General features: G+C 60.8%; 43 protein-coding genes and 1 pseudogene (1 of these 44 running past the window's edge). 23 read left to right on the top strand and 21 right to left on the bottom strand.

The genetic code is table 11. From position 1 onward, the window contains the following. From secA to JQN68_RS08900, 4 genes are all read right to left on the bottom strand, one after another. Nucleotides 1-2,015, bottom strand: partial view of a preprotein translocase subunit SecA gene (gene secA / locus JQN68_RS08915; RefSeq protein WP_225072064.1) — the 5' portion only. 673 nt of this gene lie to the left of the window's left edge; only the first 2,015 of its 2,688 coding nucleotides appear in the window; the start codon lies at nucleotides 2,013-2,015; the stop codon falls past the left edge of the window. 295 nt (nucleotides 2,016-2,310) lie between these two features. After that, the gene (locus JQN68_RS08910) at nucleotides 2,311-2,760 is read right to left on the bottom strand and encodes an N-acetyltransferase (RefSeq protein ID WP_225072063.1); all 450 of its coding nucleotides are present in this window, start codon (nucleotides 2,758-2,760) and stop codon (nucleotides 2,311-2,313) included. A gap of 128 nt (nucleotides 2,761-2,888) precedes the next feature. Beyond that, complete coding sequence (gene recN / locus JQN68_RS08905; RefSeq protein ID WP_225072062.1) at nucleotides 2,889-4,562, bottom strand: DNA repair protein RecN; 1,674 nt, start codon at nucleotides 4,560-4,562, stop codon at nucleotides 2,889-2,891. Nucleotides 4,563-4,634: 72 nt separating this feature from the next. Then, a complete protein-coding gene (locus JQN68_RS08900) occupies nucleotides 4,635-5,492 on the bottom strand; it encodes an NAD(+)/NADH kinase (RefSeq protein ID WP_225072061.1) in 858 nt (285 codons plus the stop codon). A gap of 162 nt (nucleotides 5,493-5,654) precedes the next feature. Between JQN68_RS08900 and JQN68_RS08895 the strand changes: the two genes are divergently transcribed. The 4 genes from JQN68_RS08895 (at nucleotide 5,655) to JQN68_RS08880 (ending at nucleotide 14,206) form a co-directional block, all read left to right on the top strand. Further along, the gene (locus JQN68_RS08895; protein ID WP_225072060.1) at nucleotides 5,655-7,001 is read left to right on the top strand and encodes a replication-associated recombination protein A; all 1,347 of its coding nucleotides are present in this window, start codon (nucleotides 5,655-5,657) and stop codon (nucleotides 6,999-7,001) included. Between the two features lie 298 nt (nucleotides 7,002-7,299). After that, nucleotides 7,300-9,582: an HD domain-containing phosphohydrolase gene (locus JQN68_RS08890; protein WP_225072059.1), complete on the top strand. Its 2,283-nt coding sequence runs from the start codon at nucleotides 7,300-7,302 to the stop codon at nucleotides 9,580-9,582. Between the two features lie 190 nt (nucleotides 9,583-9,772). Continuing rightward, entirely contained in the window at nucleotides 9,773-11,815 is a 2,043-nt protein-coding gene (locus tag JQN68_RS08885) for a hypothetical protein (protein ID WP_225072058.1), read from the top strand. A 36-nt stretch (nucleotides 11,816-11,851) separates the two neighbouring features. Next, nucleotides 11,852-14,206: an HD domain-containing phosphohydrolase gene (locus JQN68_RS08880; RefSeq protein WP_225072057.1), complete on the top strand. Its 2,355-nt coding sequence runs from the start codon at nucleotides 11,852-11,854 to the stop codon at nucleotides 14,204-14,206. A gap of 24 nt (nucleotides 14,207-14,230) precedes the next feature. Here the strand turns inward: JQN68_RS08880 and JQN68_RS08875 are convergent, their stop codons facing one another. After that, the gene (locus JQN68_RS08875) at nucleotides 14,231-15,037 is read right to left on the bottom strand and encodes a class I SAM-dependent methyltransferase (RefSeq protein WP_225072056.1); all 807 of its coding nucleotides are present in this window, start codon (nucleotides 15,035-15,037) and stop codon (nucleotides 14,231-14,233) included. A gap of 130 nt (nucleotides 15,038-15,167) precedes the next feature. Between JQN68_RS08875 and JQN68_RS08870 the strand changes: the two genes are divergently transcribed. Next, the gene (locus JQN68_RS08870) at nucleotides 15,168-16,394 is read left to right on the top strand and encodes an OmpP1/FadL family transporter (RefSeq protein WP_225072055.1); all 1,227 of its coding nucleotides are present in this window, start codon (nucleotides 15,168-15,170) and stop codon (nucleotides 16,392-16,394) included. Between the two features lie 36 nt (nucleotides 16,395-16,430). Here the strand turns inward: JQN68_RS08870 and JQN68_RS08865 are convergent, their stop codons facing one another. The 3 genes from JQN68_RS08865 to JQN68_RS08855 form a co-directional block, all read right to left on the bottom strand. After that, nucleotides 16,431-16,898 carry a peroxiredoxin gene (locus JQN68_RS08865; RefSeq protein ID WP_225072054.1) on the bottom strand — a complete coding sequence of 156 codons (468 nt, stop codon included), beginning with the start codon at nucleotides 16,896-16,898 and terminating at the stop codon, nucleotides 16,431-16,433. 99 nt (nucleotides 16,899-16,997) lie between these two features. Then, nucleotides 16,998-17,222: a NifU family protein gene (locus tag JQN68_RS08860; protein ID WP_225072053.1), complete on the bottom strand. Its 225-nt coding sequence runs from the start codon at nucleotides 17,220-17,222 to the stop codon at nucleotides 16,998-17,000. Nucleotides 17,223-17,423: 201 nt separating this feature from the next. Further along, nucleotides 17,424-18,146 carry a glycerophosphodiester phosphodiesterase gene (locus JQN68_RS08855; protein ID WP_225072052.1) on the bottom strand — a complete coding sequence of 241 codons (723 nt, stop codon included), beginning with the start codon at nucleotides 18,144-18,146 and terminating at the stop codon, nucleotides 17,424-17,426. A gap of 204 nt (nucleotides 18,147-18,350) precedes the next feature. Between JQN68_RS08855 and glpX the strand changes: the two genes are divergently transcribed. From glpX to JQN68_RS08800, 11 genes are all read left to right on the top strand, one after another. After that, entirely contained in the window at nucleotides 18,351-19,310 is a 960-nt protein-coding gene (glpX, locus tag JQN68_RS08850) for a class II fructose-bisphosphatase (protein WP_225072051.1), read from the top strand. A 137-nt stretch (nucleotides 19,311-19,447) separates the two neighbouring features. Next, on the top strand, nucleotides 19,448-20,194 hold the full coding sequence (locus JQN68_RS08845) for a YebC/PmpR family DNA-binding transcriptional regulator (RefSeq protein ID WP_225072050.1): 747 nt from the start codon (nucleotides 19,448-19,450) through the stop codon (nucleotides 20,192-20,194). Nucleotides 20,195-20,266: 72 nt separating this feature from the next. Next, nucleotides 20,267-20,770, top strand: a complete 504-nt coding sequence (gene ruvC, locus JQN68_RS08840; protein ID WP_225072049.1) for a crossover junction endodeoxyribonuclease RuvC — start codon at nucleotides 20,267-20,269, stop codon at nucleotides 20,768-20,770. A 21-nt stretch (nucleotides 20,771-20,791) separates the two neighbouring features. Further along, nucleotides 20,792-21,391 carry a Holliday junction branch migration protein RuvA gene (gene ruvA, locus JQN68_RS08835; protein WP_225072048.1) on the top strand — a complete coding sequence of 200 codons (600 nt, stop codon included), beginning with the start codon at nucleotides 20,792-20,794 and terminating at the stop codon, nucleotides 21,389-21,391. A gap of 106 nt (nucleotides 21,392-21,497) precedes the next feature. Next, nucleotides 21,498-22,526, top strand: coding sequence for a Holliday junction branch migration DNA helicase RuvB (ruvB, locus tag JQN68_RS08830; protein ID WP_225072047.1), 1,029 nt, complete (start codon nucleotides 21,498-21,500; stop codon nucleotides 22,524-22,526). A 4-nt stretch (nucleotides 22,527-22,530) separates the two neighbouring features. Further along, nucleotides 22,531-24,897 (top strand): hypothetical protein, encoded by a 2,367-nt coding sequence (locus JQN68_RS08825; protein WP_249621124.1) that lies wholly within the window; start codon nucleotides 22,531-22,533, stop codon nucleotides 24,895-24,897. Nucleotides 24,898-25,010: 113 nt separating this feature from the next. Then, entirely contained in the window at nucleotides 25,011-25,316 is a 306-nt protein-coding gene (locus tag JQN68_RS08820; RefSeq protein ID WP_225072045.1) for a phasin family protein, read from the top strand. Between the two features lie 2 nt (nucleotides 25,317-25,318). Further along, nucleotides 25,319-27,010, top strand: coding sequence for an ABC1 kinase family protein (locus JQN68_RS08815; protein ID WP_225072044.1), 1,692 nt, complete (start codon nucleotides 25,319-25,321; stop codon nucleotides 27,008-27,010). 268 nt (nucleotides 27,011-27,278) lie between these two features. After that, the gene (lpxC, locus tag JQN68_RS08810; RefSeq protein WP_225072043.1) at nucleotides 27,279-28,208 is read left to right on the top strand and encodes a UDP-3-O-acyl-N-acetylglucosamine deacetylase; all 930 of its coding nucleotides are present in this window, start codon (nucleotides 27,279-27,281) and stop codon (nucleotides 28,206-28,208) included. Nucleotides 28,209-28,358: 150 nt separating this feature from the next. Next, nucleotides 28,359-30,605, top strand: coding sequence for an ATP-binding protein (locus JQN68_RS08805; protein ID WP_225072042.1), 2,247 nt, complete (start codon nucleotides 28,359-28,361; stop codon nucleotides 30,603-30,605). 41 nt (nucleotides 30,606-30,646) lie between these two features. After that, a complete protein-coding gene (locus JQN68_RS08800; RefSeq protein WP_225072041.1) occupies nucleotides 30,647-32,014 on the top strand; it encodes a sigma-54-dependent transcriptional regulator in 1,368 nt (455 codons plus the stop codon). 57 nt (nucleotides 32,015-32,071) lie between these two features. Here JQN68_RS08800 and bamJ read toward each other — a convergent pair whose 3' ends face one another. The 3 genes from bamJ to hemG all read right to left on the bottom strand — a co-directional run bounded on the left by bamJ (nucleotide 32,072) and on the right by hemG (nucleotide 35,270). Then, nucleotides 32,072-32,773 (bottom strand): BamJ family beta-barrel-assembly machinery protein, encoded by a 702-nt coding sequence (gene bamJ, locus JQN68_RS08795; protein ID WP_225072040.1) that lies wholly within the window; start codon nucleotides 32,771-32,773, stop codon nucleotides 32,072-32,074. 159 nt (nucleotides 32,774-32,932) lie between these two features. Continuing rightward, a complete protein-coding gene (ylqF, locus tag JQN68_RS08790; protein WP_225072039.1) occupies nucleotides 32,933-33,814 on the bottom strand; it encodes a ribosome biogenesis GTPase YlqF in 882 nt (293 codons plus the stop codon). A gap of 49 nt (nucleotides 33,815-33,863) precedes the next feature. Further along, nucleotides 33,864-35,270, bottom strand: coding sequence for a protoporphyrinogen oxidase (hemG, locus tag JQN68_RS08785; RefSeq protein WP_283775471.1), 1,407 nt, complete (start codon nucleotides 35,268-35,270; stop codon nucleotides 33,864-33,866). A gap of 104 nt (nucleotides 35,271-35,374) precedes the next feature. On the opposite strand from hemG, the gene JQN68_RS08780 reads away from it, so the two are divergent. Further along, on the top strand, nucleotides 35,375-36,268 hold the full coding sequence (locus JQN68_RS08780) for a DnaJ C-terminal domain-containing protein (protein WP_225072038.1): 894 nt from the start codon (nucleotides 35,375-35,377) through the stop codon (nucleotides 36,266-36,268). A 23-nt stretch (nucleotides 36,269-36,291) separates the two neighbouring features. On the opposite strand, the gene hemH is transcribed toward JQN68_RS08780, so the two are convergent. The 4 genes from hemH to JQN68_RS08760 all read right to left on the bottom strand — a co-directional run bounded on the left by hemH (nucleotide 36,292) and on the right by JQN68_RS08760 (nucleotide 40,807). Beyond that, nucleotides 36,292-37,341 (bottom strand): ferrochelatase, encoded by a 1,050-nt coding sequence (hemH, locus tag JQN68_RS08775; protein WP_225072037.1) that lies wholly within the window; start codon nucleotides 37,339-37,341, stop codon nucleotides 36,292-36,294. A gap of 10 nt (nucleotides 37,342-37,351) precedes the next feature. Beyond that, the gene (gene hemE, locus JQN68_RS08770) at nucleotides 37,352-38,389 is read right to left on the bottom strand and encodes a uroporphyrinogen decarboxylase (RefSeq protein WP_225072036.1); all 1,038 of its coding nucleotides are present in this window, start codon (nucleotides 38,387-38,389) and stop codon (nucleotides 37,352-37,354) included. Continuing rightward, the gene (locus JQN68_RS08765; RefSeq protein WP_225072035.1) at nucleotides 38,386-39,495 is read right to left on the bottom strand and encodes a radical SAM/SPASM domain-containing protein; all 1,110 of its coding nucleotides are present in this window, start codon (nucleotides 39,493-39,495) and stop codon (nucleotides 38,386-38,388) included. Before JQN68_RS08765 ends, hemE begins: the two co-directional genes overlap by 4 nt. Before the next feature lie 196 nt (nucleotides 39,496-39,691). Next, the gene (locus JQN68_RS08760; protein WP_225072034.1) at nucleotides 39,692-40,807 is read right to left on the bottom strand and encodes an NAD(P)H-dependent flavin oxidoreductase; all 1,116 of its coding nucleotides are present in this window, start codon (nucleotides 40,805-40,807) and stop codon (nucleotides 39,692-39,694) included. Between the two features lie 149 nt (nucleotides 40,808-40,956). Here JQN68_RS08760 and JQN68_RS08755 point away from each other — a divergent pair, with 149 nt between their 5' ends. The 3 genes from JQN68_RS08755 (at nucleotide 40,957) to JQN68_RS08745 (ending at nucleotide 44,127) form a co-directional block, all read left to right on the top strand. Further along, nucleotides 40,957-41,919: a sensor histidine kinase gene (locus JQN68_RS08755; RefSeq protein WP_225072033.1), complete on the top strand. Its 963-nt coding sequence runs from the start codon at nucleotides 40,957-40,959 to the stop codon at nucleotides 41,917-41,919. Then, on the top strand, nucleotides 41,916-42,626 hold the full coding sequence (locus JQN68_RS08750) for a response regulator (RefSeq protein WP_283775470.1): 711 nt from the start codon (nucleotides 41,916-41,918) through the stop codon (nucleotides 42,624-42,626). The genes JQN68_RS08755 and JQN68_RS08750 overlap by 4 nt, the downstream gene beginning before the upstream one ends. Before the next feature lie 109 nt (nucleotides 42,627-42,735). Next, nucleotides 42,736-44,127: a penicillin-binding transpeptidase domain-containing protein gene (locus tag JQN68_RS08745; RefSeq protein ID WP_225072032.1), complete on the top strand. Its 1,392-nt coding sequence runs from the start codon at nucleotides 42,736-42,738 to the stop codon at nucleotides 44,125-44,127. A gap of 41 nt (nucleotides 44,128-44,168) precedes the next feature. On the opposite strand, the gene JQN68_RS08740 is transcribed toward JQN68_RS08745, so the two are convergent. Further along, nucleotides 44,169-44,555 (bottom strand): response regulator, encoded by a 387-nt coding sequence (locus JQN68_RS08740; RefSeq protein ID WP_225072031.1) that lies wholly within the window; start codon nucleotides 44,553-44,555, stop codon nucleotides 44,169-44,171. Nucleotides 44,556-44,675: 120 nt separating this feature from the next. After that, a complete protein-coding gene (locus JQN68_RS08735) occupies nucleotides 44,676-46,202 on the bottom strand; it encodes a sensor histidine kinase (RefSeq protein ID WP_225072030.1) in 1,527 nt (508 codons plus the stop codon). A 311-nt stretch (nucleotides 46,203-46,513) separates the two neighbouring features. Here JQN68_RS08735 and JQN68_RS08730 point away from each other — a divergent pair, with 311 nt between their 5' ends. Continuing rightward, complete coding sequence (locus JQN68_RS08730; RefSeq protein WP_225072028.1) at nucleotides 46,514-49,093, top strand: PEP/pyruvate-binding domain-containing protein; 2,580 nt, start codon at nucleotides 46,514-46,516, stop codon at nucleotides 49,091-49,093. A gap of 93 nt (nucleotides 49,094-49,186) precedes the next feature. Here the strand turns inward: JQN68_RS08730 and gdhA are convergent, their stop codons facing one another. Together gdhA and priA are read right to left on the bottom strand one after the other, a co-directional pair. Then, nucleotides 49,187-50,536, bottom strand: a complete 1,350-nt coding sequence (gdhA, locus tag JQN68_RS08725; RefSeq protein WP_225072027.1) for an NADP-specific glutamate dehydrogenase — start codon at nucleotides 50,534-50,536, stop codon at nucleotides 49,187-49,189. A gap of 270 nt (nucleotides 50,537-50,806) precedes the next feature. Beyond that, complete coding sequence (gene priA, locus JQN68_RS08720) at nucleotides 50,807-53,005, bottom strand: replication restart helicase PriA (protein WP_225072026.1); 2,199 nt, start codon at nucleotides 53,003-53,005, stop codon at nucleotides 50,807-50,809. Between the two features lie 179 nt (nucleotides 53,006-53,184). Between priA and JQN68_RS08715 the strand changes: the two genes are divergently transcribed. Then, nucleotides 53,185-54,009: a metallophosphoesterase gene (locus JQN68_RS08715; RefSeq protein WP_249621123.1), complete on the top strand. Its 825-nt coding sequence runs from the start codon at nucleotides 53,185-53,187 to the stop codon at nucleotides 54,007-54,009. 13 nt (nucleotides 54,010-54,022) lie between these two features. On the opposite strand, the gene aroF is transcribed toward JQN68_RS08715, so the two are convergent. Beyond that, nucleotides 54,023-55,036, bottom strand: coding sequence for a 3-deoxy-7-phosphoheptulonate synthase (aroF, locus tag JQN68_RS08710; protein WP_225072024.1), 1,014 nt, complete (start codon nucleotides 55,034-55,036; stop codon nucleotides 54,023-54,025). A gap of 381 nt (nucleotides 55,037-55,417) precedes the next feature. Between aroF and JQN68_RS08705 the strand changes: the two genes are divergently transcribed. Then, nucleotides 55,418-57,274 carry a M48 family metallopeptidase gene (locus JQN68_RS08705; protein WP_225072023.1) on the top strand — a complete coding sequence of 619 codons (1,857 nt, stop codon included), beginning with the start codon at nucleotides 55,418-55,420 and terminating at the stop codon, nucleotides 57,272-57,274. A 170-nt stretch (nucleotides 57,275-57,444) separates the two neighbouring features. Here JQN68_RS08705 and JQN68_RS14875 read toward each other — a convergent pair. Beyond that, nucleotides 57,445-57,671 (bottom strand): annotated as a pseudogene (locus JQN68_RS14875) (RHS repeat-associated core domain-containing protein); the annotation flags it as partial.

Here is a 57,671-nt window from a genome sequence, read left to right as displayed (position 1 = left end):
TCGCGCCGCTGGCGGTAGATGACATTGCGCTGGGTGTTCATGACATCATCGTATTCGATGAGATGCTTGCGGATATCGAAGTTGTGCCCTTCCACCTTTTTCTGGGCATTTTCAATGGCTCGGGAAATGAGGCCGTGCTCGATGGGTTCGCCTTCCGGAATCTTCAGGCGATCCATGACATAGGCGACCCGCTGGGAACCGAAAATGCGCAGCAGATCATCCTCCAGACTGAGGTAGAAATGGCTTTCGCCGGGGTCACCCTGGCGACCGGCGCGCCCGCGTAGCTGGTTGTCGATGCGACGCGATTCATGTCGTTCGGTGCCGAGAATATAGAGACCGCCGGAGGTTTTGACGGCTTCCTTCTCCCGGGCGCACAATTCCTGAAAACGGTCCAAGGCCGGCCCATGGACGGCATCGAAATCCTCGGCCCCGGCCGCTTCGCGCCGAGCCAGCATTTCCGGATTGCCGCCGAGAATAATGTCGGTGCCGCGCCCCGCCATGTTGGTGGCGATGGTCACCGCCCCCTGGCGCCCGGCCTGGGCGACGATCTCCGCCTCCCGCTCGTGGTGCTTGGCATTCAGCACATTGTGGGGTACCCCCCGCTTGCGCAGCATGTCCGACAACAGCTCGGAATTTTCAATGGAAATGGTTCCGACCAGCACCGGCTGCCCATGGCGGTGACGGTCGATGATATCCTCGATGACCGCCTTGAACTTCTCATTCTGGGTCTTGTAGATGACATCCGACTGATCATTGCGAATCATGGGCCGGTTGGTGGGGATCACCATCACGTCGAGCTTGTAAATCTCGGCAAATTCGGCGGCTTCCGTGTCGGCGGTGCCGGTCATTCCGGAAAGTTTGTCGTACATGCGGAAATAGTTCTGAAAGGTGACGGTGGCCAGGGTCTGGTTTTCGCTTTCGATGCGCACTCCCTCCTTGGCTTCCACCGCCTGGTGCAGACCGTCGCTCCAGCGCCGACCGGGCATGAGCCGGCCGGTGAATTCGTCGACAATCATGACCTCGCCTTCCTTGACCACGTAATCGACGTCGCGTTTGAACAGGGCGTGGGCCTTGAGCGCCTGGTTGACATGGTGGAGGATTTCGATATTGCCCGGCTCGTACAGGTTTTCCACGTTCAACAACCGCTCGACCTTGGCCACACCCTCTTCCGTCAGGGTGGCGGAACGCGCTTTTTCATCGACGGTAAAATCTCCGGTATAGGTGCGCTGCGTCTGGCCGAGACGACCGTCGCGATTTTCGATGATTTCCCCTTTCTGCAGCAGGGGAATGATGCGGTTGACCGTATAGTACAACTCGCTGGAGGCCTCGCTGGGGCCGGAGATGATGAGCGGCGTACGGGCTTCGTCGATGAGTATGGAGTCGACCTCGTCAACGATGGCGTAATGGAGATCGCGCTGGACGTAATCGTCCAGGGAAAACTTCATGTTGTCCCGCAGATAGTCGAAACCGAATTCGTTGTTGGTGCCGTAGGTGATATCGCAACCGTAGGCCTCCTTGCGCTGACGATCGGTCAGGCCGTGCACGATGCAGCCGACGGAAAGGCCGAGGAAACGGTGAATCTGCCCCATCCATTCGGCATCGCGACGCGCCAGATAATCGTTGACGGTCACCACGTGGACCCCTTTGCCGGGCAGGGCATTGAGGTACGAAGCCAGGGTGGCGACCAGGGTTTTACCTTCGCCGGTTTTCATTTCGGCGATCTTGCCCTGGTGCAACACCATGCCGCCGATCAACTGCACATCGAAATGGCGCATGCCGAGCACCCTGCGGCCCGCCTCGCGGACCACGGCAAAGGCCTCGGGCAACAGGTCGTCGAGACCGGCGCCGGCCGCCAGGCGCTGGCGGAATTCGCCGGTTTTGGCCGCCAGTTCCTGGTCGGATAGCCCTGCCATTTCAGGTTCAAGCCGGTTGATCTGTTCGACCAGGGGCTGCAGGCGTTTAAGCTCTCGTTCATTTTTGCTGCCGAAAATCTTTGTCAACAAAGGGCCAACCATTTAATACTCCTGTCCATCATCCATCAACAGGGACGATGCGAATGAAAAGTTCGTTTTCAGGCAAAACTGCAACCTTGACCGAGCCGACGAATCTGCATTGCAGGCGCAGCGCCGCACGCATTCCGGTTGAAAAAAACACGGAAGTTTAGCATGAAATCCGGGCATTCAGCAAGAAAGATGCCGCACGGGGAACCGCCGGCGAAACGGCAGGGACCTGAAGAGAAGGGCAACGGGAAAAAGACGGGAGTGTTGGACCTGACGGCGGCGCCATCCATGGTCGGAGGGCGCCGTGCTTTCACAACTCCAGGCTCATGGCAGTCTCATCGCAATCCGGGAATTTCGGACACTTGATGCAATCACCCCAGATTTTTTGGGGCAGTTCCGACTTTTCGATGAGATGGAAGCCCATTTTGCTGAAAAACCCGGGCTGATAGGTCAGAGCAAACAGCTTTTTGAGACCCAACTGGCGTGCTTCGTCGATACAGGACTGCACCAGCAGACGGCCGACTCCCCGTCGCATGTAATCCGGCGACACCGCCAGGGAGCGCACCTCCGCCAGATCCTCCCAGCAGATATGCAGGGAAACCGTCCCAATCACCCGCCCCTCCTCCTCGATGACATAGAAATCGCGCAGGGCCTCATAAATATCCGAGAGGGATCGGGACAGCATCAGCCCCTGCTGGGCATAGATGAGCAGCAGCTTGTGGATAACCTTGACGTCCGGAATGCGCGCTTTACGTATCATGCATTTCTCTCCAGCGGAAAAATCTGAATGCGGTCCTGGCCCTGGCGGACCCCTTGAAGGTTCATCTGCGGCATGGAGGTCGCAACGGGTTCAGCAACCTGCGGAGCCTCCAAACGGCTCCCCGGCCCTCATGACTGGTGGCCGCCGGACTGGACGATGATCTCCCGAGCGTGCTCCAGGGTACGGTCGGTAATCTGAGCCCCGCCGAGCATCCGGGCCATTTCGGCAACCCGTGCTTCACCGTCCAGATCGATGACCTCCGCCACTGTTCGGCCGGCAACCTCCTCCTTGACCACCCGGTAATGATAATCGGCAAAACCGGCCACCTGGGGCAGATGGGTGATGCAGAGCACCTGCAACTCGCGGGAGATCTCCTTGAGTTTGCCGGCCACGGCGCTGGCGGCAACGCCACCGATGCCCGCATCGATTTCGTCAAAAATCAGGGTCCGGACCTCGTCGCCGGCCGGCGCGGCACAGCGCAAAGCCAGCATGATACGCGACAGTTCGCCGCCGGAAGCGATCCAGGCCAGGGGTTTCGGTTCTTCGCCGGGGTTGGGCGCGAGGTAGAACTCCCCCCGCTCCAAACCGTTGGAGCCCGGTTCGTCAAGGGCAAAAAACTGCATCTCGAAGCGGGCCTTTTCCATGACCAGATCCTTCAGTTCGCCCTCGATGGCCTCCTTCAGGCGGACGGCCGCCTCCCGGCGGACGGCGGAAATTTTCTGGCCCTGCTCCAACAACTGCTGACGCAGGTCTTCCAGGCGGCTGGTCAAATCGGAGCGGAGGCCTTCGCTGGTTTCCAATTCTTCCATGTTCTTGGCCGCCTCGGCCTGAAATTCGAGCACCGCCTGGATGGAGCCGCCGAACTTGCGTTTCAGCCCGGCCAGCACATCCAGACGTTTTTCCAGTTCCTGTTGGCGATCCGGGTCAAACGCCACGCGCCCGGCGTATTCCCGCAGCTTGAAAGCCACATCTTCAACAGTATACAGGGCACCGCGAACCTCTTCAGCCAACTGTCCCAGCATCGGATCGATGTTTTGCAGTTTTTCCAGTTCGGCCGCGACGGCATCCAGGCGTTCGCTGACCGCCCCCGCGCCACCATAGAAGGCTTCATAGCCGTTATTGGCCGCCCGGGTCAAGCGTTCGCCATTCTGCAGCAGCAGGCGCTCACCCGCCAATTCTTCATCCTCGCCAATTTTGGGCGCCGCCGCCGTGATTTCGCGCAATTGATGGGTAAGCAGATCCAGTTTTTGCCGGCGCTCGACTTCGGAGACCGCCAACCGTTCCAACTCCAGCCGCAGCGCGCGCACCTCGTCAAACAACCGGCGATAATTCGTCAGGTCCGATTCCAGGCCGGCGAAACGATCCAGTAACGCCAGATGGGTTTCGGTGCGCTGCAGGCTCTGATGCTCATGCTGCCCGTAGATGTTCATCAAGCGGGTGGTGAGAGGCTGCAACTGGGAGAGCTTGGCCAAGGATCCGTTGACGAAGATCCGGTTACGTCCGGCCGCATTGACCACGCGTTTGATGAGCAGTTCCGGCTCGTCTCCGAAGCCGGCCTCCGCCACGCTATGGCGCAGATCTTCATGGGCCGCCAGATCGAAAACCGCCTCCACCACCGCCTCGTCCTCGCCGGTTCGGACCAATTCCGGTTTGGCCCGGCCGCCGAGTACCAGGGCCACGGCATCGATGATGATCGACTTGCCGGCGCCGGTCTCTCCGGTCAGAACGTTGAAACCGGGCCGGAAAGCAATGTGCAGGCGGTCGATGATGGCCAGATTGCGAATGTGAAGGTCGGTCAGCATGGCTTTCTCCCCGTCGTGAAACGAAGCGGGTCTGGATCAGAGCCGTTGCGTGCGACTCGCGCAGCGGCCCCGTTAGCGCTCGCCCCAGCCCAGCTTGGTACGCAATACCTCGAAATAATCCTTGGAGGGACTCTTGATCAACTGGGTATTGCGGCGTGACTTGCGTATCTCCACAACATCGCCGGCTTGCAGTTCCATTCCCACTTGGCCGTCGGCGGTCAACACCACATCCTGGTCGCGAAATTTGACCTCGATACGAATGCTCACCGTGTCGGCCACAATCAACGGCCGATTGGCCAGCATGTGCGGACAGATGGGCGAAATCACGAAACAGTGCAGTCCGGGCGAAATAATCGGACCGCCGGCGGACAGATTGTAGGCTGTCGAGCCCGTTGGTGTTGCAATTATCAAGCCGTCGGCTTTGAAGGTGGTCAGGTAGGCATCGTCGACCCAGACTTCCATATCGATGATGCGGGCGATGGCACCCTTGTTGATCACCACATCGTTGAGCACGCAGAAACGGCCGGCCTCGTCGCCGTTGCGACGCACGACCGCTTCGAGCATCATGCGTTCGGTAACCTGATAGTCCCCCGCCAGGACCTTTTCCAAGGACAGAAAAAGTTCGCCGCGAGTGATTTCCGTAAGGAAACCGAGACTGCCCAGATTGACCCCCAGGATGGGAATTCGGGGATCGCAAACCTCCCGCGCCACGGAAATCAGGGTACCGTCGCCGCCCAGCACGACAATCAAATCGACCAGGGCCGGAATCGCCGACCGTTCGCAACCCGCATCCTCGTCGCCCAAGTTGCGGGCCAGATTTTTTTCCAGGAAAACCTCAATGCCCCGGCCCAACAGCCAAAGCTTCAGTTCCCGGGCCACCTTGACCGCATCCGGGTGGTTGCACTTTGCATAGATTCCGATGCGTTTCATGACATTCTCTCCGAAAAGCCGCTTCAATCTGGCGAAAACCTATCACACCGAACCGGCAAAGTCCATCACTTTCAAGAACTTAGCGGGATAAACAGTTGAGTGCACGGGGCACCTGTGCTACATTCGGAGCAGCGGATTTCGGTGTCTACAACGGGGAGCGACGTGGATCTTTTCGATGCAGCAACAAAGGGATCAGGCCATGCCCCCTTGGCGGAGCGGTTGCGGCCACGCACCCTCGAAGAGATGGTTGGCCAGCAGCACCTGCTGGGGCCGGGGAAAATTCTGCGCACCCTGATCGAAGCCGATCAGGTCGCCTCGGTGATCTTCTGGGGCCCCCCGGGAACCGGCAAAACCACCCTGGGCCAGGTCATCGCCGGCTCCACCAACAGCCGCTTCGTGTTCTTTTCCGCCGTGCTGCAAGGCATCAAGGAAATCCGGGACATCGTCCGCCAGGCCCGCGAAGAGCGGGCCTATCACAATCGCAAGACCCTGCTGTTCGTCGATGAAATCCACCGCTTCAACAAGGCCCAGCAGGATGCCTTTCTCCCCTATGTGGAACGGGGCGATATCATTCTCATCGGGGCAACGACCGAAAACCCGTCCTTCGAAGTCAACGCGGCCCTGCTGTCCCGCTCCCGGGTTTTCGTGTTGCAGCCTCTGGCTGCGGAAGACATCAAGTTGCTGCTGCAGAGAGCCCTGGCGGACCCCCGCGGGCTTGCCGGACGCTTCCCTGCCACGGAGGACGACGCCTTGGAGTTCCTGGCCGGCCAGGCCCATGGAGATGCCCGGGTGGCCCTCAACACCCTGGAAATCGCCGCCACCCTCAGCACCGGCCAGGATGCCATCCGCATCGGGGCGGTCCGGGAAGCCCTGCAAAAACGCGGGCTGCTCTACGACAAAGGCGCCGAGGAGCATTACAACGTCATCTCGGCCTTCATCAAAAGCCTGCGCGGATCCGATCCGGATGCGGCCATCTATTGGCTGGCACGCATGATCGAAGCCGGCGAGGATCCCCTGTTCATCATCCGCAGGATGATCATCTTTGCCGCCGAAGATGTCGGGAACGCCGATCCACGCGGCCTGCAACTGGCCGTCGCCACCCAACAGGCGCTGCACTTCATCGGCATGCCGGAGGGCCGCATCCCCCTTGCCCAGGCTGCCGTCTATCTGGCCTGCGCTCCCAAAAGCAACGCTGCCTACCTGGCCATCGACCGTGCTTTGGCCGAAGTTCGTCGCAGCGGCGCCCTGCCCGTGCCGCTGCACCTGCGCAATGCGCCCACCGGGCTGATGAAAGAACTGGGATACGGCGACGGCTACCAATATCCCCACGACCATCCGGACGCCCTGGTCGCCCAGCACTATCTGCCCGATGCTCTGCGGGGCCGCCGCTTCGTGGCCCTCAACCAGCGAGGCTACGAACAACGCATGGGCGAATTCCTGAATCGGCAGCAGGCTTCCTCCCGCCCTGCCACCTCTGCCCAAGGGGACGATTCGGAAACCGGCAAATAAACCCGGCTATTGGCAGCCACCCAGGTTCACGGCTTTGTGACCTGGACGGCCCCCTGCACTAGCCGGGCCCGACGGCTATGGCCACCTGAAATCCCACCCTTTTACGATCATCTGATCGGTATTCTAATTTTTGTTCTTGACCAACAGGCTGGAAATTGTCACAATTTCGACGTCAAGCTTGATTAGCATCCACTCCGTCCCGACGTCGGACATTGAAAAAACGACAAAACATGCCGGTGCAGGGCAGTAAAGGTCGACGGCAGAGCTTTGCCATCCAATCTTCCGGAAGCGAACCGCGATGAGCCATGAGAAGCTCTACAACAGTCGTATCGTTGCCCACTACATTCGCTTCTTCCAGCACAAATTTCCCGCCATAAATCTTCAAGACCTGCTCGACGTAGCGGGGATCAGCGCGACTCAGGTCGCGGATCGCCGTCACTGGTTCACTCGCTGCCAATTCGAAGTATTCTACCAGGCCCTGCAACACGCCAGCGGCCTGGCGCAATTGGCCAAAGAGGCTGGAAGTTTCGCCGCTTCCGAAGAAGTGTTTCGGGTCTCCCACCACCTCATCGACAGCAGCACTTCTCCGCTGAGCGCCCTTAAAGCCCTCCCCAGAATTGCCGCCGGCCTGACCCGCGGGGTGCGGCTCAAGGCCCGGCAACTGGCTCCGAATCTGGTTGAAATTACCACGGTGCACGAAGCCCATGCGGCGGAAGCACCCTACGACTGTCAGTTTCGGCTCGGCCTGCTGGAGGCGCTGACCTTCCTTTTCAACCTGGATCTGGCCCAGGTCGAGCATCCGGACTGCCTCCACCATGGGCGACAGCAATGCCGCTATCTGGTTCGCTGGCAGCCCTCCCTGGCAGAAAAGCTCCAGAAACTAAAAGCCCGGGTGGTGCCCCTGGCAGTGCTGCTGCCGGGAGCCGCAGCCACCATGGACCCGCAATGGGCTCTGTTTCATGTCCTCCCCCTTACCGTCGGAAGCACCCTGCTCCTGGATCTCGTAGCCTCCCATCTCAACAAAAAACGCCTGGTTCGCAGTATCGACCACCTGCGTTCCACCAGCGAAGCCTTGGTCGAGCAGATCAATCATAACTACAACAATGCCCTGCTCCTCAATGAAATCGCCGAAACGACCAGCAACAAAACCTGCCTTGAAGACCTGCTCGACAGTGTTGCCCAAACCCTGAACAAACGCCTGGCTTTTGACCGCGGCATGATTCTGCTGGTCGATCCGGCACGCAGGATATTGCTTTTTCGGGCCGGATTCGGATACGACCCGACCATCAAGGCCCTGCTGCAGGGCACCACGGTATTGCTGGATGAACAACCGGAACCAGACCTTCTGCGGCAGACCTTCACTTCCCGGCGGGGCATTCTGGTGGCGGACGTCGACAACCCGCCGCCGGGCCTGCCTCCCGCCAGTTTGCAATTCTTTGTTCGCACCGGCAGCCAATCCCTGCTCTGCTGCCCCATAACCTGCGATGGCCGGGCCAACGGCCTGCTCGTCGTGGACAGCCTGCGTTCCGGTCGCCGCCTGACCCAGGGCGATCTGCGCCTGACGGAGGGACTGGCCAATGTCATCGGCGCCAGCCTCAACAATGCCCAGCTATTGACCTCATGCAGTCGGCAATTCGATTCCATGCTGCAGGTCCTGGCAGCCACCATCGATGCCCGCGATCCCATGACCAGCGGCCACTCCACCCGGGTCACGGCCTACTCCCAAGGCATCTGCCGGGAATTGGGTCTTTCCACCGAATACACGGAAATGGTGCGGGTCGCGGCCCTGTTGCACGACTATGGCAAGATTGCGGTGCCCGACGCCATTCTCAAAAAAGCCGGAACCCTGACCCCGGAAGAACGGGAGATTGTCCGGACTCATGCCCTGCACAGCGAGCAGATTCTGCAAGAAATCGGTTTTGACGGCATCTATCGCGGCGTACCGGCGCTGGCCGGAGCCCACCATGAGAAAATGGACGGCAGCGGCTACCCGCGGGGTCTGCATCACGGCGACATTCCCATCGGCGCAAAAATCATCGCCGTAGCGGATTTTTTTGAAGCCGTCACCGCCCAGCGTCATTACCGGGGGCCCATGCCGCCGGCCATTGCTTATAAGGCTCTGCAGGAGGAAAGTCTCTGCCGCCTCGATCCGCGTGTCGTCGAAGCCTTCCTGGATTATTACCAAAAGGCCTTTCCCGACCAGTTTCGTGCCATGACCTTGGGCGACGCCCAACCCGAGCGTGCAAGTATCCGGATCCCCTGCCGCACCCCGGTAGTCTGTGAAATCAACGGCAACACCCTCATCGGAACCAGTTCCGATGTCAGCCTGCGAGGCATCTTCGTGGCCAGTCAAGCTCAGGTCCGACAGGGACTGGAACTCAAACTGGCCTTTTTTCTTCCCGACAAACCAACCCATATTCTCGAAACCGGCGGGCGAGTGGTCTGGCTGAATCAGGGCCGGACGCCCCGCAAAATTTCCTTTCCGGTCGGATTTGGCGTGGAGTTCACCAACCTGCCGCGACGGGTCCTGCAGCATCTCGCCCAATTCACCCAAAGCTGCGCCCCATTGACCCACCACTGACCGGGTGGAAGGCTCTGGTTTTTCAACAACCCGTCAAAAGGCCTTGACAGATCCGGGTTGATGGTCGACTATTTTTGCGGCATGCTCCCTTGAAACGAACCCTGCCGAAGACCGGAACCAGACCGGCAACGGGAGCAGCGCCCCTCCCATTGACGTGAACTGTTTTTGCGGTTGTTTTGATGGAGAAGCAATGGAGCACCCTCAGGCTGCCGATCAACGCGTTGCCAGCACCGAAGATCCTACGGATAGGCATCGGCCCGCCATGGTTTTCGACAAGAAATTTTTTATCAACAAGATTAACTATCTGAACTTTCAGGATCGAACTGCTATTGCCTGTTTCGAGCACCTTCGCTATCCCAAGGAAATATTCTTTTCACTGCGCCCACAACCCTGCACTGACAACTCCCTGACCTGTCACTGGCAAGGCATCGAGAATATCCTGGAAAAAATTCGATCCTACCGATTCAAGGAAATAATCATTCCGGACGGGACCAATACCTATTACGCCACACCGGATATTTTAGATCTGAATAATGAATTTGTTCGTTTTGCCGTGCCGGCCCACTGCTTTCAGCATAGTTCAAGAAAGTTTCAGCGACATAAAAGCAATTTGATTAACGTCAAATTGATTCAGAATGGAGTCATTTTTCATGGTGATCTGATGGATTTCTCCTCCATCGCCTTGCACATAATGATTGATAAATCAGGCAACGAACCGCTTCACTGGATCAATGCGCAATGCCCTGTAACCATTGTGTTAAAAAAGGGCTGTGAAATCATATTTTCAGGGGATTGCCAAATTGTTAAACATTCCCAGGACCTGAATGAACGCAGTTTTATTCTGGCACCGGTCCGAAATAACATTCAACGCTACAAGCCAAAGACGTTCCGCAGCAAAAGGCAGCACCTATCGCCGTCACCCACGTTTTCCTTCACCCATCCGTTGACGAATGAAGCGATCTTTTTACAAGTTCAGGATATTTCGGGTTCCGGATTCTCCGTCCACGAAGAAATGGCCAATGCCTGCCTGTTGCCTGGCATGATCATTCCGTTGGCGGAAATCAGTTTCGTCACCAACGTGGTCCTGAAGTGCAAGGCACAGGTCATCTACCTGGACAGTCACACCAGCAACGACCATCTGTTGGCGCGATCGGGCCTGGCAATCCTGGACATGAGCATGGACGATCAAATTTCCCTGCTTTCCATGCTCCAGCAAGCCAACGACAACAACTCTTTTGTCTGCAATCGGGTCAACCTCGACAAATTATGGCTGTTCTTCTTCGAGACCGGATTCGTCTACCCGCAGAAATACCATTTCATCCAGGAAAACAAGGACACTCTGAAGGAAACCTATCGCAAGATCTACAACAGCACGCCGAGCATTTCCCGACACTTCATTTACCAGAAGAACGGCAACATCCTGGCCCACATGGCCATGATTCGGTTTTACAAGAATTCATGGATGATCCATCATCATGCTTCCCAAAAACGCGCAGCAAAAAAGGGCGGCATAATCGTTCTTCAACAAATCAGTCGCTATGTGAATGAAGTACACCACCTTTTTTCGGCGCACCTCAATTTTGTTTTTTGCTATTTTCGTCCTGAAAACAGGTTTCCCAACAAGGTCTTTGGCGGAGTTTGCAATTTTATCAATGACAATAATGGCTGCTCCATCGATAAATTTGCCTATTTTCACTTTAAAAACGATTATATTAACCAAATACCCAACACAGAAAACTTGGAGTTTTCCCGTGCAAGCAATTACGATCTGGAAGAACTGAAACTCTTTATCGGACATTACTCAAAAGGCCTTATCGTCCACGCTCTCGATCTCGAAATAAATAATAATGGTGATATTGAATTATCCGAAGAATACCAAAAAATCGGCCTGAAACGAGAACGCCATATTTTTTCTTTAAGAAAGAATGGTCGGGTCATCTGTGTTATTGTGGTTACCGTGGCCGATTTTGGCCTGAATATGTCCGACTTAACCAACTGCTTTAAAGTATTTGTGCTCGAGGCGGACCATCTGTCTCCTGCAATCCTGAAATTTACGTTATCCACTCTCTGCATAAAGTATGGTCGCGGCGAAATGCCTGTTCTTCTCTACCCTTCCCACATTGCACAGCAGTTGGATATTGACATTGAAAAATTTTATAATTTATGGATTTTAAATTTACAGTATCTTGATAAATATTTCGAGTTCTGTAATATGTTGATAGGTGAGATGTAAAATGTCCTTTTCTTTTTGCAACCGTTAATGGCGGCTATGGCGACGAATTCTTTGGGGAAAAGCCAACTCTACAACAGTCGCCTGATAGACGTATATCTTAAGCTGCTCAAAAAAAAATATCCCCAGATTAACGCCAACGACATATTAAGCTACGCCAACATCAAGCCCTATGAAGTTGCCGATCAGGGGCATTGGCTGACGCAGGATCAGGTGGACCGGTTTTATGAAAAACTGGTCCAGGCCACAGGCAATCCGCACATCGCCAGGGAGGCCGGGCGGTATGCGGCCTCGCCGGATGCCTTGGGCATCATGCGCCAATATGCCCTCGGTCTGATGGGTCCGGCCAATGCCTTCAAACTGATCCGCCAGGCGACCTCCAACCTGGTCAAATCCGCCATCTACGAATCGGAGGCCATCGGCCCCAACGAAGTCCAACTGACCGTGACACCACGGGACGGGGTGGAGGAAAAGCCCTTTCAGTGCGAAAACCGCATGGGCTTTTTTGAAGCCATCGTCATGATGTTCAACAAGATGCCGCCGACCATCACGCACACAGAATGCGTGTTCAAAGGCGGCAATTCCTGTGTCTACCGCATCAGTTGGGCCAAATCACGGGCCCAGCAATTGAGGAACCTGCGAAAATTGTTCCTGCTGTTCCTGGGTCCGTCGGCCGCCATACTCTGGTTCACGGGCCGGGGAAACCTTCTGACGCCCGCCATCCCCTTGGTGGCGCTACTTTTTCTATTCCTGTCCCTGTTGATTGAGCGACATGAAAAAAGGGATGTTTTCAACAGCTTGAAAAACATCCACGATTCTTCGGACCAGACCATCAACCAGATCAAGACCAGCTACAACAACGCCCTGCTGGCCAATGAAATCGGCCGGGCCATCAGCCGGCACACGGATCTGAGCAAAATCAAGCCGCCCGATCAAAACAACAACGAGGTGGATCTGCTTCTGAATCGGGTCGTGGCCACCCTGCAGAACCGGCTGGATTTCGATCGGGGGCTGATTCTCCTGGCCTCCGACGACCGCTCTCGGCTGACCTACAAAGCCGGATATGGGTATTCCACGGAACTGCGCCAGAAACTGCAGCGCACGGCCTTTCATCTGGACAAGCCCAACTCTCGTGGTATTTTTGTCATCTCCTTCAAACTGCAGAAGCCGTTTTTGATCAATGATATCGACGACATCCAGGAAGATTTGTCCCTGCGCAGCTTTCGGTTCGCCAGGGAACTGGGAGTCAAATCGTTCATCTGCTGCCCGATCATCTATGATGGCGAGTCCATCGGCCTGCTGGCCGTCGACAATATCCATACCAAGCGGCCCCTGATTCAGAGCGACATGTCGCTTTTGATGGGCATCGCGCCGGTCATCGGGGTCAGCATTCGCAACACACAACTGCTAAAAGCCCAGAAACGACAGTTCGACTCCATCCTGCATGTATTGGCTGCCACCATCGATGCCCGGGACCCCCTGACCGCCGGCCACTCCGAAAAGGTCACCGAATATTCCCTGGGTATCTGCCGGGAGTTGGGCATGGACGCCGGCTTCACGGAAATGGTCCGGGTTGCGGCCCTGCTGCACGATTACGGCAAAATCGCGGTACCCGACAGCGTCTTGAAAAAACCCGGCAGGCTGACGGATTACGAATACGAATTGGTCAAAACCCATGCGGCGAAAAGCCGGGAGATTCTGGAGCAGATCAATTTCGAAGGCATCTACCGGGATGTTCCGAGGATCGCCGGCGCCCACCACGAAAAGATGGACGGCAGCGGTTATCCGGAAGGAATGACGGGGGAGGAAATACCTCTGGGCGCCCGCATCATCGCAGTGGCCGACTTTTTTGAAGCCATTACCTCACAGCGCCACTACCGCGATCCCATGCCCTTGGACATCGCCTGTCACCAACTGCTGCAACACCAGGATCAGAGTTTCGATGGCCGCGTCATTGAAGCATTTTTTGCTTATATGAAGCAGCAATACGGCATTCAGCCGGACAACCTGCCGGCCCGCTCGGTGACCCTGGAACGCGATGCGGCCCGGGTGCCTTACCACACGGAAGTCATTCTTCTGCAGGAAGGACGAAAGACAACGGCGACCAGCGCCAACATCAGCAAGGGCGGCATCTATATCGCCACCGAAAACGAATTTCCCGAGGGATCCGCGGTTCAGATCGCCTTCGTGTCACCGGCCCAACCCCATCAGACCGTGAGCCTCAAAGGGCGGGTGGCCTGGACCAACCGGCCCACCTTGCGGCGCAAGGCCGCGCTGCCCATCGGCTTCGGCGTCGAATTCCTCGATCCGCCCCACATTTTTACTGAGGCGGTGTTCAACTTTGTCAAAAATTGCCTGGAAGATCCCCAATATCAGCAAAGCGTCGCTTTTTGATGGCCACGGGGAGTACGGTCCGCGCTAACCGGGCTTGACACCGCGACAGGCAATCAACGGGGTATAGACAAACCGCCTCGGATCCTGAAAGTAGCTCTGAAATTCTTCAAAAAATTCCGCATACCCCCCTTCATAGCCGGCGAAGTCGAAGCCGGAATGGCGCACCGCAACCTCCACTTTTTTGCGCCAGTTGAAGCCGTCAACCTGGTTCAGCTGACCAAAGATGAGGTGGTGGGCCGCCATGCATACATCGATGGACTGGTAGCCTTGATCGAACAGGTAGGAATACAACTTGCGACCGGCAAAGGGATCGAAGTCGGCCGTCTCTTCCAGTATCTGCATGATGCGGCAGATGGCGTCGGTCAGTCTGGGCGGCGCGCCGAAATGGTTCAGGCAGTTATGATCCAGATCGATGAGGCACAGGATGCCACCCGGTGCCAGGATCCGGGTCAGGCGCTCGACGATTTCCCGGGCATGGGTTCGATGATATTCAAGCACGAAACGCACCCAGATGAAATCAAAAGGCCCCAAATCATCCAGAGGCTGATAAAAATCCCGACAACAGAAGCACAGGCCGCTGCCGGAGTAGGTGCGCCGGGCATGTTCTATGCGCTCCGCCGACCCATCCAGTCCCAATGCCATGCCGCCGCCGGGGGCCACCAGTTCCTGGAGAAACGCAGTGGTCTTGCCGCTGCCGCAACCGATGTCCGCCACTCGGAAACCGGGCTTGATTCCCGCCCACAGGGCCTGTTTGTGAACCGAGGCCCGATCCGTTTTCAGGTCCAGCCGAACCGCCTCTTCTTCGCTTTCCATCAGGTACTCGTTGTGCATCCCCGTCTCCAATAAGTTATCGTTGACATGTCCCGCCGGCCATGTTTAATTAAAATCAAAATTTCAGGGACCAGAAACAGTGGCTGCCGCCAGGACGCTGTTCCGATTCGATGAACTCAAGGTGATCATTATGAACGTAACTCTGCACCGGCTTTCCGCCGGCATCCTGCTCATCGGCACGCTTCTTTTTGGTTGGACCGCCGCCGTGCTGGCTTCCGGATTCGGCATCTTCACCCAGGGAGCTTCGGCCACCGCCCGGGCCAATGCGGTGGTTGCCAGTCTTGACGGCCCTGCAGCGGTGTATTTCAATCCCGCCCTGCTCAACGATCTACCGGGCACCCAGGTCGAACTGGGCACGACGGTCATCGTTTCCCAACGTAAATTCAAAAGCAGCCAGACCGGCGGCACCGCGCATAACGAGGATCCGCCCTATTTCCCCAGCTCTTTCTACCTGACCCATACCTTCAGCGAACAGTTCAGTGCCGGCTTGGGCGTTTTCAACCCCTTCGGCCTCGGCACCATCTGGGACGGCGATTGGGAGGGCCGCTACCTGGCCACCAAGTCGCGCATCACCACCTTCAACATCAATCCGGCGCTTTCCTGGCGGGTCACGCCGCGTCTTTCCCTGGCGGCCGGCCTGGACATCCTGCTGCTGGATGCCAAGCTGCAACAGCGACGCCCCTTCCTCCCGGATCTGCCGGATATCAAACAACAGTTCACCGGCGATGGCGAGGGCGTCGGCTTCAACACCGGCCTGTTGCTAAAGATAACCGATCGTCTGTCCCTCGGCGCGACCTACCGCAGCGAAATCAAGGTCGATGTCGACGGCCAGGCCAAACTCGATTTGCCTCTCGGCCTTCCTCCATTGCGTGTCAACGGCCAGACCTCCCTGACCCTGCCGCAGCAGGTCACCGCCGGTCTCGCCTACCGTTTCAATGAACGCTGGACGGCGGAGGCCGGCCTGCGCTGGGAGGGCTGGTCTTCCTTTAAACAGCTGAAAATCGATCTTGACGACAACAGCCAACTCATCGCACCGCGACAATGGCGCGACACCCTGGCCTTCAATGTCGGCGCCCGCTACCAGTGGAGCGACCGCCTGGCCCTGATGGGCGGATATCTCTACGGTGAGAATCCGGTGCCTGACCGCACCTTCGAGCCGGCGGTGCCGGACTCGGACACCCATCTGTTCTGCCTCGGCGCCGAATGGCGCACCGGAGCCACCAAGGTGGCTCTCGCCTATGGCTTTCAGTACCAGGAAGACCGCAGAAAAACCACCAACCTGTATGGCGATATCGCCAACGGCCGCTATGAAAACCAGTTGCATCTGGTCGGACTGAGCGCCAGCTATCAATTCTAAGGCGCCGCCCGCCCAGCCGCGGGCACCTTCGCGGCGTTACAGCGAACGCAGATAAGCGACCACTTCCGCCGGGTGCTCTTCGGCCTTGCGCACCTGCGGCCAGTGTTTGAGCACGCTGCCGTCCGGTCCGATGACGACCGTCGATCGGAGGGTACCCATGGTTTTCTTGCCGTACATGACCTTCTCCCCGTAAGCACCGTAGGCGGTCTGCACGACGCAATCCGGATCCGACAGCAGCACGAAGGGCAAACCGAACTTCTCGATGAAGCGATCATGGGAAGCCAGGCTGTCCTTGCTGACTCCGAGCAGAGTCACGCCCCGCTGCTGCAATTCGGCAAACAGTTCCCGGAAGGAGCAGGCTTCCTTGCTGCACCCGGGGGTATTGTCCTTGGGATAGAAATACAGCACCAGCACCCGTCCGGCATAATCAGCCAGGCGATGGCGTTGTCCATCGCTGCCTTCCAGATCAAAGTCCGGCGCCTTGCCGCCTTCCTGCAATGCCATACCTTCCTCCTTGTTGATCCGTTTGATTCGAGGCGCGCAACCGACGCCTGCTGTACGGTTGCGCGCCTGGACACGGTTCCATTAGCAAAGCGGGTGAAGCTAATCCACCCGGATGACCTCTTTCACGCCGGGGACCTGTTCTTTCAAGGCACGCTCGATTCCCATCTTCAGGGTCATGGTCGACATGGGACAGGAACCGCAGGCGCCCTTCAGACGCACGGCCACGATACCTTCCTCGGTGACCTCAACCAGTTCCACATCACCGCCGTCGGCTTGCAGGGAAGGTCGAACTTTCTCCAGTACGGCAATCACTTGTTCTTTCATGCTCGCCTCACTCTGTCTCTGGTTTGGTTGCTGTCCGGCAAGCAGGCCGGTCAGCGTGATGTCCGTGGGGAAAACCGCCGCGACGTTCCTCCGCCGGCGATGCAACCAACGGAACACCATGCATGCAATCATTTGAATAAATAGTAACATGGAATCCAGGTCGCCGAACAGCCTTCCCGGGATGTTTTTTTCGACCGCATCCTACCGATTCCCGGCGCCATGGAGGCACGGGCGCAGCAGGCCGGGATGGTTGGTGAAGACCCCGTCGACACCCATGTGGCGCAACACCCCGAGCCGCTGCGGGTCATCCACCACCCAGGGATAGACGCGCACCCCGACGGCATGCGCGGCCCGGACCAGATCGGCCGTCACCCGCTCCTGGCGCGGATGCAGGCAGGCGGGAGCGTGCCCCGCAGCCGCAGCCAAGGCCGGCCGCCAACCGCCCCGCTCCGTCAGAAAACCCAGCAGCAGTTGCGGTGCCGATCCGCGCAGTTTTATCAGCAGGGCATGATCGAAGGACGAAACCAGCAAGCGGGCGAGTGGAAAGCGCTGCGCCAAGGCCAGCACCGCCGCTGCGGCCGCGGACTCCTTGATCTCGAGATTGAGGGCCAGGCGATCCCCGGCCCAAGCCAGAACCTCGTCCAGGCGGGGCAGCCCTTCGCCGGCAAACGCCGGGCCAAACCAGGACCCGGCATCCAGAACCGACAATTCCGCCCAGGAGCGGCTACCGACCGGTCCGCGACCGTTGCTGGTCCGCTCCAGGGTGGCGTCGTGCAGCACCACCGGCACGCCGTCAGAGCTCAGATGCACATCCAGCTCAATGCCATCGGCACCCGCTTCCTCGGCAGCCCGAAAGGCCGCCATGGTGTTTTCCGGCGCCACGGCCGAGGCGCCGCGATGCGCCCATAGAAAAAATTCCGCCACGGCTTCCCCTCTTGTCACAAACCTCGAATGTCGAAATATTGTCACCGACAGTTCTCGCGCCATTATAATCACCCGTGGTTCACATGCCAGCAAAAATGTATGGCCCGACGACGGGACGCAGTTCTTGTTTTCCCTGCAAAATCATGCCATGATAGCGCCGCTTCAGCAGAAAATCATTTTCCCGCGGGGAGGATCATTAATTTCATGGATCGCAACTTGGCTTTGGAACTGGTTCGGGTGACGGAGGCCGCCGCCCTGGCATGCGGCCGTTGGGTTGGCAAGGGCGATAAAAACGCGGCGGATCTGGCCGCCACGGAAGCCATGCGGCGCACCCTGGACTCCATCGACATCTGCGGCACGGTCGTGATCGGCGAGGGCGAGATGGACGAGGCGCCCATGCTCTACATCGGCGAGAAGGTCGGCAACGCAGGCTGCAAGGGTCCGGAGATCGACATCGCCGTCGATCCTTTGGAAGGCACCAACATCTGCGCCAAAGGCAAAACCGGCGCCATCACCACCATCGCCCTGGCCCCGCGCGGCGGTTTTCTGCATGCTCCCGACATGTACATGGAAAAGATCGCCGTCGGCCCCGCGGCCCACGGCCTCATCGACTTGACCCTGACTCCGGAAGAAAACCTGCGGCGGGTGGCCGAGGCCAAAAGCTGCTATGTCCAAGATCTGACGGTGGTCATTCTGGACCGTCCGCGCCATGAGAAAATCATCCAGGATGTCCGCAAGGCCGGCGCCCGCATCCATCTCATCTCCGACGGCGATGTCGCGCCGGCCATCGCCGCCACCGTGGAAGGCAGCGGCGTGGACATGATGATGGGGATCGGCGGCGCCCCGGAAGGCGTTCTGGCCGCGGCGGCCCTGAAATGCATGGGCGGCGACATGCGCGGCCGCCTGGTGTTTCTGAACAAGGAAGAAAAGGCCCGGGCGCGCACCATGGGCATCGACGATTTCGACAAAATCTACACCGCCGAAGAGATGGCCTCCGGCGACGTGGTCTTTGCCGCAACCGGCGTCACCAACGGCGAACTGCTGACCGGCGTGCGCTACATGTCCGGCGGCGCGGAAACCCACTCCGTGGTCATGCGCTCCAAGAGCCGCACGGTGCGCTTCATCAACGCCCGGCACCAGTTCGACTTCAAACCGGTTTACTGAAGCTCGAGCCCACCAGGTACCCCACCACGCATGCTCCGAGGTTCTTGTCCGAGCCTCCCGAGTATGCTAAGGTAGGTGCCCTTTTCCCATTTGAAAGATTCAATTGAGATCACAAAGCCGCAAGGAGAACGTGCAGCATGGCAGGACACAGTAAATGGGCCAACATTAAACACCGCAAAGGCGCCCAGGACGCCAAGCGGGGTAAAGTCTTCACCAAACTGATCAAGGAAATCACTATCGCCACCAAGATCGGCGGGGCGGATCCCGCTGCCAACCCGCGTCTGCGCACCGCCATCGACAAGGCCAAAAGCGGCAACATGGCCAAGGATTCCATCGAGCGCGCCATCAAAAAGGGCAGCGGCGATCTGGATGGCGTGTCCTACGAGGAAGGCACTTTCGAGGGTTACGGTCCGGGCGGGGTGGCGGTCATCGTCGAATTCATGACCGACAACCGGACCCGCACGGTGGCCGATGTCCGGCACATCTTCAGCAAACACAACGGCAGCCTCGGGGTCAACGGTTCCGTCGCTTTCCTGTTCGATCGCAAGGGCCTCATCTCCTTTCCCACCGACATGGACTTTGACGCCCTGTTCGAAGCCGCTCTCGAAGCCGGTGCCGAAGATGTCAAGGACGAAGGGGATGCCTACGAGATCATCACCGATCCGAACAACTTCATGGCGGTCCGGGATGCCATCGCCGAACTGGGACTGAAATGGGACAATGCCGAGGTCACCATGATTCCACAAACCATGGTTCAACTGGAAGGCAAGCAGGCGGAACAGATGCTGAAGATGATGGACAAGCTGGAGGACAACGATGATGTCCAGAACGTCTACGCCAACTTCGACATCAGCGAGGAAGAAATTGCCCGCATCATGGGCTGAAGCCCTCGGCGCCGCAGCCCGTCCCGACATCGGGCGGAGGGTGGCGGCCGGCGCCTTTTCCGAAAGGTCTGCATGCGCATCCTAGGCATCGACCCCGGCAGCCGCATCACCGGCTATGGACTGGTGGAAAAGATCGGCAACCGCCTGCGACATATGGACAACGGCGCCATCATCACCAACAGCAAGGCGCCCATGCCGGAGCGCCTGCAGATCATCTACCGGCAACTCAACCGGATCATCGACGAGTATGCCCCCCAGGCGGTGGCCGTCGAACGCATCTTTGTCGCCAAGAACGCCCTGTCGGCCCTGAAGCTCGGACACGCCCGCGGGGTGGCCATGCTGGCCGGAGTCAACGCCGGCCTGCCGGTGGCGGAATACAGCGCCGTGGAGGTCAAAAACGCCGTGGTCGGCTATGGCAGGGCAGCCAAAACCCAGGTTCAGCACATGGTCCGGGTACTGTTGGCACTGCCCGAGATCGCCCAGGAAGACGCCTCGGATGCCTTGGCCGTCGCCATCTGCCATGCTCACTGCCATGAGTTGGCCTGCAGGCTGGACAGCGCTGCCCTGCGGTCCTGAACACCTTATCAGGAGAGGCCCTTGATCGCTTTGCTCAGCGGACAACTGGTCAGCAAGCAGGTCAGCCAGATCATCGTCGATGTCGGCGGCGTCGGCTACCGCCTCATGATCCCTCTGTCCACCTTTTATGCCTTGCCGGATGAAGGGCCGGTGCGGGTTCATGTGCACACCCATGTGCGAGAGGACGCCATCCTCCTGTTCGGCTTTTTGACCCCGGTCGAAAAGGAACTCTTCATCCTGCTGCTGTCCGTCTCCGGCATCGGCCCCAAGGTTGCTCTCAACATCCTTTCCCAGTTGCCCGCCGAGGAACTACGCGGCGCCCTGGCGCGGGGCGACGCCCAGCGCCTGGCGACGGTGCCCGGCATCGGCAAAAAAACCGCCGAGCGCCTGATTCTTGAACTGCGGGAAAAGATCGGTCCCGTTGGCCACAGCGAAGGCCCCGGACTGTCTGTCGCCGACCGGCAGACAACCAGTGATATGCGTGACGATGCCCTGTCGGCCCTGGTCAATCTGGGATACAAGGAAAATCTTTCCCGCAAAGCCCTCGAGAGCCTGGCGCCGCAACCCGGGGTTGGCCTGGAGGAGATCCTGAAGCAGGCGCTGAAGATTCTCATGCGCTGAAGCATGGCCACCGACGGCCCCGGGACGGGTATTTTCCCTTTTCCGCCCGGCGCTTTCCCTGTATCCTTGATTCCGTTATTCTCCAGCTCCAGCCCGGCAGGATCTCATGGACGATCGCCTCATCGCACCCGACAGCAGCATTGAAGACCAAGGCATTGAAACCACGCTGCGGCCTCGCTCCCTGAACGAATATATCGGCCAGGCCAAGGCCAAGGACAACCTGCAGGTCTTCATCGATGCGGCCCGGGGCCGGCGTGAATCCCTCGACCATGTCCTGTTCTACGGCCCGCCGGGCCTGGGCAAGACCACCCTGGCCAATATCGTGGCTTGCGAAATGGGGGTCCACATCAAGAGCACCTCGGGACCGGTCATCGAAAAACCCGGCGATCTGGCGGCCATCCTGACCAATCTGAGCGAAGGCGACGTGCTGTTCATCGATGAGATTCACCGCCTGTCACCCGTGGTCGAGGAAATCCTCTATCCGGCCATGGAGGATTATCAGCTGGATATCATCATCGGCCAGGGGCCGTCGGCACGGACCATCAAACTGGACATTCCGCGTTTCACCCTGGTCGGGGCGACCACCCGGGCCGGCCTGCTGTCCTCGCCGCTGCGTGATCGGTTCGGGGTCATCTGCCGCCTGGAATTCTATGCCGTCGAAGACCTGGCCACCATCGTCCGGCGCAGCAGCGGCATCCTCGGCATCGCCATCGAGCGGGATGGTGAACTGGAAATCGCCCGCCGCAGCCGCGGCACGCCCCGTATCGCCAATCGCCTGCTGCGCCGGGTCCGCGATTTCGCCCAGATCCTGGGCGACGGTGTCATCTCCCGCGAAATCGCCGATTTGGCCCTGTCCCGCCTGGAAGTGGACCGCAGCGGCCTCGATCACATGGACCGTCGTTTGCTGCTGACCATCATCGACAAGTTCGCCGGCGGGCCCGTTGGGCTGGAAACCTTGGCGGCCGCCATCGGCGAGGAAAAAGACACCCTGGAGGATGTCATCGAGCCCTACCTGCTGCAACAGGGATTTCTCAACCGCACCCCGCGCGGCCGCATGGCCACCAGCCTCGCCTACGGGCATTTCGACCGGCGCCCGCTGGAGCGGGCACCGGGGGGCGGCCTGTTCGATCCGTGATGCCATGAGCCATCGCAACCCCGGCGGCATGGATCCGCAGACAGTCCGGCAACTGGCGCAACAATTGGCACGCTGGGCCACGGACGTTATTGAACGCGGCCGCACTCCCTTCCGGCGAGCCGAAGTCTTTCCGCGCCTGTGCACCGCCGTTGGCACCATGGCTCCTCCCCTGGTGCTCTGGATCAACCGCGACAGCTACATGGCCGGCGGGGTGATTTTCTTTCCCGTTGAAACAACTCCGGAGTCCCTCGAGCAGGCCGCGGCCTGCGCCGCAGCCCTGGGTTTGAGCATTTTCACCACCTGGGGCGCCCGGGAAATCACCTATTGGCAGTTCCGGGACCAGAGTGCCACACCTCTCCGCAGTTGGCCTCTGAAACGCACCAGCAAAACCAGTACGGCGGATTTCCATGATGCCCTGCTGCGACTCATGGAGGATCTCAAGGCCTATAGCGTGCTGGGCGCCCTGCCGGTCGGCCAAATGCCCCCGTGCTACCTGGCCAATATGTATCAAGCAACCTTGGGGGGCGTAATCCCCATGCTCACCGCGGACCGACACCGGCATGGCCTGGCGGAGTACGCCGCCGGCCAGGAGATACCGTCAGCCCGCGACCAGGCGGGACTCACCCTTGGCCGCCTGCTGGCCCTGTTGCAAGCCAACCAACTACCGACGGTGATTGCCGCCGGCGACCTGGAAAGGGTCCTGGTTGCGGCCCTGCCGACCCTGGACGAGCCACTGCAAAGTGCCCTGCGGCGGCGAAGTCAGGAACCGGTCCTGCCCGAACCCTGCCTGGTGCGTTTTCATCTGCTGCTGCATCGCCTCCGGCAGTTGGATCTGAGTCGGGACCGGGCCCGGGCCGCCGCCGCTCTGGAGATCCTGCTGCAGCACCAGGCGGAAGCCCTCGGCGGCCGTCCCCTGCCGGCCGGCGGCGACGCGACCGGGCCCAGCCTGTTCCTGTTTCCCGACGCCCCACCCGCAACCCACTGCGCCTTCGGCGAAGCAGCCACGCCGGCTCTGAGCGGTCTGCTGGCCCTGCTGCGGCAGCTGCGCGGCCTGCCGCAGCCCCGCTGCCAGGTTGACGATCCCCTGTGCCTGCCCGCAAAGCCTGCTCCTTCCACCATCTGCGGCACCCTGGATGACGGCCGAACGCCCCTGCCGGAACAACGCCGGGTGATGACCACGCAGTTGCGCATCTCCTGGCCGGCCCGACGTTTTCGCCTGCCGCCGGCGACCCCGCGCTGGGCCTGGCAACTGCTCCATGTGCTGGGCCTGGCCGCTCCCCATGCCCGCCTGACCCTGGTCACCCCGGACGGCTGGCTGTCCAGCGACTTCGGCCGCCTGCTGTTGCAATGGATTCAGGAGACGGCCAGCATCATGGGCTTGCGCCGTGAACCTGGTCGCTGCCTGCAACTCGACCTGATCAAGCAACGGCAGTGGGATGGCGCCACGGTCCTGGAACAGGCAGGTCACGCCCGCAGCGTCCCCTGGGCGACTCTGCTGGCGGGCCCGCCGGTCTTGACGGCGCTCTACCTGGAACTTCCAGACCCCCTTTACCTGGCGCTGCGCGAGGGCCGCTTGGTCATTCCCGAACCGACGCAATGGCCGGTCGGTCATCTGGATATCCTCCACCTTTTCTTGCGCTCGAAACTAGGCCGTTACCTTTGGCAACAGGTCGGCGGCGGCCGCGCCCTGCCCCGCCGCGGACTGCTCGAAAAACAGGCGAAAACCACCGGCCTGCCGCTACCCCAACTGCCAACCCTGAAAGGCCTGCAGCGATGGTGTGACGAACAGGGCCAAGACGGCCCGGACCCCGCCCGTTTTGAAAGCGAGTTGGCCGTCTGGCTGCCGGACTGCATCCCGCCGCCGATGTCGGAGCCGCCCCCGTGCGCCACCTGGGCGCAAGATCGTGCCCCCATCGACGACGATCAATTGGCCATGGTGGCTCAGCGGGTGTTCCTGGACGGCGTACCGCGCTTTCCCGAACAATACCTGTACGATTACTACCGCCCGGATCTGCAACACTACGAATACCGTGGCGCGCTGCGGGCCGGAGCGGAATTTTTCGGCTGCATCGAGTTGCAGGACACTGGCGGTCGGATTTTCCGGGTCCAGGGCCGCGACACGGCGCGCGCCCTGCTCCTGATTGCCGCCTGCCGGCCCGCGCCGGTGCAATTGCCGACGGATCCCAGGCTGGTCGCCGCCATTCTCGACCGTTATCTCACGGATCTGCAGCGCCTGCGCCGCGACCTGCTGCAGGCTCTCCGCCAGCAATTTCCGGATACCGACACGACGGAGACCCTGGCCGACCAAATCTGGATGGAACGCGGCCTGCCGCCCTGGTCCCTGGTCCAGGATACGCTCTCCCCGCTTTGATCCGCAGAGACCGTTCCGGGACCCTGCCGGGTCGATGACACGCCCCTCGCCCTGTGCTATGCTTTAACCTCCATCCCGAATTGATTTCAACCTGTTACACCTAGGAGGGAACCATGCTCGATCTGTTGCAGAAAACCCTGCTGGCCGGCATCGGCGCCCTGGCCCTGAGCCAGAAAAAGGCCGAGGAACTGATTTCCGAGTTGCAAAAGCAATTCAGTCTCGGTGATGAAAAAGCCCGGGAAATGCTGGCCTCCCTGCGCGAAACGGTGCGCCACAACCAGCAACAACTGGAGGACCTGGCCCGCGAAGAGGTCCGCAAGGCCTGCAGCGAATGCGGCCTGATCACGCAGGAAGCCTTTGAAAAACTCGAACAGAGGGTGCTGGCCCTGGAAAAACAGCTGGAAACGGACCAGCCCTGACCATGTTGAGCCTGACCCGGTTGCATCGCAACATCCGCTCCCTGCGTCGCTACCGGCAGGTTCTCGGGGTTCTGGTCAAATACGGTTTCGGCCAGATTCTCGATCAGCTGCCCCTGGGGCATCTGCTTGAGCGCGGCCGGCAGCTGTTGTCCCGGCGGCCTTCCCGGCGCACCCTGGAGCAACTGACCCCGGCGGTGCGTCTGCGGATGGCCATGGAGGAATTGGGACCGACCTTCGTCAAACTCGGTCAATTGCTCTCCACCCGTCCGGATCTCATCCCCCAGGAGTATGTGGCGGAGTTCAGCAAGTTGCAGGATCGCGTTCCGCCCTTCCCCCTGTCGGAGGTGGAACTGCAGATCGAACGCCAACTCGGCTCCCCGGTCGGGGCGCTGTTCCTGCATTTCGACGCCGCCCCCCTGGCAGCCGCCTCCATGGCCCAGGTCCACCGAGCCGTACTGAAAAGCGGGGCGGAAGTGGTGGTCAAGGTCCGGCGGCCCGGCATCGAGCAGGTCATCGCCACCGATCTCGACATCCTCATGGGCCTGGCGGTGCTGGCCGAACGGCACCTGCCCTCCTGGCATCCCTTCGATCCCGTCGGACTGGTGAAAGCCTTCCGCCGCACCCTCAACCGGGAAATGGATTTTTCCCGAGAGGGCCACACCATCGAGCGTTTTGCCGCCAATTTCCGAGATGATTCCACGGTCCATGTTCCGCTCCTGTATCGGGACCTGTGCGGCGAAACGGTCCTGACCATGGAGTATATCGACGGCATCAAGGTCAACGAATTCGACCGCCTGCGCATCGCCGGCCACGACCTGCAAGCCATCGCCCGCCACGGCGCCGACGCCCTGCTCACGCAGGTGCTGGTTCATGGCCTGTTCCATGGCGACCCGCATCCCGGCAACCTGTACATCCTGCCCGACAACGTCATCTGCTTCCTGGATTACGGCATGGTCGGGCGCCTGGACCGGGACATGATGTACCAACTGGTCGATCTCCTGAGCGGCATCCTGCAACGCGACGTGGAGAAAGTCACCCAACTGCTGCTGTATTCCGGCGAACTCGAGGACGAACTGGTTCTGACCGAGCTGAAAAAAGCGGTGCACGACTTCATCGATGATTATTACGAACTGCCCCTGCAGGAAATCCATACCGGGCAGTTGCTGGCCGACTTCATCGACCTGCTGGCCCAGTTCCGCATCAAATTTCCGCCCGATCTGCTGCTCCTGGCCCGGGCCCTGATCACCATGGAAGGGATCGGCCGCCAACTGGACCCGCAGTTCAACATGGTTCAGCATCTCAAGCCCTTCCTTGAACGCCTGGCACGGGAACGCCTGGCGCCGGGCAACCTGGGCAGGGAATTGCTGCGGGTCCTGCAAGGATACGGCGGCCTGCTGCGCAGTCTGCCCCAGGAACTGCGCGAACTGCTCAATCGGTTACGGCACAACAAAATCAAGATCGAACTTGAGCACCGGGGACTGGACCATCTCATCACCGATCTGGACAAATCCAGTAACCGCCTGTCCTTCAGCATGTTGATCAGTGCCTTGATCATCGGCTCCTCTCTGGTCATGCTGACGGACAAAGGGCCCCTGCTGTTCGGTTTTCCGGTCATGGGACTGATCGGCTATTCCGTCGCCGGACTGCTCGGACTCTGGCTGGCCATCGCCATTCTTCGCTCCGGCCGCCTTTAGGGGAGGGATGCCGAACCCCATCCCCGCTTCCGGCGGATTACTTTGCAACGGCCTGCCGGCGTGCCTCCCGTACCAGGTCACCGCCGTGCATGACAGTGTGGCGCAAATGCCACACTTGCCATCCATGCCACACTGAAAACCGTGACCTCAACCCCTTCCCAAGAAAATAAATGTATAATTTCAATAATTTAAACAATTTCCTTGTTTGGCATGAGCCTTGCTTGTAAAATATCACCAGCTCCACAGAACCTCAGCAGAAAGGCTCACCATGATTTTTCAGACCACTTTGAAGCGCTCCGTCGAGATTGCCGGCATCGGCCTGCACACGGGTTGCCCGATCACCATGAAACTGCGTCCGGCAACCAGCGGCACCGGCATCGTCTTTCACCGCATCGACGGCCCGCTGCCCGTCTCCATCGAAGCCGTGTCCGCCAACGTGGTCGATACCCGCATGGCCACCGTCATCGGCCGGGACGGGGTGAGCGTTTCCACCATCGAACATCTCATGGCGGCCCTGTCCGCCTGCGGCATCGACAATCTGCACATCGACATCGATGGCCCGGAAGTTCCGGTCATGGACGGCAGCGCCGCCACCTTCGTCGCCCAACTGCAGCAGGCCGGTATCCGGCAACTGGAGCGGCGCCGCAAATATCTGGCGGTGCGCAAGCCCGTTACCCTGGTCGAAGGCGACAAGCGAGTCAGCATCATTCCTTCGCGGTTCTTCCGGGTGACCTTCGACATCGATTTCGCCCACGCCAGCATCGGGCAACAGCACCGGACCATCAAGGTATCCGAAGCCTCCTTCCGCACCGAGATTGCCTCCGCGCGGACCTTCGGCTTCTACCGGGAAGTCGAATATCTTAAAGCCAATGGCCTGGCCCGCGGCGGTTCCCTGGAAAACGCCGTGGTCATCGGTGACGAGGGCATTCTCAACCCCGAAGGGTTGCGCTTCAGCGACGAATTCGTACGCCACAAAATCCTGGACGCCGTTGGCGATTTCAGCCTGGCCGGCTATCCGATCCTGGGCCACGTCAAAGCCGTGAAATCCGGCCACGACCTCAATCACAAACTGGTGGAAAAACTTCTGGCCAGCCCCGATTGCTGGCAATTGGTGGAAGCCGCCGAAGAAGAGGCTCTGCCGGCCATCGGCATCGGACATCGGGCGCCGATTGCGGCCCTGGCCCTGTCGGAAGCCTGAACTTCCGCCAGCATTTCATTTCGTCAGTCATAACAAAAAAAGCAGCCGAAGGGCTGCTTTTTTTGTTGCACACCAAGGGCGCGCAGTTGCATTTTTTTCTCGGCTCGGCCTAGAATTACAGGCCAAGCTGTTACCAGGAGAACGCCCGCAATGAAGCAACCATCCACAGAACAACACAAACTCCGTGAAACCCGCAAACGGCGCCGGGAATGGGTGCTGATCGGTCTGCTTGCCGGCGTTGTGACTTTACTGTCGCTCTTCGAAAACCGCGTTTTCGAATTTGCCAATCGCGTTCCCCTCACCAAGAACGTGCTGGTGCTGCTGCTCATCAATCTCAACATCCTGCTCATTCTTCTGACCCTGTTCCTGGTCTTTCGCAACCTGTTCAAATTGCTGGTGGAGCGTCGCCGCGAGGTGCCCGGCAACCGACTGCGCACCCGACTGGTGGTGATTTTCATCACCCTGTCTCTGGTACCGACGGCCCTGCTGTTTTTGGTCGCGGCCGGCTTTATCTCCAAATCCATCGAAAGCTGGTTCAGCGACCAGATCGAAACCTCCCTGGAGGAGTCTCTGGAGGTCGCCCAGACCTATTACAAGAATTCCGCGGCCAATGCTCTCTACTACGGCGACCAACTGGCCCGCATCATCCGGGAACAGCGACTGCTCAATGAAGCCAACCTGCCGGAGTTGCGGCGCGTCATCACGGAAAAACAGCAGGAGTACAACCTGGGGGTGGTGGAGGTGTTTTCCGCCACCTATGAGGAACTGGTCCGGGCCGCCAACCCCCAGGTGCCCATCGCCGACTTCACCGATCCCGGCAGCGAGGCGATTCGGGAAGCCCTCCAGGGCAACCGCTTTACCCGCATCACCCCCATCGGCAAGGCGGACCTGATTCGCGGCATCGTGCCGGTCTTCTCCACCTGGAATCCCGATGACGTGGTCGGGGTGGTGGTGGTCAATTATTACGTGCCCTACTCCCTGGTCAGCAAAATGCAGGAGATCTCGGCCTCCTACGAACAGTACAAAAGCACCCAACTGCTACAGGACCGCATCCAGAAAGGCTACATCCAGATTCTCCTCATCATCTCCCTGGCCATCCTCTTTCTGGCGACCTGGTTCGGCTTTCACCTGGCCCGAACCATCACGGTCCCCATCCAGGAACTGCTGCTGGCCACCCGGCGCATCGCCGAAGGCGATCTGGAAGTCCAGCTCGAACCCCAGAGCGATGACGAAATCGCCATGCTGGTGGACGCCTTCAACCGCATGACCCGGGACCTGCGCCACAGCCGGGACGACATCGATCAGGCCAACCGGGACCTGCGTTCGTCCAACCTGGAATTGGACCAGCGGCGGCGTTACATGGAAATCGTCCTGCGCAACGTCACCGCCGGGGTCATCTCCGTCGATCGCCATGGCAAGCTGACCACCATCAACAAATCCGCCGAAAAATTGCTGCGCATCAAGACCAGCAAGGTCCTCGGTCGGCATTTCCGCGAGGTGTTGGCCGCCGAGCATCTGACCATCATCGACGATCTGCTCAAGAGCCTGGGTCAATCGGGCAAGGATTCCATTTCCCAACAGTTGACGGTCCCCTTTGACGATCATAAGCTGACCCTGCAACTGCACATCACCACCCTGCGCGACGAAACCGGCGTATTCATGGGTACCGTGGTGGTGTTCGACGACCTGACCCACATCGTCAAGGCCCAGCGCATGGCTGCCTGGCGTGAGGTGGCACGCCGCATCGCCCACGAAATCAAGAATCCCCTGACGCCCATCCGCCTATCGGCGCAACGTCTGCGGCGTCGCTATCTGGACCGTTTCGACGAGGATGACGGGGTCTTCGACGACTGTACCAGCATGATCATCAAACAGGTTGACGAATTGAAGGTGCTGGTCGATGAATTTTCCAACTTCGCCAAGATGCCGGCGGTCAACCCGACACCCAACAATCTCAACGAGGTGATCAGTGAAGCTCTGGTGCTGTACCAGGAGGCCCATCGGCGCATTCATTTCGAACTGGTGACCGATCCGGACCTGCCGGTATTCTCCCTGGACCGGGACCAGATCAAGCGCGCCGTCATCAACATGCTCGACAATGCCGTCGCTGCTATCGACGGGACCGGCCGGATTCGGCTTGAAACCCACTACAGCCAGGAGTTGCAGATGGTCAGCCTGGTCATTGCCGATGACGGCTGCGGCATTCCGGCCGAAGACAAGCCCCGGCTGTTCGAACCCTACTTTTCCACCAAGAAGTCGGGCACCGGCCTGGGACTGGCCATTGTCGCCACCATCATCGCCGATCACCACGGTTATATCCGGGTCAAGGACAACCCGCCCAAAGGCACCAAGTTCATTGTCGAATTGCCGGTTGCCGAGACCGGTTTGGCAGTTTGAGCGAAACAGCCGGGAACAATTCGGCATGATGAGGACGAACCATGCAAACCATTTTGATTATTGACGATGAACCAAGCATCCGGGAAAGCCTGGAGGGCATCCTGGAGGATGAAGGCTATCGCACCCTGCTGGCCGAAACCGGTGAATCCGGTCTGGCTCTGGCGCGGGAGGAATGCCCCGATCTGGTCCTGTTGGATGTCTGGCTGCCGGGCATGGACGGCCTGGAAACCCTGAGCCGGCTGCGGGAAAGCAATCCCGAACAACTGGTCATCATGATGAGCGGCCACGGCACCATCGAGACGGCGGTCAAGGCCACCAAACTGGGCGCCCTCGATTTCATCGAAAAGCCCCTGTCCCTGGAAAAGGTCCTGCTGTCCATCGATAACGCCCTCAAGCTCGGCCGCCTGGTGGAGGAAAATCGTTCCCTGAAGGCATCCATGGCCAAGGACTGTGAGATGCTCGGCAACAGCCCGGCCATCTGCCATCTCAAGGAACAGATCGCCATCGCCGCGCCCACCTCGGGATGGGTGCTTATCACCGGGGAAAACGGGACCGGCAAGGAACTGGTGGCACGGGCCATCCATAATCTGTCGAAACGCGGCGACAAACCTTTCGTCGAGGTCAACTGCGCCGCCATTCCCGAGGAACTCATCGAGTCGGAACTGTTCGGGCATGAAAAGGGGGCCTTCACCGGCGCCACGGCCCAACGCAAGGGAAAGTTCGATTTGGCCCACCAAGGGACACTGTTTCTGGATGAAATCGGGGATATGAGCCTGAAAACCCAGGCCAAGATTCTGCGTATCCTGCAGGAAAGGAAGTTCGAACGGGTCGGAGGAAGCCGCACCATAGAAGTCGATGTACGCGTCATCGCCGCCACCAACAAGGATCTTGAAGAAGAGATCCGGCAGGGCCGTTTCCGCCAGGACCTCTATTACCGTCTCAATGTCCTGCCCTTCCATGTGCCGCCCCTGCGCCACCGCCGGGGGGACATCATGCTCCTCGCCGAGCATTTTCTGGCCCATTTCTGTCGGCAGGAAAGCCGTGACAGCAAACGGTTCAGCCCGGAAGCCGCGGAAGCCCTGCGGGCTTATGCCTGGCCGGGGAATGTGCGGGAATTGAAAAACGTGGTGGAACGCCTGGTCATCATGGTGGCCCACGAAACCATCCTGGCCGAGGATCTGCCGGAGGGCATCCAGGGCTCCGGGGCCGGCATGAAAACCGGCCTGCCACTGCCCGCCTTTGACGACATGACCTTCAAACAGGCCCGGGATGAATTCGAACGGGAGTTCATCCAGCAGAAACTGGAGGAATTCGACGGCAACGTCTCGCGCACCGCGGAAGCCATCGATCTGGAGCGCTCCAACCTGCACCGCAAGATCAAGTCCTACGGCATCGAACTGAAAAAATAAAACAGCCCGGTGGCATGCCACCGGGCCTGGGTCTATCATAAGGAAATTCGAAGCGAATTACTGAACCTCGAGCAATTCCACATCGAAAACCAGCACCGCATTGGGGCCGATGGCCGGACCGGCGCCCTGTTCCCCATAAGCCAGTTCCGGCGGCAGCACAATCTGCCATTTGGATCCCGCTTTCATGAGCTGCAGCGCTTCGGTCCAACCCGGAATCACTTGGGAAACCTGGAAGGTGGCGGGCGTATTGCGGGCATAGGAACTGTCGAATTCGGTGCCGTCGACGAGGGTGCCGCGGTAGTGGACCTTCACCGTATCCTCGGCGCTCGGCTGCTTGCCGCTGCCTTCCTCCACAATCTTGTACTGCAGGCCGCTGGGCAGGGTGACCACGCCCGGTTTTTTGCTGTTTTCCTCCAGGAATTTCTTGCCGCCCGCGAGATTGTCCGTCGCCAGTTTTTCCTGGCGGCTCTGCTGGCGGGCGATCATCTCCTTCTGAAACTCTTCCATGGTCTGCTGAATCTGCTCGTCGGTCAGCAGCGGCTTGGCATCCGCCAATCCGTGGCGCACCCCGGCCAGCAACATTTCAGGGTTGAGTTCCACTTCCTGGGCTTTGAAATCCTTGCCGATTTTCAGTCCGATGCTGTAGCTGACCCGGTCCTTGAGGTCCTTAGGTTCGGTCGGCTTGGCATTGCCCGTGCAGCCGCCGACTCCGATGACCAGGGCCAAGACACCCGGCACTACCCCAAAATACCTTTTCATCCGTTGAATCCTCCAAAAGTGGGTGGTAATTTAGACAGCCTGAGCTGTGAAGGCTGTACGCAATCCATGCGGCCGCATTTGGCAAAAACCGACCGAGGGCGCTCCACCGTAACGCCACCGCCAGCCGCTGTCAATAGCTCTTTTCGACCGGCCGAGCCGTCATGGTTGTTTCGCACCCGACTTTGCCACGTTAGCGGATACCTTGGCGACAGCCTCGGGAAATTCAAGGGTGATACGTCCCAGGCGGCCGCTTTGCAGATCCCGCAGCAGGGTTTCGGCGGCGCGCTGCCGGTCCACGACCCCCCCGGCGGCCAGGCAGCCACGCTGCCGGCCGATGGCCTCCAGCAAAACTTCGCTCTCTTCAGGCAATTCCCCCAATCCGAAACGCTCCTGGAGCAGAGAGGGATAGTGTTGCCGCAGAAATTCGACCAGAAACTGTGCCACCAGCTGGTAATCCATGGCATTGTCGCCGATGGCACCACTCGCCGCCAGGCGCAGGGCCGCCTGCTGGTCGGCGAGGTTGGGCGCCAACACACCCGGCGTATCCACCAGCAACAGGCCGTTGCGCAGATCGACCTGCTGCGGCGCCTTGGTGATGGCCGGCTTGTCGCCGACCTTGGCAATCCGCCGACCGGCGAGGGAGTTGATCAGGGTCGATTTGCCCACATTGGGAATCCCGACCACCAGAATGCGCAGCGGCTTTCCGGGCACCCCGCGGGACGGCGCCAGGCTGCGGCACAAGCGCGACAGGCGCATCAGGTCGCGGGGACGCACCGCCGACACGGCCAGAGCCCGAATCTGCCGGGAACGTGCCTCGAAGGCCTTGATCCAATCGTCCGTGACCCGGGGATCGGCCAGATCGCATTTGTTCAATATCTTCAGGCAGGGTCTGCCCCGGCGCAATTCGGTCAGCAGGGGATTGCTGCTGGCGTCCGGCAGCCGGGCGTCCAACACCTCCACCACCACATCCACCCGGGGCATAAGCTCGGCTATCTGTTTCCGGGATTTGTGCATGTGCCCGGGAAACCAATTGATCGTCATAGAGTATCCAATATAGGCAAAAAGAAGAAGAATGAAGCCGTGTTTCTCTTCAGCCCCGGCGCTGCCGCAGCAGGGCCAGGACCCGATCGGCGACCCGCCCGGCGGCGGCAACACAATCGTTGAGCCCGACGCCATAAAAAGCATTGCCGACCAGAAACAAGCCGGGGGTGCCGGCGGCCAGTTCCTCCAGAGCCGCCAAGCGCCGTCCGTGACCGGGCGGATACTGGGGGATGGCCGCGGCATGGGAAATGATGCGCACCCATTCGGGAGCCGCCTCAACCCCGAGAGTGGTGCGTAAATCCTCCATGACCTCGCCACGCACCTGTTCGGCGCTCAGGGTGCCGGCCCCAGGCCGGGTCGCCCCCCCCAGCATGGTTCGCAGCAGCCGCCGGCCGGCCGGAGCCCGCTGCGGGAAGATGCTCGAATCCCACAGGGTACCGAGGCTGTGCAAACCTGCGGAGCGCGTAGTCAGGTAGCCGAAACCATTCAATTCATCGGGCACATCCTCGCTCCGATAGCCGAAACAGGCAACCTGCAAAGGCGCATAGGGGATCTGGCGCAACAGGGTGCTCATGGCCGGCCGCGAAATCTCCAGAAGGCCTGCCAATTGCGGTGCCGGCAGGGCACAGATCACCACCTCGGCCATCAGGCTGCGCCCATCCGCGAGGACGATTTCAAAACCGTCCCCCTTGGGCTTCAGAGTGGCCGCCGCCACCCCGCTCCGAATCGAGTCGCCCAGACTGGCGGCCAGGGCGTCGGGCAGGGTCTGCAGTCCCGCCTCAAAGGAGGTGAGAATCCCGCCGGGGCCCGCGGCGCCGGCGACCACCTTGCCGGCGCGTCGTTCGCGGCGTTTCTGTCCGGCCAAGCGCAGCATGGCCCGGATCAGGCCGCCATACTGCTGTTCCAGTTCGTGAATACGTGGAAAACAGCTGCGCAGGCTCATACTTTCCGGATCGCCGGCGAAAATCCCCGAGACCATGGGCCCGATGAGTTTTTCCAGGACTTCCGGGCCCAGGCGCCGCCGGACGAAGTCCGCCAGGGATTCGTCCTCATGATGGCCGCGGGGCACCAGCAACTCCGCCCCGAGCCGCAGCTTGCCCGGCCAGGAAATCAGGGTTGAGCGCAGGAAGCCGGCAGCGGTTTCAGGCACCCGCTGCAAGCGGCCATCGGCAAAGATGAAACGCTTGCGGGCATTGTCATCGGAGCGCAGCAAATCCTCCGACAACCCCAACTGCCCACATAATTCAAGGGTTGCAGGCTTGCTGTCGAGAAAACCGTTGGGGCCCCACTCAACCAGGTAACCCTGGTCGCAGTCAGAGCGAATCTTGCCGCCGACCCGCATCTCTTTCTCGAGCACGACGATTGCGTCGGTCAGACCGCAGGAGCGGCATTGCCGATCAAGAAAAAAAGCGGTGGCCAACCCGGAAATACCGGCGCCGATAACCGCAATCCGCATGATGCCTCCCTTCAGGACGATCGCAACGCCGTGCTCAGACCTTGACGTTGCCGGCCCGCCTACCTATATTGTCAAAGCAATATCGCATTTCGACAGGAGAATCTATGGCCAAGGATTACTATGCCGTACTCGGTGTCGCCAAAAACGCCGAGGCCGATGCCATAAAGAAAGCCTACCGCAAACTGGCACTGAAATACCACCCGGACAAAAACCCCGGCGACAAGCAGGCCGAAGAAAAATTCAAGGAAATCACCGAAGCCTATGCGGTCCTGTCCGATACCGATAAACGGCGGCAATATGACCAGTTCGGCGAGGCGGGTTTCCACCAACGCTTCAGCCAGGAAGACATCTACCGGGATTTCGATGTCGGCGATATTTTCCGCGAGTTCGGTTTCGGCACGGACGACATTTTCAGCCGACTGTTCGGGGGCGGACGCGGGCGCACCACTTTCACCGGCGCAGGCGGTCGGCGGGCCGCCAAGGGCCAGGATTATGTCATGCACCTGAAGCTGCCCTTTCGTCAGGCGGTGCTCGGCGGTCGCCAGAGCCTCAACTTCAAGAGCGACACCGGTGCCGAGCACATCGAGGTCAATATCCCCCCCGGAGTGGACCACGGTCAACGACTGCGCATTGCCGGCAAGGGCGGCACCAGCCCAGTCGGGGGTGCCCGCGGCGACCTGTTCCTGGATATCGAAGTAGAGCCGGATGCCCTTTTCAGCCGCCAGGGACACGATCTGCTGGTAACCGTCACGGTCCCCTTCAGCGGCGCCTGCCTGGGCACCTCCGTCGAGGTGCCGACCCTGACCGGCAGCAAGCGTGTCAAGGTCCCTCACGGCATGGCCGGCGGCGGCAAGTTGCGCCTCAAGGGCTACGGCGTGCCGGGTCATGGCAAAAAAAACGCCGGCGATCTCTACGCAATCATCGAGATTGCCGTGCCGAAAAAGCTTACGGAAGAACAGCGCGTCCTCCTGGAACAGCTGCAGGCCGCAGGCCTCTGAGCCGCCCGCCGCCTGCTGCCGGGTCAACCCGGATTGACCCCTTTCAGGCCCTGGGTCCCGGACCGCCACTCATCCGGCAGGCGCTCGGCCACCAGGGCCGCCATGGCGCGGGCAAAGGCCTCGTGATCGTTGAACATGGCCGTGCGCTCGAAATAACGCCAGCCGTGACCAAGGGCGTAATTCCGGTATCCGTGGTCGATTTCATGCAGCGTCTCGATGTGGTCCGAAACGAAGGACACGGGCACCATCAACACCGCACGAAATCCCTCCCGGTTTAAACGGTTGAGGGTTTCGATGATGCCGGGACCGACCCAGCGCACCGGACCGCTGCGGCTCTGAAAGGCCAGCTCGCCGCCGCGTCCTTCAAGCCGCTCCAGAACCCCGCGAACCGTGGTCTGCACCTGCCGCAGATAGGGATCGCCGCGTTCCACCATGCGCTGCGGCAGGGCATGGGCGGAAAAGACCAGGGCCACTTCCTCACGCACGGCGGCGGGAAAACGTCGCAGGCCCTCTCGAACCCGGTCGGCCAAGGTGTCGAGAAAGGGCGCCCAGGCGTGCCATTCGGCAATAATCCGGTATTCCAGTTCCGGGTAGTGTTCGGCCGCGGCGCGGGCAAAATCCCGGATGCTGCTGCCGGTGGTGGCGGCCGAATAGTGGGGATAGAGGGGCAGCACCATGGCGCGGCGCACGCCCTCCGCCTGCAGCCGGGCCAGGGCCTGGGCGGCCCGAGGCCGCCAATAGCGCATGACCACCTGCGGCCGCCAACCCAGGCCCAGTTGCCGGGCGATGGCACGGCCCTGACAGTCCGTCCAATGTCCCAGCGGCGAAGCACCGCCCATGGCCCGATAATGCTCCCGCACCTTGGCGGCGCGCCGCCGGGCCAGCAGCCTGGCCAGGGGTTTCTGCAGCCATGCGCCGCCAGGCAGACGGATCAGCTCCCGGTCGGAAAACAGGTTGACCAGAAACGGTTCAACCGCCTCCAGGGAATCCGGCCCGCCCATGTTCAGCACCACCAGGGCGACGGGTTCCGTTACCGGAGCCGAGGTCTGCCAGATCGCGCGCTGCCCCGTCATGCAAATCCTTTCAATCCACCCGGTTTTCGGACCAGCGGTGTACGCAATCGACCAGAAACCTGGCGTTTTCCACCGGCACCTCGGGCAGGATGCCGTGCCCGAGATTGAAGATATGCCCCGGGCGGCCGGCATTTTCCGTCAGGATGCGCTGCACCTCCCGGGCGATGCCGTCGCGGCTGCCGAGCAGCACCGTGGGATCGAGATTGCCCTGCACCGCCACCTCCGGTCCGAGCAGGTCCCGGGCTCGATCCAAGCCGATCATCCAGTCCAGACCGATGACGGTGCCACCTGCCTGCCGCACCAGGTCGAGCATGGTGCCGGCGCCCTTTACGAAGTGAATCAGGGGAACCCCGGTGTCCGCCAGAGCATCGAACAGCCGCCGACTGAAAGGCAGCACAAACCGCTGGTAATCCGCCGGCGACAGAATCCCGCCCCAGGTATCGAAAATCTGGATGGCTTCGGCGCCGGCCGCCGCCTGGGCCTTGAGGTAGCGAATGGAAGCCTCCGTGACCTTGTCCAGCAGTTGTCGAAACAGGTCGGGCTCCTGGTACATCATGCGTTTGACGGTCAGAAACTGCCGGCTGCCCTGCCCCTCGATCATGTAACAGGCCAGGGTGAAGGGTGCGCCACCAAAGCCGATCAGGGGCACTCGGCCGTTCAGGGCCCGGCGCAGCAGACGAATGGCCTCCAGTACAAAGGGAGTGGTCTCCTCCGGGTCCGTGACCTGCAGGGCGGCAACCGCCGCTGCCGTGCGAACCGGTTGCGCCAGCACCGGCGCCGGAGTGAAAGCAAGCGGCAGGCCCATGGCCTCGACGGGAACCAGAATGTCCGAAAAGAGGATGGCGGCATCGACGCCCAACAAATCCACCGGCTGGAGGGTGACTTCCACGGCCAGTTCCGGAGTCTTGCACACCTCAAGAAAACCGTAGCGGGAGCGGACCTGACGATATTCCGGCAGATAGCGCCCGGCCTGGCGCATCAACCAGACCGGCGTGCGCCGCACCGGCAACCCACGGCAGGCGCGAAGAAAGTCGCTGGATTCATTCATGATGGGCACGGCTCCCGGTCGGTTGGGCCAGGCTCCTGACGGAAGCCGGGCGGGAGATAACTGCAATAGGGCTCTTCGGCCAGGTAATCACCATGCACCGCCTCCGCCCGCGCCCGACAACCGCCGCAGACCTTCAGGTATTCGCACTGGCCGCATTTGCCCCGATACTGGGTGAAGTCCCGCAACTGCTGCAATACGGGCGCCTCTTCCCAGAGTCGGGCGAAGGACGTCTGCTTGACGTTGCCGACACTGCCCGGAAAGTAGGAACAGGGTTTGAGGTTGCCGAAAGCGTCGATGAAGGCGATGCTCTGTCCGGCCAGACAGCCTTTGCCGCCGCCGGTGGAAAAGCTCAGGCTGCGACGCTGCAGAGGCCGTCCTTCGGCCCGGGCCAGTTGCGGCGCGATGCGATAATAGTGGGGGGCGCAGGTCGGCCGCATGAGGATGGCATCCTCCTCCTGTTCCTGCCGATAATGCCAGGTCAGGATCGCTTCATAGTCCTCGGCGCCGATAAGTTCGGACAGGATGTCTTCGCCCCGACCGGTGGGAACGATCATAAACAGATACCAGGCCACCGCACCCAGGCGTTTGGCGAGGCGGAAGGTGGCCGCAATCTCGCCCTGGTTGCGGCGCGTAAAGGACGAATTGATCAGAAAGGGCAGCCCGTTGCGGCGCAGGATTCCGGCGGCACGCACGGTGGCGGCAAATGCTCCGGGGCACTGGCGGAAATCATCATGCACCGCGGCCCGCGGACCATCCAGGGACAGGGACACCATGCGGATGCCGACCTCGCGCAGACGGTGACAGACCTCATCGGTGATCAGGGTGCCGTTGGTCGCCAGACACATGCGCAGTCCCTGCTCCGTGCCATAACGGGCAATATCGAAAATGTCGGGACGCAGCAGGGGCTCGCCGCCGGAAAGCACCATGACCGGACGCGACACCTGGCAGATGTCGTCGATGAGTTGCCGAGCTTCGGCTGTGGTGAAATCGCCTTCGGGTGCCTGTTCATCAGAGGCACAGCGACAATGGATACAGCGCAAATTGCAGCGACGGGTACTCTCCCAGGCAATCCACTTGGGTACATATTTGGGGTTTTCGGTCGTCATGGATTCCAATGCGCACTCCCGTTGCAGGTGTGGCGATAATACCCCAGCCGCGTCATGACTGGCAAGCCGCCTGTCTTATACCACCGAAACTACCGCCGGCAACACCGCGCTCGCCCCGGCAATCCTCGCCGGCTGAAAAAAAGGCGGCCCCGATTCCTCGAGACCGCCTGGTTTGTTACGCCGAAGTTGCGCCGGCTCAGCCGTTGACCACCATGGTTTCCGCCGCCGTGGGTTTGTTCAGGGCGAACAGTTCGTCAAAAACTTCCTGCACCGTCTCGATGCGTTTGGCTCTCCAGGCATTGCTGCCGCAGAATATGAGGCCGGTTTCCACATCGCCCCGCTGAGCTCGATCCAGGGCACCGACAATGCAGAACCGCTCACCGCTTTCCTTGAAGGCGCAGCGCTTCAGGCAGGCATACTGACAGCCTTCGCCGGCGTCCAGGTCATGCTGGCGGATCCGCTCGATGTTGCCGACCAGGGCGCGCCCCGGCAGGCCGGCGGGGCTCATGACCAGACCGATGTCTTCGCGGCGCGCCGCGATATAAGCCTGTTTGAAGGCATCGGCCGCGTCGCATTCGACGGTGCACACGAACCGGCTCGCCATTTGCACCCCGTCGGCGCCTTGGCCCAGGGCCCGCGACACATCGGCTCGATTCCAGATGCCGCCGGCGGCGACAATGGGCACCCGACGCTGATATTCGGTGAGAAAGAAGTCCTTGATGGCCCGGACGGTGGCATACTGATCATACTCGCCGGAACCGATGTTCTCCAGTTTTTCGCCCAAGTGGCCGCCCGCCGTATCCGGATCCTCGACGATGACCGCGTCCGGCAACCGGCCGTACCCCTTGTACCACTTGCGGGCGATGATTTGAGCGGCGCGCAGAGAGGAAACAATGGGAATCAGGGCCACCTGGGGGAAGCGTTCCGCAGTCAGTTCCGGCAGGTTAAGGGGCAGTCCCGCACCGCTGACGACAAAATGAGCGCCCGCCTCGCAGGCCGCCAGTACCATATCCTCGTAATTGGTGACCGCCACCATGCAGTTGACACCCACCACGCCCCCGCGGGCAATGGCCAGCGCCTTGCGAATCTCGTCCTGAAAAGCCGCCCGATCCGCGGCAAAGAAATTGCGACCGTCAAAATGCGGACTGTTGGCGCCGATACCGGCCGCCGCCACGGTTCCGAAACCACCGCAACGCGCCACATGACCAGCCAGGCTGCCCGCTGAAATGCGCACCCCCATGCCCCCCTGGAATAGCGGGAACGCGGCGCGATGCTGTCCAATGGTCAAACCGTTTCTGAGTGTTCTGTTCACAAAAAGCCTCCCAGCAATTGCTGTACGTAAACATCCACCGCTATCCTAGCAAAAGCGCCTTGGGGAGATTGTAATAATTCTGTAAAAGCCTTGGCAGGCGATGAATTTTTTCCCTTGTACGGGGCGCGGACGGATGATAAACAGGGGCGATGAAATCCTTGCGCCGCTTCGTCAATCCCGTCATCGCTTTTATCGTCATCCAGTTGGCCTGGGTGCTGGTGGTGGTCTGTTGGGTGGCCTGGTTTCTTAAAAGCCACCGCAAGCTGCTGGTGCTGGCCGAGCGCTATCATCCGGAACTGCTGCAGAGCAGGCTGGACTGGCTGCTGCTGGTGGAAGGGCTGATTCTGCTGGGGGTGATCCTGGCGGGGGTCTATGTCATCTTCGTTTACTGGCGCCGCCAGGCCAATCTCTATCTGGCCCACCGGAATTTTCTTTCTCAGGTCAGCCACGAACTCAAGTCGCCCCTGGCGTCCCTGCAACTGCACCTGGAAACCATCCGTCTGCGACAACCGGATCCGGATCGCCTGGCCGGCTTTCTGGACACCATGCTGCAGGACACGGGACGTCTGCGCAACCTGGTCGACAACCTGCTGGCCGCCAATCGCCTCGAGCAGCGCTGGCCGGGCCTGGATTTGCGTCCCGGCGACCTGTCGCAACGGGTCGCACGGTTCCTGCAGCAACAGTGGCCGGGTCTGCCGCCCGATACGGACCTGGAGGTCGACATCACACCGGACCTTTGGGCCAACTTTGAACCGGCCGCCCTGGAAACGGCTTTGCGCAACCTGCTGGAAAATGCCGTACTCTATTCCGACGGCCCGGCCCGGATCCAGGTCGATCTGCACGGCGATCGGGAGCACTGCCACCTGGTGGTCCGGGATCAGGGGCGGGGCATCGACCCCAAGGAGCAGAAAAAGGTCTTCCGCATGTTCTACCGAGGCCGCCGCAATGGGGAATCGCTGCCCGGTTCCGGCCTCGGCCTGTTCATCGTCAGGGCCATTGTCTGGCGGCACAAGGGTCAGATCTGGCTGAAGAGCGAAGGACCCGGCCGCGGCACCGCGGTGCACATCCGCCTGCCCCGCCTGACCGCCCCGAAACAGGAAGTATCCCCATGAGCCAGCCCTACATCCTGCTGGTCGAAGATGAGCCGCACATCGCCACCGCCCTGATTTACAACCTGGAACAGGAAGGCTTCACCGTGCGCCACGTCGCCAGCGGGGAGGAGGCCCTGGAACTGGTTCCCTGGGCCGGCTGCCAACTGGTGGTGCTGGATCTGATGCTGCCGGGCATCGATGGCCTCCAGGTCTGCCGCCGGTTGCGGGACCTGGATGCGCGGCTGCCGGTATTGATGCTGACCGCCATGAACAAGGAACCGGATCGCGTCGCCGGCCTGCAGGCAGGGGCTGACGACTACCTGGCCAAGCCCTTCAGCCTGGCGGAATTTTTGCTGCGGGTACAGGGCATTCTACGCCGGTCCAGTTGGTATCGGCTGCCTGGACAGGCCGATATCGGCATCCGCTTCGGCGGCAACGAGATCGACTTGAACGAGGGCCGTGCCCGAACCCCGCGCGGCGACATTGTGCTGACCGAACTGGAGGTCCGCATGCTGCGCTTTTTCTTCCAGAACGAGGACCGCCTGTTGACCAGGGAGGAATTGCTGACGGCCGTGTGGGGCCTCAACCCGGAAACCGAAACGCGGACCCTGGACAATTTCATCGTCCGGATGCGCAAATACTTTGAAACGACACCTAACCGGCCGGAACACTTTCTCACCGTTCGCGGCCGTGGCTATCGTTTCAGCCGTCAGGGACGAAAAAAATAGGAATAATGGTTTATATTATGAACAGCCTGCGGCCCCCTGCGTCTGCTCCGGCCCGATCCGGCGGGCCGGGCCGGCCAGATCTTCAACCCCAACTCCTGCGATCTGCGCTATGAGAAAATCACCCAGGATTTACGGCAACCGCTCCCGTTCCGCCAATTGGCGAAGATTCCAGACCGAGTTGCGGCGACAGGCCCCAAGCGGGCCCGACTGGCGGCGCTCCGGACTGCGGGCCGGAATCGTCGGCCTGCTGACCCTGACAGCGGTTTGCGCGTTTTATGCCATGGTCCGCACCGAGTCGAGCCCGTCAAGAACTCCCAAAACCGAGGCGGCCATGCGCCTGGCCGCCCCCGTCAAGTTGGAAAGGAAGCAGGATCTCTGGCAGGTGCTGGACATCCCCACCTTTACCAATCTGACCAGCAGTGAACTGGATATCCCGTTCAACCGGCAGATGCTGCACATCAAGACCAGCCTTGATGAAGATCTGCAGAACTTTCTCCTCGAAAACCTCGATCGCGAGAATTCGCGCCATATCGGCATCGTTGCCATGGAACCCGGCAACGGCCGCATTCTGGCCATGGCCAGCTACGACCGGCGCGATCCGGTGGCCAACCCGTGCCTGGACAGTATCTATCCGGCCGCCAGCCTGTTCAAGATCGTCACGGCGGCATCCGCCGTGGACCGCCTGGGGTATACCGCCGATTCGCCGCTGTTTTTCAACGGCGCCAAACACACCCTGTACAAGCAGCAACTGACTGCCCCGGTCAACAAAAACAGCAACGCCATCTCGTTCCGCGACGCCTTTGCCCAGTCCATCAATCCGGTATTCGGGAAAATCGGACAACAGCACATGGGCAAGGAACACCTGGAACAAGTTGCCCGCGCTTTCGGCTTCAATCAGCCCCTGACCTTTGATCTGGCCCTGCCGCCGAGCCATTTCCAGACCAGTGACGACCCCTACTACTGGGCGGAACTGGCCAGCGGTTTCAACCGGGACACCACCATTTCGCCCCTGCACGGTGCGGTCATGGTTTCCGCCGTCCTCAACGACGGACGCATGATCGCCCCGTCCCTGGTCGATCAGGTCGCCGACGCCCGCGGCAAGATTCTGTACCGCGGCCAAGCGGCCTGGCAACAGCGGGCCATGTCCCCCGAAGCGGCGCGAGTACTGCAGCAGTTAATGCACGCCACCATCGAGAGCGGGACCAGCCGCAAGGCGTTCCGCGGTTACCAGGAGGATCGTGTGCTGTCCCGACTGGAGATCGGCGGCAAGACCGGCTCCATCAGCAGCCGCGATCGGGAGGCGCGTTTCGACTGGTTTGTCGGTTTCGCCCGCGAGCGTGAGGGTACCCGCCAAATGATCATCGCGGTCATGGTGGCCCATGAGGATTACATAGGAACCCGCGCCGGGCAGTATGCCCGCATGGCCATGGAACGCTATTTTGGCAGCCAAGGGGTGACGACCGTCGGTGCGCCTCGGGTCGGCGGCCGGGATCCCGGCTGACAGCCAGGGGCCTGGAGGGCCAATCGGCAAGAATTTCGGTCTCAGAACGGCAGGGCCGTCGGCATGTCCATCAGCTTTTCCACCTGCGCCTGCAGATCCTGCAGGCGGAAAGGTTTCACGAGGTACCCTTCCACACCCAGGGCATCGGCGCGATCCCGCTCCGCCCTCTGATCCTTGGCGGTCAGGATCAACACCGGGCAACGACAAAGCCGCGGTGCGCCGCGCATGCACGCAACGGTTTCAAACCCGTCCATGCCGCCGGGCATCATGATATCCATGATGACCAGATGGAACGGTTGTTCCTCAACCAGGGCCAGGGCCTGTTCGCCGCTTTCGGCCAGCACGATCTGCCGGTCGGCGGCGCGCAGGCTGATTTCGAGCAATTGCCGAATCATGGCCTGATCATCCACCACCAGTATCCGTTTCACATTCAAACATCCTTCTGTGCAACAATGATCAGCCCAAAACGGGCACGGCTTCCGCCGGGAACGGCCGGCAGGCCCTGTTGCAGCTTTTTTCAAGTGTCCGACCGGCCCGCAAAGCGCCCTTCAACTGCCGCACAGAGACAGAAATACGGTCGTGCCGCGACCCGGCATACTCTCGATCCAGATGCGCCAGCCGTGGGCATGGACGATCTCCCTGACAATACTCATTCCCAACCCAACCCCTTCGATGGCCGAATTGGAAACATCCGCCCGGTAGAACTTGTCAAACACCCGCTGCACCTGCTCCGGCGCCATGCCGATGCCTTGGTCCTGCACGCTGAGCAGGATTTCCTCGCCATCGCGTCGCGCAGCGATTTTAACCGAACCGCCGGCGGGCGAATATTTGATGGCATTGCTCAGCAGGTTTTCCAGTATCTGACGCATCTTGACCATATCGCAATGGACCGTTTCGGCGTCGCCGGCAATGTCGATTTCGAACCGGTGCCGGCCCGAACGATGGGGTACGTGGAAAATGGCCTGCTGCACCAAATCGGTCAGCCGGCAGTCGCGCCGGTTCAGAACGAATCCCGCCCCGGACTCGATACGAGCGACGTCCAGCAGATCGGTGACAACCATGGACAGAATCTGAGCCTGCGCATGGATGGCCTGCAGCATGTCGCGCCGTTCTTCGGCCCGCCAACCTTCCCGGCTCAGGAGAATTTCCGAAAAGCCCTGAATGGAGGTCAACGGGGTGCGCAGTTCGTGGGCGGCGGTGGAAATGAATTCGGTCTTCATCCGATCCACTTCACGCTCCCGGGTGACATCGTGCAACACCAGGATGAAACCCTGCAAGACCATGGCGGCATCGCGCATCACCGAAACCCGCGCCTGGATGGTGCGCGGAGGGTTGCCGTGGTTGCCCGCGAGATCAAATTCGAAGGAGTTCTGCTCCTCGGGATTGTGCATGACCGCCGCCACCCGCTGCGCAACCCGGCCATCCGAGAACAGTTCGGGAAGATACTGCGGCACGGCAGAACTCTGCCGCACTCCCAGCAAGCGTTCGGCAGAGGGGCTGAGATGCATGACGCGGCCCCGCTGGTCCGTCACGATCAGCCCCTGGCCGACCGCTTCCAGGATGGCGCCGATCCGGTCCCGCGCCTGGCGGGTGGCGACCAGTGCCCGGCAAAGGCGTTCTTCGGCTCGCTTGCGGGCGGTAATATCCTGGACCAAACCGACGCCGTACAGAGGTCGTTCATGGCTGTCAAACAGCCAGGCGCTGGTCACATGCCCCCAGACCGCCAACCCGTCACTGCGAACAAAGCGTTTTTCATAGTTGAAGGCGCGCCGCAGCCCGGAATGAATTTCCCCGAACCGTCGTCGGGTTTCCGGCAGATCGTCCGGATGGGTCAAATCGAACACGGTGCAGGCGCTCAGTTCCTCGCTGGAATAGCCGACAAAGCGGCAAAAGGCCGGATTGACCTCCAAAAAACGCCCCTCGCCATCCACGGTGTTCATGCCGGCGTTGGCACTTTCAAAGATGGAACGAAAGCGTTGGTCGGGGGCCGTCACATCGCCATCCCGCAAACCGCCGGCAGCGTCCTGCTCCGACAGCCTCTTGGTCCATACCTGGTCCTTCTTCTCTGCCGCCATGCTCTGCAACTCCGAAGCACCTGACCAAGCCGATCCCCCCGGCCGGGTCCGCCCCCGCCATCCGTTTACAGCAAACAATTCACTTTACTAAAAATTGCAGAAGATGCAATCAAACAATGTATTTTTCCGTTTTGCATTGGCAGGCCCGGCAGGATGCTATATAATTCAGCACCATCCACAACGACAGTGCTCATCGATTCAGCACGCTGTTTCATCCGCAAAGGAATCATAACCAGCGACCGCACGACATGCTGTCCCGGCATGCGCGATTCCGACCCCATATGACTCTCACCAAGAAGAAAGGCGCCGGCATGAGCCTTGAACAAAGGGCAACGACGGGTTTTCCCGGACTGGACACAATACTCGACAGCTTGCGCATGGGCGATAACGTCGTCTGGCGCACCGACAGTGTCAGCGACTATCAGTATTTCGTGACTCCCTTCGTGAATCAGGCCTTGGCCGACGGCCGCCAAGTGGTATACATGCGCTTCGGGCAACACAAACCCCTGGTCGACGAAACAGCTTCGGTCATCGTTCATCAATTGGATGCCTATCGGGGCTTCGAGCCTTTTGCCACCCGGGTTCACAATATCATTACGGAAACCGGTCCCGGTGCCTTTTACGTGTTCGACTGCCTGTCCGACCTGCTGCTGGCCTGGGCCACGGATGCCATGATCGGCAATTTCTTCCAGGTAACCTGCCCCTACCTGTTCGAACTCGATACCATTGCCTATTTCGCCCTGATCCGCAGCGGCCACTCTTTTAACACCATCGCCCAGATCCGGCAGACCACGCAGTTGCTGCTGGACATCTACACCTGCAACGGCCAGAACTATGTTCACCCCATGAAGGTCTGGCAACGCCATTCCCCGACCATGTTCCTGCCCCACCTGGAACAGGACCACAATTTCGTGCCCATCGCCAACAGCTATGACGCCACCAATCTGACCAACATCTACCAGGGTTTCGCGGACAATGCCCGCCGGCAGCTGGACTACTGGGACCGGCTGTTCCTGGAAGCCGAGGAACTGGTCAACACCCCGTCACCCCAGGAAGTCCAGCAACGCATGATCGACCAGCTGTGCCGGATCATGATCGGCCACGACGATCGCATGCTGGATCTGGCCCGGCAATTTTTCAGCCTCGAGGACCTGCTGGACATCAAGTCCCGCACCATCGGCACCGGCTATATCGGCGGCAAGGCGGTCGGCATGCTGCTGGCGCGCAACATCCTGCTGCGCGATTTCGAGTTCGATTGGCAGCATTACTTCGAACCCCACGACTCCTTTCACATCGCCTCGGACATTTACTTTTCCTATATCGTTCACAATGGCTGGTGGAAACTGCTGATGCGGCAAAAAACCCCCGATGGCTATTTTGCCATGGCCGGGGATCTGCAGGAGAAATTGCGCCACGGCGTCTTCCCGCCGGAGGTACGGGCCAAATTCCAGGAAATGCTCGAACATTTCGGTCAATACCCGATCATCGTGCGCTCCAGCAGCCTGCTCGAGGACAGTTTCGGCAACGCCTTTGCCGGCAAATACGACAGCTACTTCTGCGTCAACCAGGGAACCCCGGAAGAGCGCTACGAACAGTTCGAGAATGCCGTCCGTCAGATCTTCGCCAGCACCATGAGCGAGGATGCGTTGGCCTACCGCCGCCAACGGGGCCTGGATCAGCACCAGGAACAGATGGCCCTGTTGGTCCAGCGGGTCTCCGGAGCCTATCACGATCACTACTATTTTCCGGAACTGGCCGGGGTCGGCGCCTCCTACAACACCTTTGTCTGGGACCGGGACATGGATCCCAAGGCCGGCATGCTGCGTTTGGTGTTCGGCCTCGGCACCCGGGCGGTGGACCGCGTCGAGGGGGACTACCCGCGCATCGTCGCCCTGGACAACCCGCTGAAGCAACCCCATCATGGCTCCGACGATCTGCGGCGCTTCTCCCAAAGGGACGTGGATCTGCTGGACGTCAACCAGAACTCCCTGAAGACCATGCCGCTGCTGAACCTGACCGGCCATTGCCGGGATCTCGACTTGGAACGTTACGCGATCCGCAACCACGACCTGAGCCGGCGGCTGGAAGAGCGTAGCGAAAAAAGCCAGGAAGCCTGGCTGCTGACCTTCGAGAAACTCTTCGCCCAAACCCGCTTCACCGAACTGATGCAGCGCATGCTGAAAAGCCTGGAGGACACCTACCGCTACCCGGTGGACATCGAATTCACGGTCAACTTCGCCAACGGCGAGACGCCCAAGATCAACCTGCTGCAATGCCGTCCGCTGCAGACCCGCGGCCAGGACCGGGCCGTGCAGTTGCCGGAGAATCTCGACGCGGAGCGCATCTTTTTCACTTCCGAGGGTCACTTCATGGGCGGCAACGTCATCCAGCCGATTCGCTGCCTGATCTGGATCGACCCCCAGGAATACAGCAATCTGCCCCTCTCCGACAAATATGAGGTCGCCCGCCTGGTGGGCCGCCTCAACAAGCGTCTGTGCGACAAGGAGAACAATCCGACCCTGCTCATGGGGCCGGGACGTTGGGGGACCTCCACGCCGTCCCTCGGCGTACCGGTCAGCTTTTCCGAAATCAACAATGTGGCGGCTTTGGCCGAGGTGGCTTTTTCCAGTGGGGGGCTGATGCCCGAACTGTCCTTCGGCACCCACTTTTTCCAGGACTTGGTGGAAACGGAGATCTTCTACCTGGCCCTGTTCCCGGAAAGCCGTTACTGCTGCATCAACCACGATTTCCTCAACGGGCAGGGCAATCTCCTGGAAGGACTGATGCCGGCCAGCAGCCGCTTCAGGAAAATCGTCAAGGTAATTCGTCTGGACCAGGAGATGCAACTCATGTCGGACGTGGTCGCCCAGAAGGTGGTCTGTTTTCGCTGAGGGGGAGGACTCCGTCCTTTCCCGCCTGAAACACAAAGAGCCCGGCTTCAGCCGGGCTCTTTGTGTTGGGACAGAACTGCAATACCTGTCGAATCAGACCAGGCCCATGGCCAGCATGGCCTTGGCGACCTTCATGAAACCGGCGATATTGGCGCCGTTCACCAGGTTGCCGGGAGTGCCGAATTCCTCGGCGGTTTCGGCCGCGTTCTTGTGAATATTGACCATGATTTCATGCAGGCGCTTTTCCGTGTGGGCAAAGGTCCAGGAATCGCGACTGGCGTTCTGCTGCATCTCCAGGGCCGAAGTCGCGACGCCGCCGGCGTTGGCCGCCTTGGCCGGGCCGTAAGCGATCTTGGCGTCCAGGAACACCATGACGCCTTCCGGCGTGGTCGGCATGTTGGCGCCTTCGCTGACGGCGATGCAGCCGTTCTTGACCAGGGTCGCCGCATCCTTGCCGTTGAGCTCGTTCTGGGTGGCGCAGGGGAAGGCCACCTGGCAGGGGACATCCCAGATGTTGCCGTTTTCCGTGTAGACCGCATCGCTGTGATAGGTGACGTAGTCTTTGACCCGGCGGCGCTCCACTTCCTTGAGCTGCTTGAGCAGATCGAGATCGATACCCTTTTCGTGGAAGATGACCCCGTTGGAGTCGGAGCAGGCCACGACCTTGCCGCCCAACTGGTTGATCTTCTCGATGGCATAGATGGCGACGTTGCCGGAACCGGACACGGTGCAGGTCTTGCCGTCGAGGGAATCGCCGCGCGCCTTGAGCATCTCTTCGACGAAGAAGGTGGCACCGTAGCCGGTGGCTTCGGTGCGCGCCAGGGAACCGCCCCAGCCCAAGCCCTTGCCGGTGAGCACGCCGGACTCGTAGCGGTTGGTGATGCGCTTGTACTGGCCGAACATGTAGCCGATCTCACGCCCGCCGACGCCGATATCGCCGGCCGGCACGTCCGTGTGCTCGCCGATATGGCGATACAGTTCCGTCATATAGCTCTGGCAGAAGCGCATGATCTCGGCATCGCTCTTGCCTTTGGGATCGAAGTCCGACCCGCCCTTGCCGCCGCCGATGGGCATGCCGGTCAGGGCATTCTTGAAGATCTGCTCGAACCCCAGAAACTTGATGATGCCCAGATAGACGGACGGATGGAAACGCAGGCCGCCCTTGTAGGGGCCGAGGGCGCTGTTGAATTCCACCCGGAAGCCGCGGTTGATGTGCACCCGGTTCTGGTCGTCCTGCCAGGGCACCCGGAAGATGATCTGCCGCTCCGGTTCGCAGATCCGCTCGATGATTTTGTAGTCACGGAACTCCGGGTACTTGCTCAGCACCGGTCCCAGGGATTCCAGCACTTCGCGAACGGCCTGATGGAATTCGACCTCGCCGGGATTCCGGGCCAGAACCTCCTGGTAAATCGGTGCTACTTTTTCGTCCAACTGCACTGTCATGATTCCTCCTGTTTGTGTGAGAAAAGGAGACATGTCGCCTAAATTCAAGGCAGCAACCTGTCTTCCCGCAAGCGCTTTTTGGTGAAACTGTTCAGTTTATTCAAACCGCATACCAGTTTGCCCAAATCTTCACCACAAACTGCTAACATATTAATCACAATAGCAATTGAGGGGCGGGAAAGGAAAGAGGACGAAAGCACCGGGCCTTCCGGAAGCCAATTTTGAGTTGTTTTCATACACAGATAAATACACGAAACTCGGAAGGCGAGATCAAATCATGTCCAGGGGATCGACATCCACCGCCAGGGCGACTCCGGAGGGCAGACGGCGCCGCAGACTTTCAAGCCGTCCCAGCAGGTGACGCAGGGCAGGCCGTTGGGGGCTTTTCAGAAGGACCTGAAAACGGGATTTGCCCCGCAGGCGGGCCAGGGGACAGGGCGCCGGCCCGAGCACCTCGACACCCAGGCGGCCGGCCGGCTCCCGCAGGCCGGCGGCGATCTGCTCGGCGGTGCGGCCGACCAGGGCGGCATCGGCGGCGGTCAGCACGCAGTTGACCAGATAGCCGAAGGGCGGATAGCCGAGTTCCTCCCGCAGGGCCAGCTCCTGCCGACAGAATCCCTCGAAGTCATGGCGCACGCAGCATTCCAGAGCGTAATGTCCCGCCGCATAGCTTTGAATATAGACCCGGCCGGGCTGGGAGCCGCGCCCGGCGCGACCGGCAACCTGGGTGAGGAGGGTGAAGGCCCGCTCGGCGGCACGGAAATCGGGCAGATTGAGCAGATTGTCGGTTTGCAGTACGCCCACCAGGGTGACGCCGGGAAAATCGTGCCCCTTGGCCACCATCTGGGTCCCGAGCAGAATGTCCAGGCGTCGCGCCAGCATCCCTTCGACCAGGTCCTGGTGCGCACCCTTGCGGCCGGTGGTGTCGCGGTCCATGCGGGCGATGCGGGCGGCGGGAAACAGATTCTGCAGCTCCTGTTCGAGGCGTTCGGTGCCGGCGCCCTCCGGCAGCAATTCCGTGCCGAAGCAGGTCGGACACTGTTCGGGCGGCACGCAGCGATAGTCGCAGTAATGGCAGCGCAGTTCGCGACGCGCCAGGTAGTAGGTCAGGGTGATGTCGCAATGGGGGCAGCGCGGCGTTGTCCCGCAGTCGGCGCACAACAGGTAGGGAGCAAAGCCGCGCCGGTTGAGCAGCAGCAGCGATTGTTCACCGCGCTCCAGGTTGGCGGCCAGGGCTTCCTGCAGGGGACGCGCCAGCAACCCATCGGGGCGCTCGACGGTCAGATCCACCAGAATCACTTCCGGCAGGGGCCGCTCCAGCACCCGCTGCGGCAGGGACACATAGAGTGACAGACCGGAGCGGGCCCGCTGCCAGGTGGTCAGGGCCGGCGTGGCGCTGCCGAGGAGCACCACCGCCCCTTCCATCTGGCCGCGCAACAGGGCCAGATCCCGGGCATGATAGCGAAATCCTTCGCTCTGCTTGTAGCTCGACTCATGTTCTTCATCCACAATGAGCATGCCGAGCCGCTCCAGGGGCGCGAACACGGCACTGCGCGCGCCGATGACGATATCCACTTCACCACGGGCAATGCGCCGCCAGGCATCATAGCGTTCGCCGGCGGACAAACCCGAATGGAGCGCCGCCAGGCGCGTCCGACGCGGCGCGAAGCGCGCCTGGAAACGTCCGACCAATTGCGGCGTCAGGGCGATCTCGGGGACCAGCACCAGGGCCTGGCGGCCGGCCGCCAGAACCTTTTCGATGGCCCGCAGATAGACTTCGGTCTTGCCGCTGCCGGTGACGCCGTGCAGCAGGATGGATTGAAAACCGCCCCCCTCGAGAGCGGAATCGATGATGGTCAGGGCCTGCTGTTGATGCTCCGTCGGCGCCACGACCGTATCCGCCGGAATGACTTGCCCGACGAACGGATCGCGCAGCCGTTCCTGGCTGTCCTCCAGCACCAGGCCGTGCTTCAGCAGACTTCGCAGGCTGCCCTGGCAACCGGGAAAACGCGCCAGCAGCTCACTGCGACTCGCCTGACCGCAGGCATCCAGGAAGGCCAGCAGCTCGAGTTGCCGCGCGCCGCGCACCGCAGGGCTGTCGGGTGCTCGCCGATAGACGCTTTCCCGCAGGGGGGCGAGCCGGCCCTGCCCGCCGGATAGGCCGGCCGGCAAAGCGGTACGAATCACCTCGCCCAGGGGATGACGGTAATAATCGGCGGCCCGCCGGAACAGGGCCACCATGGCGGCGGAAAACAGGGGCTCGGCATCGAGTCCCTCGAAGACGTCCTTGAGGTCGTCGGCCTCCCCCTCCACGATCTGCAGCAGATAGCCGACGGCGGTACGGCGGCCGAGGGGTACCCGCAACCGCATGCCCACCGCCAGGGTTCCGCGCAGAGCTTCGGGCACTCGGTAGGACAAAGCCTTGTCCAGCGGTGCGGCCACCGCCACCACGGCTATCTGCTGTTTCATTCCCGGCCTCCCGATTCCAGATCGGCGCCCCGCGGACCCGGCCGGATTGTTAGCATCCCGTTGGTCAACGACGGCGAACATGCTATAGTACCCACCATATCCTGTTGTCTCTGATCGGTTTTCAACGTACAAGGCCCACCGTGAGCGCTCCCCGCACCGAACAGCCCCCCGCAGCAACCATGTCCCGTCGCCGCTTCCTGTTGGGGGGTGCTACCCTGGCCACCGGCCTGCTGGTCGCGGATGCCGCCTGGCTGGAACCTCAGGCGGTACGGGTGGACCGCCTGAGCCTCAGATTGGCGCGCATGCCCGCGGGTCGCAGCCTGCGACTGGTACAACTCAGCGATTTGCATCTGCGCGAATGTAATGATTATTTCCAGGGGATTGCGGCCCAGGTCAATCGGCTGCAGCCGGACCTGATCCTGTTGACCGGCGACTATGTCGACCGCAACCGCAATCTTGACGGTGTGCTCGAATTTCTGGGGCAACTGCGGGCGGCCCACGGCATCGTGGCGGTACAGGGCAACTGGGAATACTGGGCCCGCATCGAAGGGGATCGCCTGCGTCGACGTTTCGACCGGGTCGGCGTGCGGTTGCTCATCAACCAGCGCCACGACCTCACCCTGTCGGGGGCCCCTCTTTCCATCCTGGGGGTGGATTATCCGGCATCCGGTGACCAGGTGGCCCACATGCGCCGCATCGCGAACCGGAAACGAATCAACATCCTGCTGTCCCATGTCCCGGCCTTCGCCCACGATCTCCTCGGTGACGGCATCGCCCTGATCCTGTGCGGCCACACCCACGGCGGCCAGGTCCGGCTGCCCTTCCTGCCGCCCCTGTACCTGCCGCGCTTTTCCGGCCCTTTCGTGTCCGGCCTCTATCATACGGAAACCACCGGACTGCCCCTCTACGTATCCCGCGGCCTAGGCACCAGCACCCTGCCGATCCGCTTCATGTGCCCGCCGGAAATTACCCTGGTGGAATTGAGGGGGCCGGAGCCGACCTGACGGGCCGCGGCCTTCAGCAGCCCGCCAAGGCCTGCTGCAGATGCCGCAACTGACCCATCAACTCGGCAAAACCGGCGCCGGTCAGGCTCTGGGCGCCATCACACAGCGCCCGGTCCGGTTCCGGATGCACCTCGATCATCAGTCCATGGGCGCCGGCGACCAGCGCCGCCTTGGCCATCACCGGCACCAGACTGCGTTTGCCGGTGGCGTGGCTCGGATCGACGATGATCGGCAGGTGGCTCAACTCGCGAACCAGGGGAATGACCGAGAGATCGAGGGTGTTGCGGGTCGCCCGCTCAAAGGTGCGGATCCCGCGCTCGCAGAGGATCACCTGGCTGTTGCCTTCCGCCAGGATATACTCGGCGGCGGCCAGAAATTCCTCGATGGTGGCGCTCAGGCCGCGTTTCAGCAGCACCGGCCAACGGCACCGGCCGACCTCCTTGAGCAAATCGAAATTCTGCATGTTGCGGGCGCCGATCTGCAGCATGTGGGCGTAGCGGCAAACAATATCCAGCTGTTCGATGCGCATCACCTCGGTGACCACCGGCAGGCCGACCGCGTCGCCGGCCTCGCGCAGATACTGCAGGCCTTCGACCCCGAGCCCCTGGAAGGAGTGGGGTCCGGTGCGCGGCTTGAAAGCCCCGCCGCGCAACATATGGGCGCCGCCGGCCTTGACCTGCTGCGCGGCGGCCAGCATCTGCTCGCGGCTTTCGATGGAGCAGGGCCCGGCCATGACCACGGCGGGATGCCCGTTGCCGATGGCCACCGCCCCCACCTGCACCACCGTCGCGGCCGGATGGAAATCCCGCGACACCAGTTTGTAGGGCTTGCTGACATGGATGACCTCCAGCACCCCGGGCAAATCGCGAATCGTGGCATCATCGACATAGCCCTGGTTGCCGAGCACTCCGATAGCCGTACGCTCCTGGCCGGGGATGGGCACCGCCTGCAATCCCAAGGCGGCCACGGCCTGCTCCACGGTCTGAATCTGTTCGGCCGTCGCGTGATGATGCATGACAATCAACATGGACTTGCACTCCTTGGATGATTCGGTTCCGGATGATCGCCCGCTGGACGGGCGGCAAAACACGCGTCCTAGATTAGCCCTTGCCCGCCGCAAATACAACCGCTTTCCCAGCTGCCGCGACACTCCCGGCGCCCTCCCTCGGAGCCCGCCGACAAGACAGTAAATCTGCCTCCCGTGCAGCATCCGCTGTTCGAGGATAGCCCTGGCAATTTGCGTTTCGCGAATATCTGGCGGTTTTGACGTAAAACGATCAGCGGTAAGCCGCGACGCGAGGTCAGGACCCGCCTGCGCCCGAGGGAACAGTTGACGGCGGGAGCCGGACGCATATAATATGCACCCGATCATTATTTCCGACACATTTGTCCCAAGGAGCCTCCCGCCATGTCCTGCCCGTATCCCCGGAAACCCAAACTGCTCAAGGGCCTACTGCTTTCGCTGCTGCTGCTTTGCCTTCTGCCGGCCACGACCTATTTGTTTGCCGGCCGGGTACAGCGCGCCCACGACCAGGAATTTCTCGAAGCCGTCATGCAGCACATCGAGACGGACCGCGAGCTTTCCGCCGAAGATCGGGAAGCGGCCAGAACATTTTATGGCGCGCATCCGCCCTCGGTGGCCTGCCGGCTCTCGGACCCCGAACTCCAGGATTACCGGAACGCGGTCTGCGAACCCAGCTCGGCCGTCTGGCAATTCGCCTTGGCACGACGAATCGCCCTGTGGACCATGCTGGCCGGCGGAAGCTTCCTGGCGGTCCTGATGCTGCTGGGCCTGCTGGCCTTCGTCAACGATTCCCTGCGCTACGCCAGCTTCGTGACCGGTTGGCGCCTCTCCACCTGGGTCATTGCCGGCATGGTGATGGTCCAGGGCGTCATGGCGGTATGGCTGTCCTTCTGGGTGACTGCCCACTTCTTTCAACTGTATTCCCTGCAGCTCATAGGGGTAGCCGGTATTTTTGCCGTCCTCGGGGTTTTTGTCGCCATCAAGGGCATCTTCACGCGGGTCCGGAACCCCAACGCCGTGGACGGCGAGCTCCTCAAGGAAGCCGATGCTCCCCGCCTCTGGCAGCGTATCCGGGCCTTGGCCCAGCGCCTCGACACGGCTCCGCCGCAACAGATCGTCGCCGGCATCGACAGTAATTTCTTCGTTACCGAAGCCCGCCTGACCGTCGCCGACACACCCCTGAACGGACGCACGTTGTTCATCAGCATCCCCCTGCTGCGAATTCTGGATCAGAACGAGGCAGATGCGGTATTCGCCCACGAACTGGCCCATCTCAGCGGCGGCGACACCCGCAGCAGTGCGCTGCTGGGGCCAAAGCTCGTGCAATTCGATCACTATACCGAGGCCATCCTGGAAGGGGGGCTGACCATGCTGCTGGCCCCCCTGCTGCTTTGGTATCGGGTCATCTTCGAGGTGGCTCTGAGCCGCCACAGCCGACAGCGTGAATTCAGGGCCGACCGCTGCGCCGCCGACCTGGTCGCGCCGGCGGCCATGGCCCAGACCCTGATCAAAATTTCAGCCTACGCCCAGTACCGGGAGCAGGTGGAGACCGAACTGTTCCACCGTGATCAGCGCCTCGACGACAACTTGGGCATCGCCCGCTTCATCGCCGACGGATTGGCGTCCTTCGTGCAAACGGAAAAGTTCGACCAGGCCATGGCAAACGCCAGCGTGCCCCATCCCTTCGATTCCCATCCACCCTTGGCCGAAAGGCTGGCCAACGTCGGCGCACAGCTACCCGCCCACAGCTTCGGTGCCTTAGTGACCCGTCCCCCGGGCCGCACCTGGGTCGAGGAGATCCTTACCGCCGACGCCATCGAAGGACGCCTGTGGGCCGACTACGAGAGCAAATTCGCGGCCGACCACGAAGCGGAACTGGCCTGTCGCTACGAGCCGGCCAACGACGAGGAACTGGCCATCGTCCTGAAATATTTCCCACCGGTGGAGATTGCCCTGAAACGGAACAGAACCATCGAGATCAGCCACCTCGGCATCAAAACCTCCGCCGATCAACGCCTGATAGACTGGGATGCCGTCGAAGCCGTGACCTTTCAGGAAAGCTGGCTCGGCCATTCTCTGGTCGTGACGCACCCGAAGAAAGGCCGACTGCTGGCCAAAACCAGCAAAATCAAACTTGCGGGGATCAAAAAACAGCAAAACCGACTGAAGGAGGAAATCAACCGCTACTGGCAGCGCCATCAGTTCATGCGCGCCAACCAAGTGACCCAGGAAAATCCCTAGATGGCGGCGATCTTCAGGATCATTTTCTGGGCTTTGCCGCGACTGTTCCGGCACGAATAGAGAGCATCATCTTTCTTCTTGTATCCGCGCGCAGTGATGTCGTGGTTCAAATTGCCAGTCCGTCCGAATTTATTATAAAAATACTCCCCTCTAGCTACCGGGCTTGGACACCCCGCCAACCCCAGCGGATCCACCCACTGCATGGGATCATGCACATAGCCGTGGGTCCGCAATCCGCCTTCCAGGCCGATGGGGTCCGGGCTCAGATACTGCCCGCTGTCCGGATCATAGTACCGGTGCAGGTTGTAGTAAAGCCCGCTCTCTTCGTCCTCCCACTGGTTCTGAAATCTCAGACTGCAATCGACGATGGGCAGGCAGTTGCTGCCGGTTTTGGCGG

The sequence above is a fragment of the Desulfuromonas sp. CSMB_57 genome, from assembly GCF_020194955.2.
Classification (GTDB): domain Bacteria; phylum Desulfobacterota; class Desulfuromonadia; order Desulfuromonadales; family Syntrophotaleaceae; genus JAFCIY02.
The sequence above is the reverse complement of the archived record's forward strand: the minus strand, read 5'-3'. Positions and strand labels throughout refer to the sequence as shown.

Excerpts from the sequence above, each read along its gene's own strand:
- JQN68_RS08910 (WP_225072063.1), bottom strand. The coding sequence starts at position 2,760 with ATGATACGTAAAGCGCGCATTCCGGACGTCAAGGTTATCCACAAGCTG.
- recN (WP_225072062.1), bottom strand. The coding sequence starts at position 4,562 with ATGCTGACCGACCTTCACATTCGCAATCTGGCCATCATCGACCGCCTG.
- JQN68_RS08900 (WP_225072061.1), bottom strand. The coding sequence starts at position 5,492 with ATGAAACGCATCGGAATCTATGCAAAGTGCAACCACCCGGATGCGGTC.
- JQN68_RS08890 (WP_225072059.1), top strand. The coding sequence starts at position 7,300 with ATGAGCCATGAGAAGCTCTACAACAGTCGTATCGTTGCCCACTACATT.
- JQN68_RS08885 (WP_225072058.1), top strand. The coding sequence starts at position 9,773 with ATGGAGCACCCTCAGGCTGCCGATCAACGCGTTGCCAGCACCGAAGAT.
- JQN68_RS08880 (WP_225072057.1), top strand. The coding sequence starts at position 11,852 with ATGGCGACGAATTCTTTGGGGAAAAGCCAACTCTACAACAGTCGCCTG.
- JQN68_RS08875 (WP_225072056.1), bottom strand. The coding sequence starts at position 15,037 with ATGCACAACGAGTACCTGATGGAAAGCGAAGAAGAGGCGGTTCGGCTG.
- JQN68_RS08870 (WP_225072055.1), top strand. The coding sequence starts at position 15,168 with ATGAACGTAACTCTGCACCGGCTTTCCGCCGGCATCCTGCTCATCGGC.
- JQN68_RS08865 (WP_225072054.1), bottom strand. The coding sequence starts at position 16,898 with ATGGCATTGCAGGAAGGCGGCAAGGCGCCGGACTTTGATCTGGAAGGC.
- JQN68_RS08860 (WP_225072053.1), bottom strand. The coding sequence starts at position 17,222 with ATGAAAGAACAAGTGATTGCCGTACTGGAGAAAGTTCGACCTTCCCTG.
- glpX (WP_225072051.1), top strand. The coding sequence starts at position 18,351 with ATGGATCGCAACTTGGCTTTGGAACTGGTTCGGGTGACGGAGGCCGCC.
- JQN68_RS08845 (WP_225072050.1), top strand. The coding sequence starts at position 19,448 with ATGGCAGGACACAGTAAATGGGCCAACATTAAACACCGCAAAGGCGCC.
- ruvC (WP_225072049.1), top strand. The coding sequence starts at position 20,267 with ATGCGCATCCTAGGCATCGACCCCGGCAGCCGCATCACCGGCTATGGA.
- ruvB (WP_225072047.1), top strand. The coding sequence starts at position 21,498 with ATGGACGATCGCCTCATCGCACCCGACAGCAGCATTGAAGACCAAGGC.
- JQN68_RS08825 (WP_249621124.1), top strand. The coding sequence starts at position 22,531 with ATGAGCCATCGCAACCCCGGCGGCATGGATCCGCAGACAGTCCGGCAA.
- JQN68_RS08820 (WP_225072045.1), top strand. The coding sequence starts at position 25,011 with ATGCTCGATCTGTTGCAGAAAACCCTGCTGGCCGGCATCGGCGCCCTG.
- JQN68_RS08815 (WP_225072044.1), top strand. The coding sequence starts at position 25,319 with ATGTTGAGCCTGACCCGGTTGCATCGCAACATCCGCTCCCTGCGTCGC.
- lpxC (WP_225072043.1), top strand. The coding sequence starts at position 27,279 with ATGATTTTTCAGACCACTTTGAAGCGCTCCGTCGAGATTGCCGGCATC.
- JQN68_RS08805 (WP_225072042.1), top strand. The coding sequence starts at position 28,359 with ATGAAGCAACCATCCACAGAACAACACAAACTCCGTGAAACCCGCAAA.
- JQN68_RS08800 (WP_225072041.1), top strand. The coding sequence starts at position 30,647 with ATGCAAACCATTTTGATTATTGACGATGAACCAAGCATCCGGGAAAGC.
- bamJ (WP_225072040.1), bottom strand. The coding sequence starts at position 32,773 with ATGAAAAGGTATTTTGGGGTAGTGCCGGGTGTCTTGGCCCTGGTCATC.
- ylqF (WP_225072039.1), bottom strand. The coding sequence starts at position 33,814 with ATGACGATCAATTGGTTTCCCGGGCACATGCACAAATCCCGGAAACAG.
- hemG (WP_283775471.1), bottom strand. The coding sequence starts at position 35,270 with ATGCGGATTGCGGTTATCGGCGCCGGTATTTCCGGGTTGGCCACCGCT.
- JQN68_RS08780 (WP_225072038.1), top strand. The coding sequence starts at position 35,375 with ATGGCCAAGGATTACTATGCCGTACTCGGTGTCGCCAAAAACGCCGAG.
- hemH (WP_225072037.1), bottom strand. The coding sequence starts at position 37,341 with ATGACGGGGCAGCGCGCGATCTGGCAGACCTCGGCTCCGGTAACGGAA.
- hemE (WP_225072036.1), bottom strand. The coding sequence starts at position 38,389 with ATGAATGAATCCAGCGACTTTCTTCGCGCCTGCCGTGGGTTGCCGGTG.
- JQN68_RS08765 (WP_225072035.1), bottom strand. The coding sequence starts at position 39,495 with ATGACGACCGAAAACCCCAAATATGTACCCAAGTGGATTGCCTGGGAG.
- JQN68_RS08755 (WP_225072033.1), top strand. The coding sequence starts at position 40,957 with ATGAAATCCTTGCGCCGCTTCGTCAATCCCGTCATCGCTTTTATCGTC.
- JQN68_RS08750 (WP_283775470.1), top strand. The coding sequence starts at position 41,916 with ATGAGCCAGCCCTACATCCTGCTGGTCGAAGATGAGCCGCACATCGCC.
- JQN68_RS08745 (WP_225072032.1), top strand. The coding sequence starts at position 42,736 with ATGAGAAAATCACCCAGGATTTACGGCAACCGCTCCCGTTCCGCCAAT.
- JQN68_RS08735 (WP_225072030.1), bottom strand. The coding sequence starts at position 46,202 with ATGGCGGCAGAGAAGAAGGACCAGGTATGGACCAAGAGGCTGTCGGAG.
- JQN68_RS08730 (WP_225072028.1), top strand. The coding sequence starts at position 46,514 with ATGAGCCTTGAACAAAGGGCAACGACGGGTTTTCCCGGACTGGACACA.
- gdhA (WP_225072027.1), bottom strand. The coding sequence starts at position 50,536 with ATGACAGTGCAGTTGGACGAAAAAGTAGCACCGATTTACCAGGAGGTT.
- priA (WP_225072026.1), bottom strand. The coding sequence starts at position 53,005 with ATGAAACAGCAGATAGCCGTGGTGGCGGTGGCCGCACCGCTGGACAAG.
- JQN68_RS08715 (WP_249621123.1), top strand. The coding sequence starts at position 53,185 with ATGTCCCGTCGCCGCTTCCTGTTGGGGGGTGCTACCCTGGCCACCGGC.
- aroF (WP_225072024.1), bottom strand. The coding sequence starts at position 55,036 with ATGTTGATTGTCATGCATCATCACGCGACGGCCGAACAGATTCAGACC.
- JQN68_RS08705 (WP_225072023.1), top strand. The coding sequence starts at position 55,418 with ATGTCCTGCCCGTATCCCCGGAAACCCAAACTGCTCAAGGGCCTACTG.